The sequence below is a fragment of the Arcobacter sp. L genome (assembly GCF_000284235.1).
Lineage (GTDB): Bacteria > Campylobacterota > Campylobacteria > Campylobacterales > Arcobacteraceae > Aliarcobacter > Aliarcobacter defluvii.
The window spans coordinates 2191518-2249188 of record NC_017192.1 but is presented as its reverse complement, the minus strand read 5'-3'; the positions used below and the strand labels follow the sequence as shown (position 1 = coordinate 2249188).

Below are 57671 nucleotides of genomic sequence, written 5' to 3'. Positions count from 1 at the left end.
CTTTTACTTTTTGCAATGTCGCTTTTGTTGATAATAAATCTAAAATTTCTTTCATTATGTTCTCTTTTAGTTTAAGATAAAAAAAGGTGGGTTCCCACCTTTTTTAAGTTAAGCATTTAATCCTACGCCTATTCTCCAATCATCTTCTCCTGAAGTGCTTGCTACTTCATGTCTCCAAGTGATTTTTCTATAAGCAAAAGAAATTTTTTCTAAAGGAGCAACTTGAACTTTAGTTTCTCCTACTTGCATATCCATAAATGAATCAATATTTACAATTACAGCATCTTCTAATACTAAACTAAAATAATGTTCTGGTTTTCCTGTATAACTTGTTCTATACCATTTTAATTCTACATTAGTTAATGTTTCACCTTTTGTTAATGCATTATATAAAAGTGGTGTAGATTTATCTACAAGTTTTGTAATAACTAAAGGTTCATGAACTCTTTGACCTGAAGGTTGTCCAGATTGAGGATCTCTTGGAATTTTAATATTGTGATTAAAAGCTTTTACTAAAGCTTCATTTTCATGTCCTTTTTGAAACGAGTTTCCAACAGATTCAGCAGTAAATGCTCCTTCAGTAATCAAACCTTGAGTACTTCCTTTAATTGAAATAAATACTGGATTATTCATCCTTGCTCCTTAAATAATAAAATAAAACATAATAATATAATAACATAATTTAAAACATTATTTATAAATTATCTTTTTTTATGAAACAATCTTTATTTTTTGAATTTTCTTGTAAAATAAAGGTGAATTTATCGCTATATAATTTACCTTTTATTTCAACTGTATAAGGAATCTGTTTTGTTGATATTTCCCCTTCACAGAAGAATGGAGTGCCTTTTTTTATTATTGGTTTTATATCTTCATATTTTATATCTTCAATATTTTTTAAAGAATCTTGATTAAATTTTAAAATTTCATCATTTGTTGAAATTTTTTGTTCAATTTTTACTTCAGAATTATTATTTTTAGTAAATTTTTCTTCACTATCAACTTCATTGGCAAAAATATGTACAAAAAAAATAGATAAAGTAAGTAATAAATTGATTCCTAAAAGAGAAAATAAAATATATTCTTTTATATCTAAAGTAAATTTTTTATTCTCAATTTTTTCCTCTAATTTATTTATTTTATAAATTAATTTATCTATATTTTCATCAGAGTTTAGATAATTCTGTCTATTTAATTCATGAATTTGTTCTATTATGTTTTTGTATTTAGTATCATCAAGCATTTTAATTCCTAATTTTTTAGAATTTGTTTATTAAATTTTTCCATTCTATATTAGAATTGTTCATAAATATAGAGTTAAAAGATTTTTTATTCCAATAAATAAAATCTATTGGATTTAAATGTTTTTCTAAAAATTTAATTTCATAGTGAAGATGTGGTCCAGTTGATATTCCAGTATTTCCTGATGTTGCAATTACACTATTTTTATCTACAAAATCACCTTCTTTTACAAGAACTTCATCTAGATGAGCATATAAGGTAGTAAATCCAAAGGCATGTAAAATTGTTACAAATTTTCCATAACCTCCATTGTCTTCATTTCTTACTTTATATACAACTCCAGAAGCGGTTGAATAAACATTATTACCAATTTTAGTTTTTAAATCTAATCCAGAATGAAATTTTTCTATATTTGAAATTGGATGTATTCTTTCTCCAAATCTAGAACTGACTTGTACATCTATTAAAGGAAAACCATTTGGAATGATTTTAAATAAATTATTTAAACTATTTTCATCTATTTTATTATTGAATACTATTTTGTCATTTGAATTTAAAACTAAACCAACGTCCATTATTCTATGTAATTCTTTAATTTGTTCAGAAAGTTCTAAAATCTCATCTATTCTATTGTTTATCTGTATTGAATAAAGGTTTTCTTTTGATTTTAAATCATTCTTTAAATCTGAAATAATAAAATTTAAGTAGAAAATATAGATAAAAATAATTAATAAAAGAAATATAATAGATAATATAATTATATTTTTATCTTTTAATACAATTCCTCTAAGCAATATTTTCCTTTAATTTCACAAATTTTCTCATTTTAACTAAAGTAAACTTAATTAGTTTGTAAATATATTATTATAAAATAATTATATAAAATTTTATGACATATATTAATAATTAAATAATAAATAAAGAAATAATATATTAAAATTCATCAAATTACACAGGAAAATGATTTGTTAAGAGAAAGTATTTTAAAAGAATTTGATAATTTTTATGGATATGATTGTAAGTTAGAAGATAATTATCTTTTAATTGAGCAAGAAATAGATAAAGAAACAAGTGTTAATCAAGAAATAATAGATTATAGTTTTTTGATAACAAATTGCGAAAATTATCTTTGTTCGAATACTAAAGATATAAAATTAATTACTTTATGGTTTTATTCAAAATGTAAATTAGAAGGTTTCTCTGGTTTCATTTATTCCTTTGATACTTATATTAAATTTTTAGAAAAATATTTTGAACAATCTTTTCCAAATTCAAAAAAATCAAAAATCAATTTATTACTTTGGTTAGAAACTAATCTAACAAATTTAGTTTCAAAAAATGATGTATTTAAAAAATCTATACAATCAAAACAAGAAATAAATGATTTATTTAAAAAATTATCTGAACTTTTTGTAACTTTAACACAAAAAGATGAAAGGTATTTTAGAAATTTACTTGAAATTACAAAAGAAACAATAATTGATATTGTTAATAAAACTGAGAAAATTGTAGTTCAAAAATTAGAAAAAGAAATAACAGATGTAAAGTCAGATTTTGAGGCTAATAAACTATTAAAAGATGTAAAAACTAAGATTAAAATATTATCAAAATATTATAGAAATAAAAATTTTATAAATATAACAGCTTTAAGAATTACAAGATTTTTATCTTGGTTAGAAGTTGATGGCTTACCACTTTCAGAAGGTAGTAAAACTTCTATTTATCCTCCACAAAAAGATGAATTATTGGCTATAGAAGAGTTATATTCTAAAAAAAACTTTCAAGAAGCTAGTATTTTAATTGAAGAGATTATAGAAGTATCTCCTTTTTGGATAACAGGACATTACTACATATATAATATTTTAATAGAGAATAAATCTTATGAATATGCTGAAGAGATTAAAAATAATTTGTTATCTTTCATAAAAACAAATCAAGAACTTTTAAATTTAAATTTTATTGATGGGAGTCCATTTTGTAATAATGAATCAAAAATATGGATAGAAAACGAACTTAATAGTAAAGAGATAATTTTAGAAAAAGAAGAAACTAAAGAAGAAGATTTTTTAGTATTGGTGAATGAATATGCATCAAGAGGAAAAATAAAAGAAGCAATGAAGTTTTTTGAAAAAAAAGTTTTTGCTTCATCGAATGAAGAAGAAAAATTTAACTTAATAATTGAATATGTGAAATTCGCAATAAAATTTGATAAAAAGGAGATAGCATTAGTTTTACTTGAAGAATTGGAAATAAAAATAAATATTTTTAATCTAACACAATGGAATCCAAGATTATCTGCAAAGGTATATCACTTAATATTAAGTAATTTTACAAACATAGATTTTGAACCATTAAAATTTGAAAATATGTATAAAGTATTTTGTAAACTTGATATAGAAAAAGCATTAGAAATTAAATTATAGGAGAAAAATATGAAGCAATCAGAATCACCAAAAGAAAGAATAAATGTTACTTATAAGCATTCAGTAGGAGAGGCTTTAGAAGATATTGAAATACCATATAAAATGACAATTTTAGGAGAATTTAATCCTTCAGAAGAAAGAAAATCAATTGAAGAGAAAAAAACAATTAATATCAATAAAAATAATTTTAATGAAGTAATAAAAGCTCAAAATTTAAAGTTAAATTTTGATGTAAAAAATAGATTGAATAATTCAAATAATGATTCAATAAAAATTGATTTAGATATAAAACATATTAGTGATTTTTCTCCTGAAAAAATTGTAGAAAAAGTACCTGAACTCAAAAAACTTATGGAACTTAGACAATCATTGATTGCATTAAAAGGTCCATTAGGAAATGTTCCTGCATTTAGAAAAGCAATAGAAAGTTTGGTTCAAGATACAAATAAAAGAGAACAATTATTATCTGAACTTAATTTAATAACTAAAGATAATAATTAAAGGATTAATATGTTAACAAAAGAACAAATTGAAAATAGCCAAATAAGAGAAAATAATAGTTTATTAGATGATATCGTTTCTCATACAAAACTTAATAAAAATGATGATAGCTATAATGTTGTTAAAAATGGTGTTGAAGCATTAATTCAAGAATTAATTAATACAGATGACTCAGAAGAAAGAGTGAATAAATCAGTAATTGATAAAATGATAGCTGAATTAGATAGAAAAATTTCTACTCAAATGGATGAGATTATACATAATAAAAATTTTCAAGAATTAGAATCAAGATGGAGAGGATTATATCTTTTAATAGAGAGAACAGATTTCCGACAGAATATTCTAATGGAAATTTTGAATGTATCTAAAGAAGAGTTAATGGAAGATTTTGAAGATTGTTTAGATATTACTCAATCTGGACTATATAAACATATTTATACAAGTGGTTATGGTCAACATGGAGGACAACCTGTTGGAACAATTGTAGCAGATTATGAATTATCTCCATCTAATTATGATATAAAATTTTTGAATAAAGTATCTTCAATTGCAGCAATGTCTCACGCACCATTCATTGCAGCTGCTGGTCCTAAATTTTTTGGATTGGACAGTTTTGAGGGATTACCTGATTTAAAAGATCTTGAAGATATTATAAATTCACCTCAATTTACTGCTTGGAGGGGATTTAGACAAAATGAAGATTCAAAATATGTAGGTTTAACTTTACCGAGATTCTTACTAAGAGCTCCATATGATCCAGAAGATAATCCAATTTTAAATTTTTCATATAAAGAAGATGTTTCTGCAAGTCATGAAAATTATTTATGGGGAAATACTGTTTATGCTTTTGCTAGTAGATTAACAGAAAGTTTTGCTAGTTATAGATGGTGTACAAATATTATTGGTCCAACTTCTGGAGGTGAAGTAAAAAATTTACCTGTTCATACTTTTGAAAGTATGGGGGATATTGAAATGAAAATTCCAACAGAAGTGTTAATATCTGATAGACGTGAATATGAATTATCAGAACAAGGATTTATTCCATTAGTAATGAGAAAAGGTAATAATTCAGCTACTTTTTTTGCTGCAAGCTCTGTTCAAATTCCAAAAATTTTCCCTGATACAGAAGAAGGTCAAATAGCACAATTAAATTATAAACTAGGTACGCAGTTACCTTATTTATTTGCAATTACAAGAATGTCTCATTATATTAAAGTTTTACAAAGAGAATATATTGGTTCATTTAGAGAAAGAGCTGATTTAGAAAGAGAATTAAATAAATGGGCAAAACAATATATTGCAAATCAAGAAAATCCAAGTTCTGAAATTAGAAGTAAAAGACCATTTAAAAATATGTTAATAGAAGTAAGTGATATTGTAGGTGATCCAGGTTGGTATAAAGTTAGAATTGCATTACGTCCTCATTTTAAGTATATGGGAGCTAATTTTGAATTATCTTTAGTAGGAAAGCTAGAGAAAGAATAATAATGTATAAAGGTAGTTTATTTGAAAGATTAACTCATAAAAAGTTTAATTATTCTAATGATGTAGAAGTATTATATTCTTCTATATCAAATAATTTATCAAAAATATTCTCTACAAATGCAGGAAGTTCTGAAACAGTTTTAGATTATGGAAAACCTGATTTAAACAATATAAATTTAAGTTTAAAAGAATCTATAGAAAAAATAGAAATTAATTGTGAAGATTGTATTAAAAAATATGAACCGAGATTGTTAAAAACAAAAGTTAATATTTTAAGAGAGTCTTTAAAGATGAATAAAATGGAAATACTAATAGAAGGTTACCTAATTGTAAATGGAAATGCAAAGTTGTCTTATTTTAAAACAAATTTGTTAAATGTAGAAAAAGTAAAATTTTATAAAGATATATAAATATGTTTAATGAATATTATAAAAATGAATTAATAGCTTTACGACAAGATGGTGTAAATTTTTCTAAAAAAAATCCTGGATTATCATTTTTTTTGTCAAAAGAGGGACAAGATCCAGATGTTGAAAGATTACTAGAAGGATTTGCTTTCTTAACAGGACGATTAAAACAGCAATTAGATCAAGAATTACCTGAGCTATCAAATACTTTAGTACAACTTCTTTGGCCAAATTATGCTAGGGTTGTTCCATCGTATAGTGTTATTAAATATGATGCAGTTAAAAATGGAAGAGAAAATATTGTAATAAATAAAGGAACAGAAGTTTTAAGTAAATTAAAACCAGATACTATTCAATGTAAATTTAAAACAGTTTATGAAACAACTATTATGCCATTTGAATTAGAAAAAGTTAATTATTCAAATTTTGGTCAAAAAAGTTCTTTAAATTTATCATTTAAAACAACAAATTCTTCAACATTAAAAGATATTAAGTTTGAAAGTTTAAGAATTTTTTTAAATGGTTCAGAATTTTTATCTCAAGATTTATATCTTTTTTTAATGAATTATGTAGAAAATATAGAAGTTATTTTAAAGAATACAGAAAATGAGAATATATCAAAAATCAAAATTGATAAAAATTCTATAAAACCAGTTGGTTTTGATTCAACTGAATATATGTTACCTTATTCGGCAAATATTTTTGAAGGATATATATTATTACAAGAATATTTTTGCTTTAAAGATAAATTTTTATTTGTTGATATTCGTAATTTAAACTTGATTGAAAAAATAAATAGTGATTTGTTATTTCAGTCTAATAGTTTTGAAATAAAGATTGATTTAAAAAAAACTTTTTCATTTTCTGATACTTTAACAAAAGACAATTTTCTTCTTTATTCTACTCCTATAATAAATCTTTTTAATTCAGATGCTACTCCAATAAGAAAGACTTCAACACAAGAAGAATACTTAGTTTTAACTTCTGAAATAAATAGGGAATTTAGTGAAATTTTTCAAATAGAAAAAGTTAGAGGTTGGTCTGATAAAAATAAAAATTATCAAGATTTTTTACCTTTTGAATATTTTGCACATTCAAATGATGATAATGAACATTATTCTATAAAAACTAAACTATCTTTAGATGGAACTCAAACAAATATATATGTTAGATTTTCGAATTTCTCAAAGGATAATTTATTATCTAATATGAATTCTACAATATCAATAAAAACTTTATCTACAAATAAAAATTTACCATCTTCATTAATGACAGGTGATATTTGTGTTTCGAGTTATTCTAATGCTAAGGATGAGACTCCTTTTAAAAATATAACTATCCCAACAAGAAGTTATCCTGCTCCTATAAAAGGAGATTTTTTTTGGAAAATTATTTCAAATTTATCATTAAATTATTTATCTTTAAAAGATATAAAAACTTTGCAAAAGATTTTAGAAGCTTATGATTTTATATCTATTTATGACAAAAAACAGAAAGAAAAAACAAAAAGAATATTAGAAGGATTAATAGATATAAAATTTGAAACAATGGAGTTTATTAATCAAGGATTACCAATAAAAGGTATTCATATAAAATTAAAATTAGATAAAAATAAATTTTCATCCCTTGGTGAAGCATATATATTTTCTTCAGTATTGAATAAATTTTTTGCTTTATATAATAATATAAACTCTTTTCATAAATTAAGTGTAGATGTAATTAATGAAGATTCATTTGAATGGCCTATAAAAATGGGTAATCAGTATTTAATATAAAGATAAAGTAATGACTTTAGAAGAAATAAATAAAAGAATAAATAAAGATATAACTAAGATGGATTTACCTCAATCAATACGTGCAATAATTGTATATTTAAAGATGTATCATCCTAATGAAATTGAAGAAAATTTATATAAAAAAATTATATTTAAATCAAATCATAGTTTAAGTTTTCCAAAATCAGAAGTTAATTATGTAAATTTTATTGATTTACAAAACGGTGTGGAAGTAGAAGTTACGTTAAATTTTTTGAGTATTTTTGGCTCATCATCACCACTTCCTACTCATTATAGTGAAATGGTTTTATCAAGTTTTGATAGTGATAAAATTTTATATGATTTTTTAAATTTATTTAATCATCATCTACAAAAATTTATTTATCCAATATGGGAAAAACATAGATATTATGTTCAATATAAACAAGATTTAAGTGACAGATTTTCTAAATATATTTTGTCTTTTTTAGGTTTATATACAAATACAGAAAATAGTTTATTGAATTTTTCAAAACTTATTCCTTTTCTTGGTATATTGATGATGAAAAATAAATCATCTTCAACCTTAGAAACAATTTTAAAACATTATTTAAATCATGAAAATATAGAGATTATTCAATGTATAAAAGAAAAGTATATTATACCTTCTTTTCAAAATAGTTTACTTGGTTTTAATAATTCATCTCTTGGTCAAGATTTTTTAATTGGAGAGTATGTAATAAGTAGAAATAACAAATTTAGAATAGTATTAAAAGATGTTGATTATGAAGACTTACTTAAATATAGTATTTTAGGTGAAAAAAGTAAAGAACTTGATGAACTTATATTTTTTTGTATACGAGATTTATTTAGCTATGAATTAGTTTTAAATATAAAAAAAGAGAATAAAAAAAAATTTATTTTATCGAATAATAACAATTATCTAGGAATAAACCTTTGGTTAGGGAACTCAAGTGTCGATGAAGATATATTAGTAATAAAAAAGGAGAAATATGAAAATTGAATTAAAAGAATTAATTGATGCATTAAATTATAGAACAAAAAATTATTTAGAAAAAGCAGCACAAAGAACAATCGAAAGAATGGGAAATGAAATTATTGTTGAAGATTTATTTTATGCAATGCTTTTAGAAGAGGAGAGTTTACTTTTTAAAATAATAGATCAATATAATTTAAATTTAAAAGAATTTCAGAATATTATAGAAAATAGTTCTAAATTATCAATAACAGAAAGTACAAATCCAGTATTTTCCAACATGTTAATACAACTTCTTGAAGATTCTTATTTTTATTCAATTTTTAATTTTTCATCTAAAGATATTACAGAAAATTCTCTAGTATTATCATTTTTTGAGAATATTTATAAATATTCTAAAACAAAATATTTTACTATCTTCAAAGATGTCAATTATGATGAATTAAAAAAATTAATCCTAACAGAAAAAGATACTTTAGATAAAAAGGCTACTCAAAGTAAAAGCACTAGAGAAAAAACATCTTTATTAGAACAATATACTGTAAATCTTACAAATTTAGCAAAAGAAGAAAAGTTAGATTCAGTTTTATGTAGAGAGGATGAAATAAGTCAAGTTATAGATATTTTATTAAGAAGAAGAAAAAATAATCCAATTTTAGTAGGTGAAGCTGGGGTAGGAAAAACAGCAGTAGCTGAAGGTTTAGCAATAAAGATAATAAAAAAACAAGTACCTAAAGAGTTATATTATGCAGAAATATTATCTTTAGATATGGGTATCTTACAAGCAGGTGCTAGTGTTAAAGGTGAATTTGAAAAACGACTTCAAGGTATTATAAAAGAAATTCAATCAAGTAGTAAGTTTATTATTTTATTTATTGACGAAGCCCATACTTTGATTGGCTCTGGTAATAGTGAAGGCAGTTCAGATGCTGCGAATCTTTTAAAACCTGCTTTATCAAGAGGAGAACTAAGAACTTTAGCTGCAACTACTTGGCTTGAATATAGAAAATATTTTGAAAAAGATGCTGCACTTTCAAGAAGATTCCAAAAAGTAAATATCTTTGAACCATCAGTTGAAGAAACAACGACAATATTAAGAGGATTATCAAAAAAATATGAAGAATCACATAATGTGTATATTGAAGATGAAGCTTTATTTAGTGCTTCATTTTTATCTGCAAGATATATAAATGGTAGGCAATTGCCAGATAAAGCAATAGATGTTTTAGATACAGCTTGTACAAATGTAAAGATTATGAGAACAAATCTTCCTAAAGATTTACAAGTTATAGAAGTTCAACTTGAAGAAAAAAATAGAGAGTTAGAAAGTTTATCAAGAGATAATGATAATAGTATAAAAGATTATAAAAAAGAAATTAAAAAATTAGAACTTGAAATCAAAAATCTAAAAAACAAATATAAAAAAATAGAAGAACAAAAAACTGATTCTTCTCCAAATGTTACAAAAGAAGATATTGCAAAAGTAGTTTCATCTTGGACAGGAATTCCTTTAGGAAATATGATTCAAGAGCAGATGAAAAATATTTTAAATTTATCAGAAAATTTAAAAAAAAGAGTTATAGGACAAGAAAAATCAGTTGAATTTTTAAGTAAATTCCTACAAGTCTCAATTGCTGGTTTAAAAAAAGAAAATTCTCCTAATGGAGTTTTCCTTCTTGTTGGACCAAGTGGTGTAGGAAAAACAGAAACAGCAAGATCTGTAGCAGAATTATTATATGGAAGTGAAAGATTTCTAACTGTAATTAATATGACAGAATTTCAAGAAAAACACGCAATTTCAAGATTAATTGGTTCTCCTCCTGGATATGTTGGGTATTCTGAAGGAGGGCAATTAACAGATTTTGTAAGGATAAGACCATATAGTGTTGTTTTATTGGATGAAATAGAAAAAGCACATCCTGATATTTTAAATTTATTTTATCAAATTTTTGATAGAGGTGAAGTATCTGATTCAGAAGGACGAATTATAGATTTCAAAAATACAATAATTTTTTTGACTTCAAATTTAGCTACAGAAATAATTACAGAATTATGTCTAACTAAAACAGAATATTCATTGGATGAAATAAATGAGTATATTACTCCAACTTTAAGTAATTATTTAAAAGCAGCATTATTAGGAAGAATGAATGTTGTTCCATTTTTAAATTTAAAAGAAGAAGCTTTAAAACAAATAGTTGAATTAAAATTTAGTAGTATAAAAAAACAATTACATAAACGAGATATTAGTTTAAAAATAGAAGATTCTTTATTAAATCATATTGTTTCCATATCAAATACTATAGATACGGGTGCAAGAAATATAGATTATATAATTAATATGAATGTATTACCAAAAATATCAAATTATATTATTAATGCAAGTTTAAATAAAACTAAAATCAAATATATAGATGTTTCTTTAGATAATAATTTAAATATAATAATAAAATGAAATTAGTTATATAATTATTATATAATGCAAATTTGACTAATATATAAAAATACTTTAAGGAGAAAAAATGAAACTTATTAAAAATTTACTTTTTACAATAATAATGTTATCTGTTTCTTTATTACTTGTTTCTTGTTCAAAATATAGTGTGGCATATCAACCATTATATAGCGCTAAACCTACTATTAAAAATTTAGAGGAAAAATAAAGAAATGCAATTATTATTTGAAATAATTAATGAAAATAATAGAACAAATAATATTTTTAGATTAGAAAATAAAGATGCAATTATTGGTCGTTCTATTCAATCAGATTGGCAGTTGTATGATGAAATGTGTCATATCTCAGGCAAACATATTTTAATTGAATATAAAGATGGATTATATTTTTTAACTGATATTAGTACAAATGGAACATTTCTTAAAAATCCATATAAAAAATTGCCTAAAGATATTCCAATAAAAATAAATACTAATGATATTTATATAATTGGTAATTATGAAATAAAAGTTAAGTTTTTAGAACAAGAAGCCTCTTTAAAAAGTCTATCTTCTTTTGATTATCTTCTTAATAATGAAAAAAGTATGAATAATCAAATGATTATTCCTGATGATGATTTTTTACTTGAAGATAGTTCAGTTATGAATAATAGTTTTATAAAAGAAGAAAAAAAAATAAATACAAATAATTTCTTTGATATTTATGAAAACAATGAAAATAAAATATTTGATATATTAAATTCTAGTAGTTCTTTAGAAGAAGAAAATTATGAAGATAATATTCCAAGTTTTGATGTATTAAATGAACATTTAGATACTTCATCATATAAAATAGAGACAATGGAAGAAGGAATAGAATGTGAAATTGAAGATGAAATTATTGAAATAAAAAATAGTGAAGTCAATAATGAAATTCTTTCTCAACTAGAACAAAGATTAGGTATAAAAATAAGTAAATTATCAAAAGTAGAACAAAAAAAAGTAATAGATGAAATAGTTGATATTGTTTTAAATACAATTACTGGATTAAGAAATTCTTTGGCAATTAAAGATAAATTTTTGTCAGATATGAATTTAGAGAAATTAATTTCAAATAATGATGATTTAAACCCAATAAAAAAAGGTAAAAATGAATCTTTAATGACTTTATTAAATACATCAAATGAAGTTATTACTATTTCTCAAGCAGTAAAAAATTCTTTCATGGACTTAGATAATCATAATTTAGTTGTAAATTCTAATATAAATTTTACTATTTCTAATACAATAGAAGAATTTTCTCCTGAAAATGTTCTTAATAAATTAGATAAAAATTCTAAATATAAATCATATCTACCAAAAAAATTCCAAATATGGGATTTATATATCAAAGACTATGAAAATCTAAAAAGTGAAAATAGTGAAATTTTCAATAAACTTAAAAATAACTATTCAAGAGAATATATTGATTTATTGAATAGTTTAAAAACATCAAAAATATAGAGGGAGTAATAATGTATAGGAATTTTGGTAGGTTTATATTAATTTTAATAAGTACATTTTTTATAATTGGGTGTGCAAAAGATCCAACACATTTAGAATTGGTATTAAAATCAGGAGATAAACTAAATCTAGATATTGATGATCGTTCTTCACCTTTAATGGTCACTTTCTATGAATTAGAATCAGCAGAAAAATTTATGAAATATGATTATTGGACAATACTTGATGATAAAGAAAGTTTAAAAAATGATTTGATTTCTCAATCAAAACATGTGATTTTAGCAAATCAACTTCAAAACTATAAAATAGCTTTCAATGATAAAGCTAGATATTTAGGTATTTTATGTAATTTTAGAATAATAGATAACGATTATACTTGGAAAAGTGTTATTGATTTAAAAAAGAGTTCTTATAATTTTGGAGAGTTTGAAATTAATAAATTTAATATGCAAAGAGTAGATAATGGAAAATAGAGTAGTTTGGAGAGAAGGACTTTTTATAAAACCACAACATTTCCAACAAAATGATAGATATTTTACTTATGAATTAGCTCAAAGAACTTCAATGTCTAGAGAAAATAATTGGGGATTTTATAATTTACAAATTGATGAACATCTTTTATCTACAGGTAAATTACTTATAACAAAAGCTTCTGGATTGTTGTTTGATGGAACTTATTTTGAGATTAATTCAGAAAATAATAGTTTAATTTTAGATATTAAAAGTAATTATTTAAATAAAGTTGTATATTTGGCTTTGCCTATAAATATAAAAAACAGTGATGAGGTATATTTTGAGGAACAAAAAAATATGCAAACTAGACTTAAAGCAAGAACGATTGAAAATATTCCAAATATAAATTCAGGTGAAACGAGTATTAGTGATATTCTAATTGCAGAATATAACTTTAGATTACTTTTTGAAGATGATTTAGATGCAAGATTTATATATTTACCTATTTGTAAAATTGCAGATATTTCACTTAATGGAACAATATCTTTAGATAATGATTTTTTACCTACTTATTTAGATATACAAGTTGCTAATAAGCTATATACTCAAACTAAAGAAATTCTAGAAATTATTGGTTTTAGAGCTGAAAAATTATCACAAAAAGTAACTGATTCTGTTATGAAGAATACTCAAATTGGAGATTATCTTTTACTTCAACTTCTAAATAAATATGAAAGTCGAATACATTATTTATTAACACAAAATAGAATTCATCCTGATAAAATATTTATTGATTTAGTATCTTTAACAAGTGAGTTGGCTGTTTTTATGAAGAAAGAGAAAAGGTTATTAAATCAATTTAATTATAATCATAATGAACAGTATGAAAGTTTTAAAAGATTGTTTGACGAATTAAAAAATATGTTAACAATGGTACTAGAACAAAATAGTATATCTTTACAAATTGAAAAAAGAAAATATGGAATACATATTGTTCCTATTCAAGATAAAGAACTAATCAAAAATTCGTATTTTATTTTCTCTGTTTCAGCTGATATTAGTGCTGATAAAATTAAAGAAATTTTGATAAATGGATTGAAATTTGGGACAGTTGAAAATATAAAAAATTTGGTTAATTATCATCTTATAGGCTTTAAAATCAAGCCTTTAGCAACAGCTCCCAAAGAGATTCCTTATAAAGTTAATCATTTATATTTTAAATTAGAGTTAACAGAAGAAAACCTAAAAGAGTTATTAAAATCTGCTGCATTTGCATTTCACTTATCTACTGAAATTCCAAATGTAGAATATGCTTTATGGGCAATAAAAAATAATTAAAGAAGAGTTTATGAATAATAGTACAGTATTAATTTCAAAAGATGTTAATAAACAAAAAATAACAAATTTCAAAAAAGAAAATAGTTTTAGTGAATTTAAAAACAAAGCAATATATAAAAATGATATAAAAGAAAAAGATTTTCAAAATGTATCGTTTAATCCATTTTTATTAGTTGCAACTCCCTTAATAGAATCTGTTTTAGAATTAAAAGAAAATTCAAAAGAATTAAATATGGATGATATAAGAGATGAATTTATTGCAAAAATAAATACTTTTAATGAGTTGGCAGTTGAAAATAAAATAGAAAATATGGAAATATTAGTAGCAAGATATATTTTATGTACATTTATTGATGAGATTGTAAATAGTACATTTTCAAATAATGATAGTTGGTTTAATAAAAGTTTATTAAATATATTCCACAATGAAACTTATGGTGGAGAAAACTTTTTTCACTTAATGGATAAATTTTTAAAAACACCTGCAAAATATATAAATATATTAGAACTTATGTATATTTGTTTATCTTTAGGATTTCTTGGTAAATATCGAGTGGTAGATAGAGGTGAAATGGAAATAAATAATATAAAAGATAGTCTCTATAAACAAATAAAAATTGTCCAAGGAAGAGATCCTATCAAATTTTATACTAAAGTTGAACCAATAAAAAGAAGATATAAACTTTTTAATAAAATATCTTATCCTTTATTACTCACTTTTATTTTCTTATTATTAACTACTTTTTTCATATTTTTAAGTTATAGATTATATGAGAAAAATGAAAATTTTTTAAATTTAATTAATAATATTTCAAATACTAACATTCAGAAAAATATAGAGGAAACAAAAAATGATAAATTTTAATTTTAAAAAGATTTCAATTTGGGCTATTACAATATCTTTAGTTATATCTTTGTCAATTATTTTCATTACACCTTTTATATTTGAAAGTTTTAAAGATTTATCTTTTAGATTATTGATTTCATTTACTATTTTTTTTCTTACAGTAATAATATTATTATTGATTTCTTTACTAAGAAAAAAAGAAACACAAGAAGTTTTAGAAGAAAGAATTTTGAGAAATGAATATAAAAAAATTATTAATAAAAAAATAAAGAGTTTAAAATCTAAGTTTAATAAAGCATTGAGAATAGTCAAAAATTCTTCTATCTATCGATTTAAATCAAAGTATGAATTGCCTTGGTATTTAATAATGGGTGAAAAATTAGAAGGTAAAACTTCTTTTATTGAGTCTTCAGGTTTAAATTTCCCTATCAATTATGAAGATACTTATCAAAATGAAGAAGACGAAAAATTTAAATGGTATTTTGCTGAACATTCAATTTTTGTTGATTTACCAGGAAATTATATTCAACAAAAAGATAATCCAGAAGATCCTATCATTTGGAAATACTTTTTAAAATTCTTTATAAAAAGGAGATGGAAAAGACCAATAAATGGAATCATTTTAGCTATTAGTATAGATACTTTACAAAATAAAAACAATAAAGAGTTAGATAATTTTGCAAAAAATCTAAGAGATAGATTTGATGAATTATCTAGTGCTTTTATGTCTAGTATACCTATTTATATTTTGATTACAAAAACTGATAAAGTAGAAGGATTTGAAAACTATTTTAATAATTTAAATGGTGATGAAAAAGATGAAATATTAGGTGTTACTTTTGAAGAAGAGAGTTTAAATGATAATAATATAACTCAAGATTTTTCTTCATTATTAAAAAGATTAAATTCTTCTATTTTAGATAAGATGCATTTTGAATGGGATTTAGATAACAGAGGTAAGATTTTTTTATTTACTGAAAAAATGTCTCAAATTTTGTCAAAAATAAATTATTTTGTAGATACTTGTTTTACTGAAACAAGATATAGAAAACCTTTGATGTTAAGAGGTGTATATTTTACTTCTATTAAAAAAGATTATGAATCAAGTGGAAAATCAAAAGCTTTATTTGTTAAAAAACTTCTTGAAAATGTAATTTTTGAAGAATCAGAAATTGGAAAAATTGATGAAAACTATAAGAAAAAAGTAAAAAGAAATCAAATAATTTCTTATGTTGCAAGTTTAACTTTTCTTATTTTTTGTGGTTTTTTTATGATGAATAATTTTATAAATACTAATGAAAAACTTAATGAATTAGAAAATAGCTATAAAGAGTATTCTAATCTAAGAAATATAGTTGATTATAAAAGTGAGTTTAAAGATAGTAATAAGTTATTTAATCTAGTAAATAAAATTCAAAAAGATGAATTTGAATTAAGAAACAACTCTTTTTTTAACTCTTTTATTTTTAAATATAAAGATAGAAGTGAAGAATTAAAAAGATTATATTATAGTGATTTATTAAGAATATTATTACCACAAGTTGCAAATAAAATACAAAATAACATTACTATTAATTTAGATGATTTTTCAAAAACATGGGATAGTACAAAAGCATATTTAATGCTAGAGATTTTGGAAAAAAGAGATAAAGATTTTTTAATTACATATATGAGTAATGATTGGAATCAAACATATTCAAAAGATGAAATATTAAAAAATGACTTATTATCTCATTGGAAGTATCTTTTAAATGAAGGATTTAATTCCTTTGATACATCTAAACAAGTTATTGAAACAGCAAGAAATAGATTGATTCAATTAAGTGCAGAAAGATTGACTTATGAAGATTGGAAAAGTAAATTTTCTTATTTGAGCTCGAAAGATTTTTCTTTTGAAAAAGTTTTGGGAAATAATAGTTCATTATTTATTGGTTCAGATATAAAAATACCAGGGTTATTTACTAAATTAGGTTATGAAGCTGTTGTTTTAGATGGAAAAAGAGTTTTAAATGATATTTTATTAAATAATTGGGTTATAGGACAAAAAGTTGATTTAAATGAAAAAGAAAAAGATGAATATTTTGAAAAAATTATGAGTTTTTATTTTAATGATTATAAAACTTTTTGGAATGAAGCTTTAATTAATTTGAATATTATATCTTATGATGAAATTGAAAAATTAAATGAACAATTAGCCATATTAACTTCTAGTGATTCTCCTATTCTTATTATATTGAAACATTTAAAAGAGAATACAGAACTTTATTCATCTTCTGAAAAAGTAAAAGATACATTAGATATAAATAATCAAACTATTTCTGAATTAACATCAAATATTGCATTAAATAAATTAGATAATTTTGATGTGAATAGTGTTTCAATGATAAGAGAATTTTTTAAACCATATAATGATTTATTAGATGAAAAATATCAATCAAAAAATCTTTTGAATACATTATTTGAGGAGTTTAATAAAACTTATGAAATTATGAGCAATATAAATGGTTCTGTAAATTTTGAAGAGGATGCTTTTAAAATAGTTTCAAATAGAGTTCATGGAAAAGTTGCTCCTCTTTTAAATCAACTAAAACTAATGCCTCCACAGGTAAAAAAATGGTATGAAGTTGTTATGCAGGGTAATCTAGTATTTATTTCAAAAGGTGCAAAATCTTATATAAATAAAAAATACAGAAGAATGGTTTTATCTTTTTATAAAGAAAGAATAAAAGGAAAATATCCTGCTGATATAACTAATGATGATAATTTTATAAAACTTGATGATTTCAATGAATTTTTTAGAAAAGATGGTGTTTTAGATAATTTTTATAAAGAATATATTTCAGGTTTTATCGATATAGATTATGAAAAATCAACAGCAAGAGCAAGAAATATTGATGGTAATAAATTGAATTTCTCAAAAGAATTTATTAATAGTTTAATAAAAGCACAAAATATTAGAAATGTATTTTTTAAGAATGATGGTAGTTTTGGAACGATTTTTAGTATTAAACCTCATACTTTAGGTGAAAATTTAGCAACAGCTGAGATAACATTTGATAATACTTCTATTGTTTATGAACATGGACCAATTATTATGAAAAAAATAAATTGGCCTAGTGATTCTTTGAATAGTTCTGTAAAACTTAAACTATATGATTTAAGTAATAAAATTGTTGTAGAAGATTATATAAATAATGATTGGGCTTTATTTAAATTTATTGACAAATCAAAAAATTTAACAGTTAAAGATGATTCTTTAATCGTATCTTTTGAAAAATATGATTTTAAAAGTTCCTTTGAAATAGGTGGTGTTTCTAGATTATATAATAGTGGAAATACTTTATCTTTCTCAATACCAAATAATATATAAAAATGGAAAATATAGTATTAAATAATAGATATATTATAGAAAAAAAGATATCACAAGGAGGCTTTTGTGATATCTTTTTGGGAAGAGATATTTATGATAACTATTTTAATAATTTTTCAAAAGTTGTAATTAAAGTACCAACTAAAGAACTTTTACAAAAAGAAGATATTGATGCTTTTATGTATGCAGAATATTCTATTTTAAAAAAATTAAGTTCAAAAAATATTGTAAAAGTTTTTGATTTTGGCATAGATCCTCAAAAAGTTATTCCTTATATAGTAATGGAATACTTGGATGGGAAATTGCTTAATGATATATCTATTAGTGATTTGAGTCTAAAAGATAAATATATAATATTTAAAGAACTAATTAAAACTCTAAAATATTTATATAAAAATAATATAGTTCATTGTGATATTTCTCCTTATAATATCTATATTTTTGAAGATGATTTAATTTTATTTGATTTTGGTATTTCAAAAGATTTATCAAATAACACTATTTCATTTAATAGAGAAAATTATATTGCAATGAATAAAAAATATAGCTCACCAAATATTATTAAAGATAAAGTAAATTTTGATTTTGATATCTATTCTGTATCTATAATAATATATGAATTTATTATTGGTAGTTCCTTAAATAAAGATGAAATAGAAAATTTACAAAAAAAAGAATTTAAAAGTTATTTCTTTAAAACTATTAAATTTATATTAAGCATATTGATTAAAAGGAATTAAGAATGGAATTTAATAAAGCAACTATGGAAAAGATAAATGAAATTTCTAATTTTATGTATGAATCAATAAATAAACTTGATAGTAAAGCGACATTGCAAAAAGTAAAAGGTAGAATAAAATTATTAAACTATAAGCAAGAAGAGATAAAAGGATTAATAGAAGAGGATTATTCAATTTATTCTTTAACAGGGAATAGTAATATAGATGAAATATATAGTTTTAATGTATCTTTTATAAGTAATGAATTTTTAAATATTGATTTATTATTAGATACTGATGTAGAAATTATAATTGAAGATTTAATAAATTTAAGAATAAAAAAAAATATATTTGGAAAAATTTGTAAAATAGAAGAAGATTCAATTGTTGCAAAAAAATATATGTATAAAATTGAAGTAGTACATCCTTTATATTATTTAAACTTTACAAATAAATATGAAATATTTCAGAATAAAAAATTTGAAGATATTATTTATGAAATAATACAAAGATATTCAGCATTATTAAATACATCTTTAGAGATAAGAATAGATAAAGATAAAACACCAATAAGAGAATATACAACTCAATATAATCAAAGTGATTTAGATTTTATAATGATGTTAGCTCAAACAGAAGGATATAATTTAATATTTGATTATAGTAATAATCAACCATATAAAGTAATACTATGCCAATTAAATGATTATGCTTTAGTAAATCCAGTAATAAAATCAATTTCTAATTTTAATATAATCAAAAAATTTAATGCAACTTCTCATATAGAGGATTATTATGATTATAATAGACCAAGTAAAGAATATAAAATAAATAGTAATGTATATAAAGAAAATGAAGAAGAAAATCCAAATAGTAAACAATTACAACAAGAATTAAAAGTAGAAAAATTAAAAGATAAATTGAATCTATTAAATGAGAGTTATTATGAAGATTTAACTAGATATAGTAATATAGATTCATTAAGAGAAACTTCAAAAATAAAAACAATAAAAGCTTATTCAAAAGAGATACAACTAAAAGATAGTTTATTAGTAGAACTATATGATGATAAAGTAAATAAATCAAAAGAAGTAATAATATTAGGAGTGAAATATAAAGCATACTTTCCAAATGCTTTAGATGAATATACAACTTTAAATCAAACCTTACAATATGAAGTAGAAGTAACTTGTATTCCAAAAGAAATAATATATAAACCAAATAAAACAATAAAACAATCAAAAATATATGGAATACAAACAGCAATAGTTTCAAATAATGAGAATAATTTAAAAGAAGAAGAGAATAATATAGATGTAGATGAACAAGGAAGAGTAAGAGTGGTGTTTCATTTTGAAAGAAATAAAACAACATCTTGTTACTTAAGAGTGTCAAATATTTCAAGTGGAAATAACTATGGTTCAATGTTTATACCAAGAGTAAATAGTGAAGTAATAGTAAGCTTTATAAATGGAGACCCCGATAAACCAATAATAATAGGGAGCTTATATAATGGTGAGAATAAAATAGCACATTCTTTGCCAAATAATAAAACGAAAAGTTATATAAGAACATATACGACACCACAATATGAAGATGAAATAGGATTTAATGAGATATTGTTTGAAGATAAACAAGGAGAAGAAGAATTAAATATAAAAGCACAAAGAGATATGAACTCTTTAATACAAAATGATGAGACAAGAATAGTAAAACATAATCAAAAGATAATAATAGAGAATGATAAGATAGAAGATATAAAAAGAGATTCAAAAATAATAATAAATAATGAACAAATAGTAGAAGTAAAATCAAATAGTAAAGAGAAGATAGAGAAAGATAAAGAATTAACAGTTGAAGAGGATTATGATATTAATGTTAACAAAAATCTTAATCTTTTGGTTAATGATAATTTAAATATTTATACAGAAAATAATCTAATAAGCACAATAAAAAATATATTACATATTTATGTTGAAAAAGATAAGCAAGAAAAATTTCTTCAAAATTTATATCAAGAAGTAGTAAAAGATTTTGGGTTAGAAATAGATAATGATTTTTATATAAATTCAAAAGAGATAAAAAAAGAGGTACATAAAGAAGTAAATCTAAATGGCAAAGAAGAAATAGTATTAAGATGTGGAAATAATTCAATATCAATAAATAGTAGTGGAATATATTTTCATACATTAAATTTTAATAGTAATAGTGCATATGATGGAATAGTAGCAAATAATGCACAAATCGTAAAAAGTTTATTTAATTTAGATTTTGAAGGTCAATAATGAAAGAATATTTTATAAATGAAGAGATAACTTTAAAAGCACAAACATTAGGTATAAAAGAAGGAAAAGAATTAGATTTAGAACTAATAATGCTCGAAAGCTACTCTGGAAGTAAAATAAAAATAAATGATTTGAAAAATAAAAGTTTTGAAGAGATTAAACTAAAAAAATCTACCAAAAATGAAGATGATGAATTAAAAATAGAAAATTTTCAACAAATAATACAAGATAAAGTATCAGTAGAAAATGGTGAAGTAAGATATAGTTTTAAAATAGAAGATAAAGTAGAAAAAAATGAAGATATAAGAAAAGTAAATTATATTATAGGTTGGATAGATTTAGATGCAGATGGTATTAGAGAATATGATGAAGCAGTAATAATAAAAATAAATCATAGATTATCTAAAGAAACTCTTAGATTGGGGATATTTTTTGATGGAACAGGAAATGATATAAGTGATGAAAAACTAAAAGAAAATGCCTTATCAAATGTAAGAAAACTTTTTGAAGTCTATCCAAATCCTTTAGTGGAAACAAGTGAAAAACAAAGATTAGAAGATGAAGAGTATAAAAAGAAAAATGGGAATTATCCAGAGAGAGAAAAAGTAATCGTTACAAATAGAGAAATTTTTCCACAAACAATGTGTGCATATGTAAGAGGAGTTGGTTCAATATCTAGTACACAAGATAAAGATTGGTTTGGTGGAGGAGCATTTGGAAGTGGAGGGGAAATTAGAATAAAAGGGATGTTGTATTATATAAATACTGCAATAGAAGAATATGTAAAAGAATACCGAAAAAATGAAAATATAGATTATTATCCAGTAAACTTAGAGTTTGATATATTTGGATTTTCAAGAGGAGCAGCCCTTGCTAGGCACTTTGTAAATCTTTTAAAACAACATGGTATCAGATATGATGAAAAGCTTTTATATCATCATTCAAAAGTAAAAATAAGAACTTTAAATGTTTTTGATACAGTAGCTTCTTTTGGGAAGCCAGGAAATGATATAAATATTGCATATAGCTTTCATATAGAGCCATCATATATAGTAGATAAATTACACCATTTTTTAGCAGATGATGAATTTAGGATAAATTTCCCAGCACATTTAATATCAAACAATGATAAACAATATCCAATAGATTTGATTAAAGATAAATTTGAAGAAATAGTGTTCTTAGGTGCTCACTCAGATATAGGGGGAGGGTATCCCAGTAAATTAGAACATAATATATCAAATAATGAACTCTCGAAATATTATTTAAATAAGATGTATATTAAGTGTAAAGAAGTAGGACTCCCTTTAAATAATGTTCCAGAAAATAGTGATTGGCAATATAATAAAGAAGTAGAGAAAATTTTAGAAAATTTTAATAATTTATATGGTGCATATCCAACTTTAAAAATATCTCATAAAAAATTAAGAGAAAAGCAAGCCTACTTATCAGATATAGAAATATCAAATAAAATAGAAGCTATAGAAGCAGTGACTAGAATAGGTGGAATAGGAAATATATATAATGAAAAAATAGATAAAAAATTACAAGAGCTAAAAGCTAAAAAAAATATTTTTTCTAAAATAGACCCAAATGAGTTAAAAGATGAGATAGCAGAATTAACTGATATTTTTAATAGTAAAAGTAAAGCAGAAGAGTTTATAGAGTTAAGTAACTATTTTCATGATAAATATATACATATATCTTATATGAAAGATATAGGGATGAATCCAAGAAATAAAAATAAAAGATATCATAGAGAATATTTTAGAACAGAGTTTGAAAAAGTTGATAAAGAAAATGCAAAGATATTTTACTCTCAAATAGATATTTTAGAAGATAAAAATAAAATAATAGGATAAAAAGGAATAACAGATGAAAAGAAATATATTTCTACTTGTAATAATTCAAAGTTTAATAATAGGATGCTCGCCATTTGAATCAAATAAAGGAACCTATACTACAACAACTTACTTTGAACCATTAAGATATGATAAAAATAATGGTGGTTATATGATAAGAGATACAGAAAGAATTAGTTTTAGTCTTGATCTAATAGATAAAGAGCGTAATAAAGATGTACAAAAAGTTCCTGCAGATATACCATTTCTTGCTTACTGGAAAATAGGGAGGAATCCCTTGGGGATGGATCCAGATTATAAAGAGTGTGGGGAGAAGCCAAGATTAGCGAAGTATAAATTAGAATTAGGAGAAGAGTATAGAGAAAAAGAGATGGAAGAATATTTTGAAAAATTTGATTTATACAGAGCATGTACAGATAATGTAACAGAAACCTTCAATTCTCAAACAACATATAAATACTACTACGCAAAAATGCCAGAGAATCATGAAGTAATATATCCAGCTAAAAGTGATATGTATTATAGATGGAATTTGTCTTTTTATATCGGAGGAGTAAATGATTTGAGTATAGAAGCAGTACCAAATGAATATAAAAGAACTCTTGAGAAATTAAGAACACATGAATGTCATAAATGGGGAGATCCAATTTGTTATGATTTGCCAAATGGAGATAAGAATATATATTATGCAATAAATGAAGAATCATATATTATAGAAGATAATAAAAAAGTTCCTAAAAATAGATACTCAATGGATGTAAGAGTGTCAGAGCCATTAAATTGGATAGAAATAGTAGGTATAGAGATAAATAAAGATATGTTTGATTATCTAGAAAAAGTTTGTAAAAGAACTTTTTTCTGTCATTTTAATGATTACCCAGGAGATTTAACAGCAGAACAAAAAGATTATGTAGAAAAAGTAAAATGGAGTAAAGATTTAAAATGGGTAGAGAAAATAAAAGAATAGGATAAAAGATGAAAAGAAATATATTTCTACTTGTAATAATTCAAAGTTTAATAATAGGATGCTCGCCATTTGAATCAAATAAAGGAACCTATACTACAACAACTTACTTTGAACCATTAAGATATGATAAAAATAATGGTGGTTATATGATAAGAGATACAGAAAGAATTAGTTTTAGTCTTGATCTAATAGATAAAGAGCGTAATAAAGATGTACAAAAAGTTCCTGCAGATATACCATTTCTTGCTTACTGGAAAATAGGGAGGAATCCCTTGGGGATGGATCCAGATTATAAAGAGTGTGGGGAATGGGTACCTTCTACTTTTAGTCCATCTAGTAGAGATATAAGTGTAGAACAGTGGGATAAAGAGAGTGAAATTCATGATGAAAAGTATTCAAAATATAAAGCTTGTAGAAGAAATATTACAGAAACCTTCAATCCTCAAACAACATATAAATACTACTACGCAAAAATGCCAGAGAATCATGAAGTAATATATCCAGCTAAAAGTGATATGTATTATAGATGGAATTTGTCTTTTTATATCGGAGGAGTAAATGATTTGAGTATAGAAGCAGTACCAAATGAATATAAAAGAACTCTTGAGAAATTAAGAACACATGAATGTCATAAATGGGGAGATCCAATTTGTTATGATTTGCCAAATGGAGATAAGAATATATATTATGCAATAAATGAAGAATCATATATTATAGAAGATAATAAAAAAGTTCCTAAAAATAGATACTCAATGGATGTAAGAGTGTCAGAGCCATTAAATTGGATAGAAATAGTAGGTATAGAGATAAATAAAGATATGTTTGATTATCTAGAAAAAGTTTGTAAAAGAACTTTTTTCTGTCATTTTAATGATTACCCAGGAGATTTAACAGCAGAACAAAAAGATTATGTAGAAAAAGTAAAATGGAGTAAAGATTTAAAATGGGTAGAGAAAGTAAAAGAATAGGATAACAGATGAAAAGAAACATATTTTTACTACTAATTATAAGTTTTATGACAGGATGTACAGCATTAAAATCAAATAAAGGGAGTTATACAACAACAACTTATTTGGAACCAATAAGATATGATAAAGAGAATGGTGGACATTTAGTTGTCAGTGAAAATAATACAAAACATGTTGTTTTTAAATTTAGACCAACAGATGATGAAAATAATAAAGAAGCCCAAAATGGATATGCAGAGTATCCATTTCTTGCTTACTGGAAAATAGGGCGAAATCCCTTGGGGATGGATCCAGATTATAAAGAGTGTGGAGAGGAACCAGAATTAGCAAAGTATAAATTAGAATTAGGAAAAGAGTATAGAGAAAAAGAGATGGAAATTTATTATCAGACTAAGAGAAAATACAGAGCATGTACAGATAATGTAACAGAAACCTTCAATTCTCAAACAACATATAAATACTACTACGCAAAAATGCCAGAGAATCATGAAGTAATATATCCAGCTAAAAGTGATATGTATTATAGATGGAATTTGTTTTTTTATATCGGAGGAGTAAATGATTTGAGTATAGAAGCAGTACCAAATGAATATAAAAGAACTCTTGAGAAATTAAGAACACATGAATGTCATAAATGGGGAGATCCAATTTGTTATGATTTGCCAAATGGAGATAAGAATATATATTATGCAATAAATGAAGAGTCATATATTATAGAAGATAATAAAAAAGTTCCTAAAAATAGATACTCAATGGATGTAAGAGTGTCAGAGCCATTAAATTGGATAGAAATAGTAGGTATAGAGATAAATAAAGATATGTTTGATTATCTAGAAAAAGTTTGTAAAAGAACTTTTTTCTGTCATTTTAATGATTACCCAGGAGATTTAACAGCAGAACAAAAAGATTATGTAGAAAAAGTAAAATGGAGTAAAGATTTAAAATGGGTAGAGAAAGTAAAAGAATAGGATAAAAGATGAAAAGAAATATATTTTTACTAATGATGGGATGCTTAGAGAGTGTTAGAAAATCTGTGTCAATTCTTGATATTATTTTATCAGATTGACAATGAAATTTCTACCTTCCTTTTGTATCAATTTTTGTTTTTCTTCAAACTCCACAGGTGATAAATTATTATTTGCATTATGACTTCTTTCTCTAGTATAAAATACTTCTATATATTCAAATATAGATCTTTTTGCTTATTCTTTTATATGATAAATCTCATGATATATCAATTTAGTTAATGTATGGAAAAAACTTTCTGTAAATGCATTCTCGAAGAGAGTGAAAGTACAAGATCATTACAATTTTCTTTTCGACTGATACTTCGAATTATTCCATATCTTTTTAGTAACTCTTTATATTCATAAGAAGCATACTGACTTTTTTTATCTATATGCCATAAAAGTTCTTTTTTTGGATTTATATCTTTGAAGCATCATTTATAAGTGAGATTTTATCTGTATTTCATTGTTGGTGGAGATGTGCGGGATTTAAAAAACTATTTTAAAGGGAATTTAGTGGCTATTGTTAAATATATACCCCTAAATAATACCCTAAATATTTTAGAAATAACTGATTCTAAATGGGATATCACCGAAAGCCCAAATTAATGTAGCAAGTATTAATGCTAAGTATCCAATTCTTTTATATTTCCCTGAACCATATGTTTCTAAAGAATATTTACCTTGTGTATTGATTAATTTTAATTCATGAAAACTAATATATGCACCAAAAATTGTTATTATTGCACCTAATCTTTGAAACCAGAAAAATTGTTTTTCTGTATTGTATTCTCTAATATCATAAACTATAAATTGCCCTAATAATGAACTTAAGACTAATATAAATAAAATCATATTTCGTCTAATTTTATTCTCTTCCATATTGCTCCTTGTATTATTATTGTTAATTATAGTAAAATAATAATAAGTTAGGAGTGAATATGTCTTATGAAAAAAATATTGATGTCATAAGTATTTATGGAATTTTAATTACTGTATTAGCTTTTTTGTTTGTGGTTAATTATTCTAGTGATGAATATGATATATTTGATTTATTAATTTCATTAATTGGTGTAAAGTTTTCAATTGAATGTTTTAAAAAAAAAGTTCTTAAGGATGAGTTTTCTATATTTTTAGGATTATTTATTTTAACTAGTAGTTTATTAACAATAATGCTTTTTATTATTAGTTTTTTTAAAAATAATTATTGTTTTTTTTCTGAAATTTGTATTGATAAATTTGAAATGATTGGAATTATATTTTGTTTTTTATTATCATTTATACTATGTTGTAAAGAAAGGATAAGTAGTTAAATTCTACTCATCCACTCATCAACTTTGTCAGAATCCCAAACCGTAATTCTAGGACTTATTTTTATAGGTTTAGGAAATTTTTCCTCTTTAACCCATAACCAAATTGTACTTTTTGCAATGCCAGTTTTATCCATTACATCTTTTATTCTTAAAAATTTTGCCATTTTGTTTCCTTATATTTTTACTGTTTAAACAAGGGAAATAAATTCCCTTATATTTGTATATATTTTTTTAGTTTTGTATATCTTGTGTTGGATTAACATTTAGAACTAATCCTCTTTTCCTAACCTCTTTATGTGCTACATAATAAATATCTTTATCTCTTTGAGATAGATGTTGTCTTTCTTTTGTTTTATCTAAGTAAACAAGCAAATCATAATCACTTAAATTTGCTACTGTTTCAGTTCTAAGTGGTTTAATTAGTTTTCCATCAGGAAAAAGTCTAAAATTCTCTTTTATTCCTGATTCATCTATTACATCAACTTCAATATAATCTTTTTTAATTTCTTTATTTGTAGTTGTTTTTTTAAATGTTTCTTTTGCTTTAAAATATAGTTCATTTAAAAATTCAGTATCTAAAGTTAAATTATTTATATATGCTTTTCTAAGTAAGGCTATATATTCAAATTCAAATTTATTTTCATTATAAATTGATATTTTTCTTTTTATTCTTTCTAATGGCAATTGATTTTGCAAAAAAGAATTTAATTCATAATTCTCTTTTATAAAATTCCAAATAGGCAAAGTATCTGCTCTATTTTTTGTATTATTTTCAATATCTTTAGTTGTAATATTTGAAATATCTACTAATCTAATATCTTCCATACTTTGTTGAAAAAGATTTTTTGCATTTAAAAATAAATCATCAATTGTATTTATATTAAATTGTTTTAAATGAGTTCTATGTAATTGAAACTCAACATTAAATATTGGTTGTTCAATATCAAAGTTATTATTTAAAAAATATTCATACATCAAATCTTTTTTGTTTGATTTTTTTAGTTCTTCTTTTTTATTATAGATTCTTAGTTTAAAAGGCTCTTTTCCAATATAAATAGTTTGAGTTGTATTTGCATTGCCAATTTCACTAATTGTTGAATAATTTCTTTTTCTTGTAACAAACATATCTTTAGTTATAAAAGATAAATCATATTGAATAAAAGAGTTTAAATCTACTCTTGTAATTGGTAAAAAATCAGTTATATAATCTTTAAGTAAAATAGTATTTATAAAATCAATTATACTTTTTATACCAATTGTATATATTCCAAAAGCTAAGAGTTGAACTCTAATATCGTTTAGTCCTTTGTTTTTATATTTATCTTTAAATCCAATTTTAAAAGTATCATTCATATCTTTAAACCAATGAAAACCTTCAGCTATTCCAATAAAATTTAATGGAATTTCATTTATTAAAATAGATAAATCTTTATTCTCAAATGCAATATCTTTTTTTGAAAACTTTCCTTTTTCTTCTTCTAATTGGTCTAATATTTCTAAATATAAATCATCATAACTTGTGTTTGATTCACAAAAATAATAGAGTGAATCAATACCACTTAATATTTTAATATCAGTCATTTTTTTTCCTTTTTTACGTTTAGAAAGGGGTGTTACTAAGAACCCCCTTTATCGGGCAAAGCCCTCAATGAATTTAGATACCAAAGAAGGTAATATTTCCATTAGCAAAAAAAGAGCATTTAACATCAACTTGCTCACCAATTTTATTCTCATAATCACTTAGTTTATTACTAGGGATAGTAATATCAAATAACTCATTTTTTCTTTCGTTGTTGTTTAAAAGAGTTTGACACATTAATTGAAGTTTTACTTTTCCCTCTTTAACTTCACCAGTTTCTTTATTTGTAAAATCAGCAGTTTTAAAAATGTTGATTAATTGACCTTGAACTATTACATTCATATTTTTTCCTTAGTTAAATTTTTAATTTGATTGACTGTTTAATACAGCAACTTTTTTCTTGATTTAACTAATCGATTAGTTTTTAATGTTATAACAGAGGAATTATTGCATTAGAAGAATAATTAAGTTTTATATTTTTTTCCAGTTTTTTTGGAAAAAGTTAGAAACTAATTAAAAATACTTATTTTTGAAGTAGAATAATCGTATAAAGTATCGTAATAAAAAGACCTTATAGGCTTAATTTCATGGGCTTTTTTATGATCAATTTGTATCTCAACTTCAAGTCTTGAAAAAAGATGTGAAATCATCTCACATAATAGAAATTTATTTTCAATATATTTAGGATATATTCCATTAAATATTTTTAAAGCAGCTGATTTATGTATCTTTTTTGGAGTAATTTTATAACTAGTAAATATTTCATATAGTTTTGAGATATAGGATCTATGTTTATAAAGAACATCTTTTTCTTGAATTTCATTATGATTTAATGAAAAAGAAAGTTTATATAAAAAGTTAATTCCTTGATCTTTATTTTCTTTTATCTTTTTAAAAATAGCTATGGCTATCTGATATTGCTCAACTTGATTTTCATCTTTCATTAATTTTGCATGATTCAAACTAAAATCTAAATTACTAATATATTTATCCATATATTTTATATCTTTTTCAAATTGATCTAAGCTAAATAATAAATTTGATCTAGATCGTTTTAGACCATTCAAATTCATTTTCATATATGATAGATGAGTAAGAATGGTAAATAAAATATATGAAATATCAGGAAATTGATATATTAGAGTTCTTTTTTCTTTTGGTATTTTTGCTATTTGATATTGAGTTAAATCAATATCTTTTTCTGATTTTATAGCAACATTTATAACAATATTTGCCACATCTTTTTCATTAAATCTAAAATAATCAGTTATTATTTCAATTATTTCATATATTTTATGATCATTAATATCAAAATTTTTATTAATTTTTATTATGTTAAATAAATCAAATTTTATTACTTTAAAGTTTATTTCAATGGGTATAATCTTAGTCATTTTGCCTTAATAGAATTGATAAATTAATGATATATGTTTTAGTATTAATCAGTATTCTATACTTGTTAAAATTTATTTGAATATACTAGTACTTAAATACTTATTTCTTGATTTAATTTAAATATTTTTAATTATTATAAGATTATTATATTAATATCATTTATGTTAGAATCTATCAAATTTTTTTTTAATTAGGGATTAATTATGAGTAATAATTTTGATGATTATGTATTTAAAGATAATAGTAGAAAATATAAATTAAAAATAAAACAAGTAAAAGAAAAGAAATTAAATCCTTGGGAAATCTCAAGTTTTTTAAATCGTTTTAATACTTATTATTACAAAGATGAGTTATTTAATACTATTTCATTAGCATTGATGAAGAATATTGAGCCAGAAAATATATTCATTTTCGATCAATCATTTAAATTAAATCAGATATATTCTAATTTAAACTATGTAGATTTTGAAGGTAAGAGTTTAAAACATTTGTATTATATTGGGTTACCTGTATCGTTATATCCAAATGAAAAAATAATAGCTTTAAATTTATTATTTAAATATTTTCGTCAATATAATGTATTGTTAAGCACGATTAAAAAATCAAATCGTTTAAAAATTAATGAATTATCTTTATATTATAAGATTTATAATGAAACAGATGATTTTAATATGATGTGTGAAAAAATCAAAGAAGATGTATATATTTGTTTAGAAAATATAGTATTAGAAAAAAGTCAAAAATTAGCTTTAAAAAAAATTGATTCAAATATAAAGAATAGTTATCGAAAATATTTAGATGATAAAGACTTAATTATTATAGTTAAGAATAAAATTGAAAGAAATGAAAATGTTTTAACTGATAGAGAACAAGTAATATTAAAAAGATATTTTAATAAATTCTTTTACTATTTAAATAATATACAAAGACCACTAGTTGTAGTTAAAAATACAGAATCTAAGAATTTCACAATACTATGTAGAGCTCAAGTAAATAAGAAAGAAAGTAGAGCTTCAACTTTAGATTTAAAATCTTTTTCTCATAATAGTCCTATTGAAGCAATTATAAAAGGAAGTATATCTTTATACAGAATATTTGTTCAAGGAAATAGGGAAACAAAGATTTCTCAAAAACTTGAAATTATTAATAATATTAATAGTTATATTGAAGATAATCAATTATTAGAAGAAGAAATTATTTTAGAACAACAAAAAATTGAGAAATTACAAATTGAAATCAATTCTTTAAGAGAAATTCAAAATATTGAAAATCAAAACCCAAGATATAGTGAAAATATACCAAATTTATTTATTAAAGAAAATATTCAAAATCAGGAACAAACTAATTTAAGATATAGTGGAAAAATTCTTGCAGAATCTAATTTTGAAGAAGACTTGACAGATTTTAATTTTGAAATTGAATTTTAACACTAAATTTCAATAACTATTTTTATATTTAAAATTAGTATATAAAGTAATAAACTAAAACCCAAAAGATAAAAAAAAGTAATTATAAATCTAAAGAAATCATGACTATTTGACATAACTGAACGAAGTAACCAATATGCATCAATTTCTTTGTTTTTATCTAATTGTATATTTCTAACTATTTTATCAAGCCCAGATTTATTTAGTTCATTTAATAATTTATTATTATTTCCATCAGTTGTATAATCAGTTATAAATTTATTAATGAAATCTTCATTATTTATTTTCTTTCCATTTGCATCTTTTATTTTAGGCTTTTTTTTAATCCAAGTTGCAAATAATATCAAAAGTTGATTTTTAGTTAAACCTTTACTTTTAAAAGTTTCCATATCTGTAAAGTCTTTTATAAGAGGTGGACAAGTTAATGAAAAGATAAATGTAGCAATAGCAAAAAATAATGCACTAAAAAAGAAAAATTTCCATGAAAAAGGTAAAGAAATATCTAATAGAAAATAATTATTTTGTAATGTAAAACAAACTTTATTTGGTAAATTATTTAAAAGTTTAGCAAATATTGGAACGACAGCAATCCAAATATAAGATGATTTTACAATTTTATTATTTCCTAGACTTGCTAATTTAGGCCAAGATGCTATTATTTTCAAATATGATATCCCTTTTTACTTATTAATAATTAATTTTTATATAGTAACATATTATTTATTTAAATTAATTTTTCTAAATATTTTTCATACCAATCAATTAACTTTCTCATCCCATCTTTATAAGTAGCTCTATTATAAGCTTCTTTAACTTTATTAGTCTCTTTATGGGCTAATAAAGCTTCAATTACTTCTCCACTACATTTATGTTCATTCATATTTTCATAAGCTATTGTTGAAAACATTGCTCTAAAACTATGAGGTACAAATTCTTCTTTTGTATAACCCATTCTTCTTAATGCAGAAATTAAAGTATTATCACTCATAGGACGATTTTTATCTTTGAAACTTGGAAATACATATTTACTATCACTAGTATACTTTTTTACTTCTTCTAATAATTCAATTACATAATTTGAAAGAGGTAGTATAAATTCTGATTTTGTTTTCATTTTTGAAGCTGGAATTATCCATTCTTTTGTTTCAAAATTAATTTCATTCCATTCACAATGACGGATATTAAAACTTCTTACAAATACAAAAGGCAATATTTTTAAAGCCATTTTTGTAGTGTAATCTCCCGAGTATTCATCAATAGCTAGTAATAATCCTTTTATATCTTCTTTTTTTGTAAAAGTAGGGTAGTGGTTTTTTTCTCTTTTACCTAAAATATTTTTTTGTTCAATATCAGCAATTATGTTATGTGGAACATATTCTAAAGTTACAGCATATTTATAGATTTTATTTAATAGCATAAAGACTCTACTTGCAGTATCAATTAATCCTTTATTTTTTAATCTTTGAAGAATTTCAATAATATCAAGTCTTGTAATTTCTTCAATAGGTTTATTTTTTATATAAGGATAAAGATAGTTTTCTAAAGCTCTATCAAGTTTTATATGATAATTTTCTGATACTTCAGTTTTATAATTTTGATGCCATTCTTGAGAAACTTTATAAAAAGTATTTTCTTTTTTCTTTTCCTCAAATTTTATTTTTTCTAATTTAGATTTTTTTTCTTCTACTGGATTAATACCTTTTGCAATCATAGATTTATAATTATCTCTTATTTCTCTTGCATCTTTTAAAGATAAACTTGGATAAGTACCTAAAGCAATAATATTTTCTTTATTATTGAATCTGAATTTTAATCTCCATCTTTTTCCACCAGTTGTTGCAACTAATAAAAAAAGACCGCCACCATCAAAGAGTTTATAATCTTTTTCTTTTGGTTTCGCATTTTTTATTTCTGTATTAGTTAGGGGTAGGGTACTTTTTGCCATGATTAAAAATCCTTAGGGGTATATTTTAATGCTTGATAAAGAATTTTATCAATATATCCCTAAAGATATCCCTAAAAGTTTTAGATTTGTTAATTTTTGATTAGACTATATTGTATGAATAATTTAATAAAAGACCTATTATATAGGTATTTATTGGACTTTGTAAGGTTTGGTTAGATTATGTGTTGGTGGAGATGTGCGGGATCGAACCGCAGTCTTAAAACAGCTTATATTAGCGTCTACATGCTTAGCAGAGTTGAAAAATTTCACTTAATGACAACTCAACTCCCGAAGCAATCAAAAAGCTAAGATTTGGAATTTCTTTTTGAAGTTCAATCAATCCTTCAAAAATAATCTATCTAGGGTGAACCAGCGATAATCTACATAGATAGAATCTGTAGTGCTAGCCTCCGAGACTCAAGCCGTTAGGCGAGTCAATAAGTTGTTAAACTTACGCAGCTTTTGCGTAAGCTGGAGCGTAATTTGTATTGTTTGCGTCTAAAAAAAATGAACCGCGTAACGGCATGTTCAGGCCGACATGCAACTAATACTCACTGCTCTAATCGATACCAAGTCATCCCCATAACTTAAAGACGAAGTTTACATAACAAATTATTAAAAGCTTGTTAATTGTAATCGAATTGTTATTAAATAACGAAAGAGTTTTTCTTTCAATAGTTCTTATACTTTAAAACTGTATAATAGTTACATAAAAATATATCGGAGTGAATAAAATGAGCAAAAAAGGTATTTTAATTATTGGGGCAGGTGGTGTAAGTAGAGTAGCCACTGTTAAATGTGCAATGAATATTGACACATTTGAACATATTACATTAGCTTCTAGAACAGTTTCTAAATGTGAAGCAATTGCTGCTGATATTTTAAAAAATCAAGGTGTAAAAATCGATGTAGCAAGTGTTAATGCTGACAGTGTTGATGAATTAGTAAAATTAATTGAAAAAGTAAATCCAAAATTAGTATTAAATGTAGCATTACCATACCAAGATTTAACAATAATGGACGCTTGTACAAAATGTAAAGTTGATTATGTAGATACTGCAAATTATGAACATCCAGATGAAGCAAAATTTGAATATAAACTTCAATGGGAAAGAGATGGGCAGTTTAAAGAAGCTGGAATTATGGGATTATTAGGTTCAGGTTTCGACCCAGGTGTTACAGGAGTATTTTGTGCATATGCTCAACAAAATTTATTTGATGAGATTCACTATATAGATATTATGGATTGTAATGCTGGTGACCATGGTTATAAATTTGCAACAAACTTTAATCCAGAAATTAACTTAAGAGAAGTATCTGCAAATGGTAGATATTGGGAAAATGGTCAATGGATTGAAACTACTCCTTTAGAAATTAGAGTTGAGCATGATTATCCAGAAGTCGGTGTAAAACCATCTTATTTACTATATCATGAAGAGTTAGAATCTTTATCAAAAAATATTAAAGGTTTAAAAAGAATTAGATTCTTTATGACTTTTGGTGATGCTTATATTCAACATATGAATTGTTTACAAAATGTTGGAATGTTAGGAATTGAGCCAGTTGAACATAAAGGAATGATGATTACTCCAATTGAATTTTTAACTACATTATTACCAGACCCAGCAAGCCTTGGACCAAGAACTGTTGGTAAAACAAATATTGGTTGTATCATTGAAGGTATTAAAGATGGAAAACCAAGAAAAGTTTATATCTATAACGTTTGTGACCACCAAGAGTGTTACAAAGAAACAGGAGCACAAGCTGTAAGTTATACTACAGGAGTTCCTGCAATGATTGGTTCAAAAATGCTTTATAAAGGTATTTGGAAAAATCAAGGGGTATTTAACATTGAAGAATTTGATGCAAAGCCATTTATGGATGAGTTGATGACTCAAGGTCTTCCTTGGAAAATATTAGAGTTATAATAAATCTTAAATAAAGGAGTTTATTATGCAAAAATATATTTGTACAGCTTGTGACTACATATATGATCCAGCTGTTGGTGATCCTGATAGTGGGATTGAGGCAGGAACTGCATTTGAAGATTTACCCCAAGATTGGTCTTGTCCAGATTGTGGAGTAGGGAAAGAAGATTTTATAGCCTATGAAGAATAGTTATACAACAGTAGATAGCTTTGATAAGCTTCCAAGTCCAGCTTTTGTTTGTGAAGAAGCATTACTTGAAAAAAATTTAAAACTTTTAAAAAAAGTTCAAGATGAAGCTGATATTAGTATTCTTCTTGCTCTTAAAGGTTTTGCAATGCATTCAACTTTTGATTTATGTAAAAAATATCTTAAAGGTTGTTGTGCTTCAGGACTTCATGAAGCAATTTTAGCAAAAGAAGAGTTTGGTGGAGAAGTTCATACTTATAGTCCAGCTTTTAAAGATGAAGAAATAGACGAAATTATAGCTATTTCAAATCATCTTGTTTTTAACTCTTTTAGTCAATTAAAAAGATTTAAAGATAAAGCTTTTGGGAAAGTATCTTTAGGAATTAGATTAAATCCTGAATACTCTTCAGTTGAAGTAGATTTATATAATCCTTGTGCACCATTTTCAAGAATGGGAACAACAAAAGCAAATTTTGATGAAACACAACTTGAATTTTTAGATGGTTTTCACTTTCATGCTCTTTGTGAACAAAATGTTGATGCACTTGAAGGTGCACTTGCAGCTTTTGAGAAAAACTTTAGCCAATATTTTGATAAATTAAAATGGGTAAATTTTGGCGGTGGTCATCATATCACTAGAGCTGATTATGATGTTGAAGGATTAATCAAACTTTTAAAAGATTTCAAATCAAGATATCCTCACTTAAAAGTTTATATGGAGCCAGGTGAAGCAATCGGTTGGCAAACTGGTTATTTAATGGCAACTGTTTTAGATATAATTCACAATGGTATGGATTTAGCTATTTTAGATACAAGTGCTGAAGCTCATATGCCTGATACATTAGCAATGCCTTATAGAGCTATGATTAGAAATAGTGGAATTGCGCAAGAAAAAGTGTATACATATAGATTAGGTGGAAATACTTGCTTATCTGGAGATATTATTGGTGATTACTCTTTTGATGAGCCTTTAAAAGTGGGAGATAGAATTATTTTAGAAGATATGATTCATTATACAATGGTAAAAACAACAACTTTTAACGGTATAAAATTACCTTCAATTGTAATAAAACAAGACAATAATTGTTATCAAATTGTTAAAAACTTTGGATATAATGATTACAAAGAAAGACTTTCATAGGAGTCAAGGAGAGATTAATGTCGGGGCAAGAACGAAATATAATAGGTCATGAATTTTCTGATATGGAAGTTATTGATGCGGAAGAAACGATAAAACATGATTATAAAAACAGAGATAGAAAAAGAAATGAATTAAAAGAAAAAGAAGAAGATGGAGTTGAAAAAGTTCAGATTTGGGTTAAGAAAGATACATTAGAATATGAAAAAGAATTAACAAGACTTCAAATTGAACTTTTAAAACTTCAAAATTATGTGAAAGAAAACGGTCTTAAAATTTTAATGATTTTTGAAGGAAGAGATGCGGCTGGAAAAGGTGGAACTATAAAAAGAATCACTGAGCATTTAAATCCCAGAGGTGCAAGAGTTGTAGCCTTAGAAAAACCAAGTGATATAGAAAAAACTCAATGGTATTTTCAAAGATATACACAGTATCTTCCAAGTGCAGGAGAAATAGTTTTATTTGATAGGTCTTGGTACAATAGAGCAGGAGTTGAACCTGTAATGGGATTTTGTACAACAGAAGAACATCATGAATTTTTAAGAGAAGTTCCTGAATTTGAAAAAATGTTAGTAAAATCAGGAATTATTTTGATGAAATTTTATTTTTCAGTTTCAAAAAAAGAACAACTAAAAAGATTCAAAAAAAGAGAAGTTGACCCATTAAAACAATATAAATTATCTCCTGTTGATAAAGAATCTCAGAATTTATGGGAAAAATATACAATAGCTAAATTTTCTATGTTAATGGCCTCAAATACAGACATTGCCCCATGGATTGTAATTAAAAGTGATAATAAGAAAAAAGCTAGATTAAATTGTATTAGACATATTTTAAAAAATATAAATTATGATAAAAAAACAAATGACGATATATTTAAAATTGATGATTCTATATTGATAAGTGGTACAGCAGAAATAGAAAATATGGAACATGAGAATAAGTTCGCAAGGTTGCATTAATGAATTTAAATGAATTTGAAAGAACAAATTATAGTGGATTATATATTTCAAAAGAAGCTCATCCTGAATTTGGTAAAAAATATATTGCTAGATTTCAACATGATAAAAAGAGATATGTAAAAGTTTTAGGTTATGCAAAAAGAGATAATTTAAGTAGAAAAGATGCAGTAGATTTAATGCAAGCATTCAAAGACTCAATTGTATCAAAAACAGAAGAAACAAATGCTTTAAAGGAAGAAAAATTGGTAGTGAAAGATAATGAAGCCTTAAAACAATTACAGGAAGAAAATGAATTTCTCAAGTCAATATTAGGTGATTATAAAAAACTAAATTCACAAGTTTTAACAGAAGGTGTTCAAAAGATTTATGATTTAGAAGCTTTGAAAAAGTATCAAATAGAATTAATAAAACTTCAAGATTGGCTTGAAAAAGAGAATAAAAGAATGATTATTCTTTTTGAAGGGCGAGATGCTTCTGGAAAAGGTGGAGCAATTAGAAGAATCACAAGATATATGAATAATAAGCACTACAGAATTGTTGCTCTTGGAAAACCAACAGAAACTCAAAAAAATCAATGGTTTTTACAAAGATATATTACCCATTTCCCAACAGGTGGAGAAATAGTTTTATTTGATAGATCTTGGTATAATCGTGCAATGGTTGAGCCAATTTTTGGATTTTGTACTCCTGAAGAACATGAAATTTTTATGGAAGATATTGTAAATTTTGAGCAAGATTTAGTAAGACAAGGAATGATTTTAATTAAACTTTATTTTTCTGTTTCAAAAGAAGAACAAAAAAGAAGATTTGATAGAAGAATTCATGATCCTTTAAGACAATGGAAATTTTCTGAAGTTGATATGCAAGCACAAGATTTATGGGATGAATTTTCTGAAAAAAAATATGAGATGCTTAGAAGAACAACTTCAAGAAGTGCTCCTTGGCATATAGTAAGAAGTGATGATAAACATCTTGCAAGATTAGAAGCTATGAAGATTATTTTAAATTCTGTTGATTATGATGGTAGAAATTATTCTTTAGATTTTGAAGCAAATGAAGATATAAATATTTCTGTTCAAAGAGAACTTTTACAAATGAGAAAAACAAAAGATTATTAATCTTTTGTTTTACCAAGGATTTGAGATGGAATCTTCTTTTGAAGATTCCATTTTTTTTAGTAAAGAATTTGTTTTTTGATTTTCTAACTCTTTAATCCATTTTTCTTCTTCAAAATTTGAAATTTCTTCCTTTTTTTCTGATTGTTGATTTTTATTTAATTCATTATCTTTTTTTAATTCTTCTTTATTTTTTTTATTTGAGTTTATATTGTTTTTTTGATTTTTATCTTCTTGCTTTTTATTTTCTTGATTATTCTTATCATCTTGGTTTTTATTTTCTTGTTTGTTTTTATGATTTTCTTGATTCTTATTTTCTTCATTATCATTTTTATTATTTTGATTTTGGTTGTTTTTTTGAAGTTTTTTTACTAATTCTAAGTTTTCTTTAGTTTTTGAGTCATTTTTTAGTTTTAATGCTTCTTCATAATTTTTTATTGCATTTTGTAAATCATTGCTTTTGGCATAAGCATTTCCTAAATTATGAAGTTTTTTGAACTCTAAATCATTTGATGAAGTTTTAATATTTTTATATAACTCAATAGCTTCTTTAAATTTATTCTCTTTATACAAACTATTTGCTAAATCATAATCTCTAAATTCATTTGAATCAAGTTTTTCAAACTCTTTTGAAGCTTTTTTATACTCTTTATTTTCATAAGCTTTATTTGCCTCTTTTATCGTATCAAAATCTAAAATTGATGAGGCAAAAAGTTGTGGATTTGTAAAATTAGAATTAATAAATAAAATAAAAATTGCAAGTTTTGTTTTGTTTAGATTTGGCATTGATGAAAAAGCAATTAAAAGTAAAAATATAGCGATTGCTAAAGGATAATAAAAGAGTTCAGTATATGTTTTATATTTTCTATCTTCAAATTTTTCTTTATTTGACTTAGAGTTTATATCTTCTAGAATTTGATTTATATCACTATCATTTAATGAATATTCTATATAACCACCACCTGTTTTTAAATTTAAATCTTTTATATTTTGATTCAGTTTAACATTTACAATATCTCCATCTTTTGATGTTAAAAAATTTCCATTTTCTTCTTTTATAGCTGAACCTTTTTTTGTTGCAAGAGCTAATGTATAAATTTTTATCTTATTTTTTAATGCAAATTCTATTTCCTCTTCAAAGTTTTCTTTATCTCCGCCATCAGTTAATAAAAGAAGATTCTTATTTGAATAATTTTTTAACAATTTATTTGTTGTTTCTAAAGTTGAATATATATTTGTTCCATTATCAAAATTAATCCCAGAATCTAGATTATTTATTAAGATTTTTAGAGAATTAAAATCTTCAGTTATAGCAGAAAGTAAAAATGAAGATTTTGCAAATAGTATTAATCCTATGGCTTGAGTTTTTGAATTATCCAAAATATTTAATAGTTTTTTCTTTGCAAATTCTAATCTATTTGGATATAAATCAACAGCTTTCATTGACTTTGAAACATCAATTGCAATTATTATAGGAGTTAATTGAGCTTGCGAATTATTTATCTTTTCATGTGTTACTGGGCGAGCTAAAGCAATAATCATAAAAATTAAAGATAAAAAAAGAGTAATGTTTCTACTTTTATTTGAAAAGTATTGATTTGAAATACTTAATTTTTTTAAAGCATTTTTTGAAAAATATTTTTCTAATTTATTATGTTTAGTTAATATAAAATACATCAATATAAAACTAGGTATTAACATCAAAAACAGTACTTTATAATAGATGAAATGCAAGTTAGACTCCTTAAAAAAAGGTATTTTAGTAAAGCCTTAGTAATTTTTAGATAAAATCTCGGTTAAAATTATAACAATCGGAGTAAATTTAATGGAATTTAACGCAAATAGAGTTGATGAAGCTAATGCAGTTATAACTGCAACTGTTGCAAAAGAGATTATAGAAGCGAATTTAGAAAAAGTTGCAAAACAAGCTTCTAAAACTATGAACATTCAAGGATTTAGAAAAGGTAAAGTTCCTGTTGCTGTTGTAAAACAAAGATTTGCAGATAAATTAAGAGAAGATGCAGAATCTGATGCTATAAGAAAAGTTTTAAATGATGGATTAAAATTATTAGACATCAAAAATGAAGATCTAATTGGTGAACCAAGTATTACAAAATTTGATAAAAAAGAAGATGGTTCAATTGAAGTTGAAGTATCAGTTGCTTGTAAACCAAACATTGATTTAGGTGATTATAAATCTTTAGTTCCAGCAGTAGAAGATAAAGAAATAGATGTAAAAGAAATAGATGCAAGATTAACTGAAATTGCTGCCTCTTCTGCACCATTAGAAAAAATTTCTAGAAAAAGAGCTGTAAAAGATGGAGATTATGCTTTAATTGATTTTGAAGGTTTCGTTGATGGTGTTGCATTTGAAGGTGGAAAAGCTGAAAAATATCCATTAGAAATTGGTTCAGGTTCATTTATCCCAGGATTTGAAGAACAAGTTGTTGGTATGAAATATGATGAGCAAAAAGACATTACTGTAACTTTCCCAGAATCTTATCAAGCAAAAAATTTAGCAGGAAAAGAAGCTGTATTTAAAGTAACTTTACATGAAATTCAAGAAAAAGTTACTCCTGAATTAAATGATGAATTTGCTCAAAGAATGTTACCAGGTGAAGAAAATGTAACAATTGATAGTTTAAGAGAAAAAGTTAAAGAGCAAATGAAAGCTGAAGCAAAATCTAAATACTATAGAGAAGAATTAAAACCTGCGTATTTAGAAACTTTAGTTGAGAGAATAGAATTTGCATTACCAAATTCTGTAGTTGATCAAGAAATCAATTTTGCTTTAAATAACAAAATTAGAGCAATGAGTGAAGACGAAATCAATACATTAAAAGAAGACGCTTCAAAAGTAGAAGAAATCAGAAATGAATTAAAAGAAGATGCAGTAAATTCAGTAAAAGCAACATTTATTATTGATGCTCTTGCAAAAGCTGAAAACGTAACAGTTAGTGATCAAGAAGTTATGCAAGTTCTTTATTATGAAGCAATGCAAATGGGACAAAATCCACAAGAAATTGTAAAACAATATCAAGAAGCTGGATATTTACCTGCAATTAAAATGTCTATGATTGAAGAGAAAGTTATATCTAAATTATTAGATGAAAAATTAGGAAAATAATATAGGATTAATTATGAGTTATATACCATATGTAGTTGAGAAAACAGGAAGAGGAGAGAGAAGTTATGATATTTATTCAAGACTTCTTAAAGATAGAATTATTATGTTAAGTGGAGAGATAAATGATGCAGTAGCTTCAACTGTTGTTGCACAATTACTTTTCTTAGAAGCTGAAGATCCAGATAAAGATATCTATTTATATATCAACTCTCCAGGTGGAGTAATTACAAGTGGTATGTCTATCTATGACACTATGAATTATATTAAACCTGATGTTTGTACTATTTGTATAGGACAAGCAGCTTCAATGGGTGCATTTTTATTGAGTTCTGGAACGAGAGGAAAAAGATATTCTTTACCAAATTCAAGAATCATGATTCACCAACCATTAGGTGGAGCTCAAGGTCAAGCTACTGATATTCAGATTCAGGCAAAAGAGATTCAAAGAATGAAAGATACTTTAAATGCTATGATAGCTGAGCAAACAGGACAACCATTAGAAGTTATTGAAAAAGACACAGATAGAGATAATTTTATGAGTGCTGAACAAGCTTGTGCTTATGGTTTAATTGACGAAGTTATAGCAAAACATAAATAAGAAATTATAGTATGGTTAGAGAAGTTATAACTTATCCAAATAAATTACTTCGATTAAAATCTAAAGATGTAGAGCAGTTTGATTTAGAACTGCATACACTTTTAGATGATATGTATGAAACAATGATGTCTCAAAATGGGGTAGGGCTTGCTGCAATTCAAGTTGCACTTCCTCTAAATGTTTTAATAATAAATATTCCTAATGAAGAAGATATTCAAGATAAAAAAGATTTAATTGAAGCAATTAATCCTGTAATTACACATAAAGATGGAACTCAAATTTTCACAGAAGGTTGTTTGAGTGTCCCTGGATTTAGTGAAGATGTAACAAGAGCTCAACATATCATAGTTGAATATTTTGACAGATATGGAAATAAACAAACGATGGAATGTGAAGATTTTTTAGCTGTTGCTTGGCAACATGAAATGGAACATTTATCAGGACACTTATTTATTGAAAATTTATCTATTTTAAAAAGAAAAAAATTTGAAAAAGAGTGGAAAAAGAGAATGAAAGATAAAAAGTAATTTTTATCCTTCAAATCCTTTCTTTAAAATATTAAATATTAAAGCAAATAACAAACTATTTGCAAAAATCCAAACTAACCAGAAAAATATTCTTTCAAATTTTGTTAAAAATATATCTTTAAATAATAATGGGCAAGATTTTATTGCTAAATAAAAGAATATTGCAATTCCAACTATCATTGTATATTTATTCATTTGTGCAAATAGAATAGTTACAAAAGAGATAAACGGTATGAATACAGTTAATGCAAAAAATTTACCATATTTTTTTCTTTTGCCATCTCCATTAAAATATCCCACAGTATAACCACAATTTGGACAAATTGTTCCCATTCTTGTTAATATTTCATGATTACATTCAGGGCAGTTCATAATTTCTGACATAATAAAGTCTTCCTAGATTTTTTGCCTATTATATCAAGTGAAGTTAAAAAAAAAGTTATAAAACTAGAATTTTCAGCTTTTAATATAAAAGATTTATTTTATTTTTTTAAAGGTAAAATATAATTTATAATATTATTAAATAGGTTTAAAATATGAAAATCATAAAATCAGCATCTTTAGATACAATTGATGCAATATGTATAGATGTTGAATCAACTTTTACCAAAGGCTTACCAAATTTTACAATAGTAGGTATGATTAGTACAAGCATAAGCGAATCAAGGGATAGAGTAAAATCAGCACTTTTAATAAATGGTTTTAAATTTCCTCCTTTGAAAATTACGATAAATTTATCTCCTTCTGAAATATCTAAAAAAGGGACTCATTTTGATTTAGCAATTGCTTTACAAATAGCTTTTTTTGATACTAATAAAATTGATTTTAGTGATTATTATTTTTTTGGTGAATTAGCACTCGATGGTAATATTAAAGATACAAGTTTGATTTTCCCTTTAGTTTTATCTTTATCAAAAAAAGGGCAAATTAATAAAGTTGTAGTTTGTGAAGAAAGTGCAAAAAAATTAGTAAATATTCCTAATTTAGAAATTTATAAAATAAAAAATTTAAATGATGCTATTGAATTTATAAAAATAGAAGATAAAGAAAAATATTTATATGAAAAAAAAGATATTAAATATAAAACTTTACAAATAGAAGATGAAAAGTATTTTTATGATACAAATTATTTGGAAGATTTCAAAGATGTGATAGGCCAAGATATGGCAAAATTCGCTGCTATGATAAGTGCTGCTGGAAATCATAATTTGATAATGGAGGGAAGTCCTGGTTGTGGTAAATCTATGATTTCTAAAAGATTGAGATATATTATGCCACCAATGAGTTTAGAAGAAATTTTAGAAAAAGCTAAACTCCAAGCATTGGATTTTAAAGAAGTGGATTTTATTCCATTGAGAGCTTTTCGTTCTCCTCATCATTCAAGTACCAAATCCTCAATATTTGGCGGCGGAAGTTCAAATGCAAGGATGGGAGAAATTGCATTAAGTAATAATGGTATTTTATTTTTTGATGAATTACCTCATTTCCCAAAATCAGTTTTAGAAGCACTTAGAGAACCATTGGAAGATAATAAAATATTGATTTCTCGAGTTAATAATAAAATATTATATGAAACTAAATTTATTTTTATAGCAGCTATGAATCCTTGTCCATGTGGAAATCTTCTGTCTAGTGTAAAAGAGTGTAGATGTAATGAACTTGAAATCCAAAGGTATAAAAATAGATTAAGTGAACCATTTTTAGATAGAATAGATTTATATTTAGTTATGAATGATAGTTTTAATGATACTAAAAATAGGGTGACATCTAAAGAATTGCATGAAAATGTAATAAAAGCATTTACAAAACAAAAAAATAGAGGTCAAAAAGAATTAAATGGTAAATTAGCTGATGAAGATATAAAAAAATATTGTATTTTAGATGAAGAAAGTCAAATTATTATGGAAAAAGCAAGATTTAATTATCAATTATCTTTTAGAAGTATAAACAAAGTTTTAAAAGTTGCTAGAACAATTGCTGATCTAAATGATAATGAAATAATTACAAAAAATGATATTTTACAAAGTTTAAATTTTAGAAGAAGATAAAAGGACTATTTAAAGCCCTTTGGAATAAAAATATGGTAATATTACACTATTAATTAATAAAGGTAAATAATGACAAAATGCGGATATGTTTCAGTAGTTGGTCGTCCAAATGCTGGAAAAAGTTCTCTTTTAAATTGGCTTGTAGGTGAAAAGATTGCAATGGTTTCTCACAAGGCAAATGCTACAAGAAAAAGATCAAATATAATAGTTATGCATAATGGTGATCAAATTATATTTGTTGATACTCCAGGTATTCATGAAACGGAAAAACTTTTAAATCAATATATGTTAGATGAAGCTTTAAAAGCTATGGGAGATTGTGATTTAATTTTATATTTAGCTCCAATTACAGATAAAATTTCTTATTATGAAGATTTTTTAGAAAAAAATAAAAAAAATGTTAAACATATATTACTTCTTACAAAAATAGATTTTGTATCAAATGCACAGATTATTGAAAAGATGAAAGAGTATGAAAAATTTAGTAATAATTATGAATGTATTATTCCTATTTCTATAAAAAAACAAACAAAACAATCAGATATATTAAATAATGTTGTTAAATATTTACCTGTACACCCTTATTTATTTGATCCAGAGATTATAACTACTGAGCATTTAAGAGATATCTTTAAAGAATTTATTAGAGAAGCAATTTTTGAAAATATTAGTGATGAAATTCCATATGAAGCTGATGTTATGATAAATAAAGTAGAAGAAAAAAGTAATGTTGATGTTATCAAAGCAACAATAATTGTACAAAAAGATACTCAAAAAGGTATGATTATTGGTAAAGGTGCAACTGCTATAAAAAGAATTGGTAAAGATGCAAGAGCAAAAATAGAAAAATTAACAGGTAAAAAATGCTACTTAGAACTTTTTGTTTCAATTAAAAAAGGTTGGACAAAAAATAAAGAAGGATTAAAAGCTTTAGGTTATGATATAACTTTATAATAATCTTTTAAAATTATAATAATATATATTATTATAATTAAGCTTCATTTTTATATACTTAAATAATTAAAAAAGTTATAAAAATGTGAGCATTAATATGAATGAATTCTCTCCTTTAAAACAATTTACTTTTTTTGAAATTGAAGTTTCAGAAAAGATCAAAGATAAAAATCTAAAAAACTTTTTTAATAGCTCCTTGAAAATGAATGATATTACACTAAATAAAACAGATAAAATCTATTTAAATTTTATAACAGAATTGAGTTTATATCAAGTATTTCTTTTAAAAAATAAATACAAATATTTTGATTTCCAAGTTTTTGAACTTTTTTATGAAAATCAAATAATTAAAAATCAAATAGATTTATATATATGTGATGATTTTTTTTGTTTATATAAAAATGGTTTCTTTTATTATTTTCAAAATATAAGCTTGAAAATATCCATAGAAGAATTTATAGAATACTTAAATAAAAAATTAAAAATTAAAATAGAAAATTACAAACAAATTGATAATAAATATTTAGATGAATTAAAAGAACTTTATCAAAGAAAAAAAATAACAACAACTTTAAAAAATATAAATTTAAAAAAGGATTATAGTTTTAGTTTCTATCTAGGATATGTTTTTTTTATTATTCTTTCATTTTTTATTATTTTTCTTCAGAAAAATAAAATAGAAAATTCAGAAATATTAAATAAAATAGAAAAAGAAACGATAAATAATAAGTATCTTTTTTTTAGTTTAGAAGAGAAATTAGATTATTTATTACGAGATATAAAATTAAATAATTTAAAATTGATAAAATTAGAATATAGAAAAAATGATGCAAAAGTTATTTTAAATTCATTTACTAAGGAAAATATTTATCAATTTTTTGAGAATAATAGAAAAAATATTATTTCTTCTTCTATAAATTTCCAAGAAGAAAAAAATCTTTATGAAGTAATTATTAATGTTAAAATTTTTGAATAATAAATTTATAAATAGTTCTAAAAAAATAAAAATTGAACTTTATATTTTACCTTTATTAATTTTTATTTCTTTATATTTTTTCATTATTCAAAATATTGATGATAAAAAAGATGATTTGTCTTATAAACTAAATTCTTTTACTCAAAAAAATGAAAGATTTGATGGCTCATTTTTGGAATTATTTTCCACTTTAGAAAATTTATCTAAAAATAATAATATCACAATTTTTAGTAGTCAAAGAGATGAAAATTTTATAAATTTAAAAGGTTTATCTAAAGAAAAATCTATTTTATTTTTTTTAAAAGAGATAGAAAATATAAATAATTTTACAAAAATAAATTCTTTACTTTTAAATAATAAAGAAAATGCTGGAGATTTTTTGTTTGATTTAAATATAGATTTAAATAATTTTTATATTAAAAATATACCAAAAATAAAGAATGATAAAAATATAAACAAATTAACTAATAAAGAATTTGAAAAAAAAGATTTAAAAATAAATGCAATTATTGCAGATTATGCTTTTATAAATAATATTTGGGTTAAGAAAAATGAAAAAATAAATGGTTTAGAACTTATAAAAATACAGAGAAATTTTGTTGTTTTAAAAAATGAAAATGAAGAGATAAAATTGGAGTTATTAAATGAAGAGTATCTTAAAAAACTTGATTGATTATTCATTATTCGAAAGATATGACATAGAGTATTTTATAAAAAATAAAATTGTTCCTCTTTTTGAAGATAATATTTATTTGAAAGTAGCTGTTTGTAAAAGCTCAAATTTAAATAGTATAAAGAACGATTTTGTAAAATTAATAAGTTATGAAGAGGTTGATGAGTTAGAATTATTATTTATTCTGAGTAATTTAGATAGAAAAATTTCTCTTTTTACATTATGTACAAAATCTATTTTTCAAAATAGTTTTGAAAAATATGTAAATCAATTTTTGGATGAATTATTACTTTTTTCAATAGAAGTTCGTGCAAGTGATATTCATATTGAAAAATATAAAGAATTAGTCGTATTTAAATTTAGAGTAGATGGAAAATTAAAAACTTTTTTTACATTTAAAGAAGAATTTTTTAGATTGATTTCATCTTATATAAAATTAATTTCTAATTTGGATATGACCATGACACGTCTTCCTTTGGATGGAAGATTTTCTTTAACTATAGAAAATAAAAAATATGATTTTAGAGTTTCAACAATGCCTACTTTAGAAGCTGAATCAATAGTTCTAAGAATTTTAGATAATAAAAATATAAATAAAAATCTTCTAACTTTAGGCTTATCTATAAATTTATTGGATGTTCTGAAAGAAAGTTTGAAATTAACTCAAGGTTTAATATTGATTTCAGGTCCTACTGGAAGTGGAAAAACTACAACTTTATATTCCATATTAAAAGAATTAAATAGTGAAGAAAAAAAGATTATTACAGTTGAAGATCCAATTGAATATAAAATTGATTCTATTTGTCAAATTCCTATAAATTCAAAGATTGGACTTAGTTTTGAAGTTGTATTGAAAAACATTTTAAGACAAGATCCTGACATTATATTTATTGGAGAAATAAGAGATAAATTTTCGTTAAATATTGCTTTACAAGCTTCTTTGACTGGACATTTGGTAATTGCGAGTATTCATGCAAATTCAACTATAGAAACTATTTCAAGGCTTATAGATTTGGAAGCTGATCCTTTTTTGATTTCAACTACCTTAAAACTTATAATGGCTCAAAGATTAGTTTTAAATTATTGTAAATTTTGCGGTTCAGTTGGTTGTATAAAATGTAATTTTACAAAGTTCTATGATAGATCTTGTATCGCTGAGATTTTAAAAGTTGATGAAAATATTTCATCTTTGATATTCAAAAAAGCTTCAATTTCTGAATTTAAAGAATATCTAAAAACAGTAAATTTTAAAACACTCTTAGATGATGGAAAAAGTAAAGTATTACAAAATCTTACTTCTTTAGAGGAAGTTTATAAAGTGGTTACATTGTAGTGAAAAAATATAAAATTAAATATCAAAGTGAAGAAAAAATAGAAAAAATCATTTTAGAAACTTCAGATTTATCAAAAGAAAAATTACCAAAAAATATTATAGAAATTAAAGAATACAAGAATTATTTGAAAATAGATTTTAGAAGAAAAAAAAGAATAAATGAAAAAAAATTAAATTTACTTTTTTATGAATTAAGTTTAATGCTTCAATCAAATATAAATATATCTGATGCTTTAGATATTTTAATTAAAAATAAAAAAGATAAACAAATTGTTGAGTTTTTAAATACAATAAAATATTCATTATCAAATGGAAAAGCAATAGATAAAAATCTTGAAAACTTTAAGATAAATCAAATAATTTTATCTTTTTTAAAAATTTCTCAAGATACAGGAAATATTGCATTAAATATTAAAGCTTTAAGTAAACTATTGATAGAAAACCAAGAGATAAAAAAGAGTTTTTATAAGGCGATATTTTATCCAATTATTTTAGTTATAAGTTTTTTTCTTTCTTTATTTGCAATTTTTAGTTTTGTAATTCCTAAATTTAAAATAATTTTTTCTCAAACTCAAAATGAACTTCCTTTGGCTACTAAGATTTTATTACAAACTGAATATTTTTTTGAAAACTATTTTTTATATTTATTTTTAGTTTTTTTGTTATTTTTACTATTAATAAGTTTTTTTTATAAAAAAAATAGTAATTTTGAATATAAAATTGATAAGTTTTTTGTTGAAAAAATAATTTTAATAAAAGATATTTATTTATATATGCAACTGTATAAACTATTTTTAGTAATAGATATAATGTTAAAATCGAACTATGAATTTCATAAAGCTTTTATTTCTTCAAAAATTTTATTAAAAAACAAATATCTCTTAGATAAAATATATATAATTGATAACTTATTACAAAATGGTGAAAGTATCAATGATTCTTTTTTAAGAACACAAATATTTGATGATATAGTTTTAAATCTGATTAATACAGGTGAGGTTTCTAACTCTTTAAGTATTACAATAGATGAAATAAAAAAGATTTACAAAAATAGATTTGATGATAAAATGAATTTACTAATATCTTTAATACAACCTATATTTTTAATCATAATTATGGGATTAATTCTTTGGATAGTATTGGCAATATTTATGCCTATTTGGGATATGGGAAATATGATAAACATTTAAAAAGGAGTAGCCTTGATTAATTGTTATGTGAAAAAAGGAAATAGACTTAATGTTATTGAAGGAATAGAATTTTTTGATAGCAATGAAGATAAAAATAGTGTAATTTGGATAGATATGCTTTTACCAACAATTGATGAAATAAGAGCAGTTGAAAATCTTTTTGATATGAAATTCCCTACAAAACAAGAGAGTGAAGAGATTGAGTTGAGTTCTCGATATTGGGAAGAAAATAATAGAATAGAAATAAATAGTTACTTTTTGATAAATGATAATAAATCAGCTTTCAATGAAACGGTATCATTTATATTACAAGGTACATTATTGATTTCTGTTAGATATAAAAAATTGGAGAGTTTTAATACTTTTACTAAAAAACTTTTAATTTCTCCAAGAGAGTTTAAAAATGGTTACTCTATTTTTTGTCAAATTATAGATATTCGAATTGATGCTGATGCTGATACTATTGAAAATCTATCAAAAGAAATTACAAAAATAAGAAAACATGTATTTACAGATTATTCAAATGATGATGAAGAAATTCTTGAAAAGATTTCATACTTTGAAGATTTAAATATGAAAATTAGAGAAAATTTGACAGATAAACAAAGAATTTTAAACTCTTTATTAAAATCTCAAAAATTTGTTGATGATAAAAATGAATTACCAATTATGTTAAAAGATATTAAATCCTTAATTGATCATACAAATTTTAATTTTGAAAGATTAGATTATTTACAAAATATCTTTATTGGTATTTTGAGTATTGAACAAAATAAAGTTATAAAAATCTTTACAATTGTAAATGTTATATTTCTTCCTCCAACATTAATAGCAAGTATTTATGGAATGAACTTTGAGTTTATTCCCGAACTTCATTGGGAATATGGATATATATTTTCAATAGTTTTTATGATAATTGCTTCAATAACACCAATTTTAATATTTAAAAAGAAAGGTTGGATTTAGTAAATCTTATCAAAATAATATAATAAAAGTTTAAAGGAAAATTTTAATGACTAAAGAAATTGAATTTGAAAATGCTGTGAAAAAAATTCTTACGCATATAGGAGAAGATATTAATAGAGAAGGATTAATTGATACTCCAAGTCGTGTAAGAAAAGCTTTTGAATTTATGTGCAGTGGTTATAAACAAGACCCAAAAGAAATAATTGAAAAGGCTCTTTTTACATCAACAAATGATGAAATGGTTGTGGTAAAAGATATAGAATTTTATTCTCAATGTGAACATCATATGTTACCAATTATTGGAAAAGCACATATTGCTTATATTCCAAATGGAAAAGTTATTGGACTTAGTAAAATTCCTAGAGTTGTTGATGTTTTTGCAAGAAGATTACAAATTCAAGAACAATTAACTGAGCAAATTTGTGATGCTTTAAATGAACATTTAAAACCAAAAGGTGTTGCAGTTATGATTGATGCAAGACATATGTGTATGGAAATGAGAGGAGTTGAAAAAATTTGTTCAACTACTGTTACATCTGCTTTAAGAGGGCTTTTTAAAACAAATAAAACAACTAAAGATGAGTTTTTATCAATAGTTGCTCAATCTCTTCATAAATAAATCAATAGAAATTCTATTGATTTATTGTTTTTAACGGTTTAAAATCTTTTAAACATAAAAAATCGGCTCTTGGAGATTTTGAAGCAAAAGGTTTTAGTGGAATATTTTTTACACTATTGTAAACATAAAAAATATTTGTTCTATCATCAGGTGAAATATTATCAGGACTTCCATGTAATATGTTACCATCATGTAAAACTAAAGTACCAGCATTTCCTAATGCTGAAACTAATTTATCTTTTTTAGATAACTCTTTGATTGCATTTATACTAGGAACTCCGTATTCTTGTTTTTTTAAAGATTTTTTATAATTATCTTTTGGTGTAATACCTTCACAAGATACAAATTTTTTATGGCTACCTTTTATTAAATATAAAGGACCATTAAATTCTGTATTATCACTTAACATAATCCACGCAGATAGACATCTACAATTTGGTAATCCATCTTCACTATGCCAAGTTTCAAAATCACTATGCCAAGGAAAAGATTTTCCTTGATATGCTCTTTTTATATTTATTCTTCCATGATGAATATAAACTTCACTTCCTAGAATTTGTTTAACTTTATCTAATATTCTTGAATCTTTTGATAGATTTTTAAAGATTTTACTAAAAAAATGCTGATTAAAAATAGTTCTTAATTTATCGCTATTTGGTTCTGTTATAAACTCACTATTTTTTCTATTTTTCTCATTTTTTTCAAGTATGGATAACTCTTCTTTAAATTTTTTAATTTCTTTTTCATTAAATGCATTAGGTATTATTATAAAACCATTTTCTTCATATGATATAATATCTTTTTCATCTAACGAATATTTTCCAACTTTTTCTTTAGAATAAACAACTTTATCAACTCTTTTTATGATTTTTTCTTCTTTGCCTCTTGATGGATATAAATCTTTCATTCTTCTCCTTTTAATCAATTAATGGATAAACACCGTTTTCATCATGATTTTCTTTTCCTGTAAGTGGAGGATTAAATACACAAATTAATCTCATATCAACATTTCCTCCATATAAATAATGTTCATCATTTTCATTTAACGCATACATAATTCCATCATAAATTTCATGGATAATGCCAGTTTTTAAATCTTCAATTTTTCCATCTCCACTTACACAATAAACAGCTTCTAAATGATTTTTGTAATGAATATGTGTTTTTGAATGAGCTTTTATTATAGTCTCATGAAATGAAAAACCCATTCCATCTTCTTTTAATAACATTCTTCTACTAACCCATTGATTATCTTTTGCAAATACTTCTTTTGATGTTCCAATAATTTCTTTTCTTATATCTCTTACAATCATTTAATATTCTCCCTTTAAATTATTTTTTCTTTCAACAATAAGTCTATCTACAGCTTTTTCAAATCTTTTTAATCCTTCTATTAATAATTCTTCATCTATTAATAAAGGTGGAAGAAATTTTACAACTTGTCCTTCACTTCCACAAGTTTCAACAATCAATTGTTCTTCAAAAGCAATTGAAGATAAATCGCTAGCCATTGATTTGTCATTTTTTATCTCAAATCCATATGCTAAACCTCTTCCTCTTATTTCTATTTCATAAGTGTCTTTGTATTTTTCTGCAATTTTTTCAAGTGTTGTTCTTAAAATTTTTTCTTTATAAAAAACAGCTTTTGAGATATTGTCATTTTGCCAATAATGTTCAAGTGATACTTTTGAAGCAACAAATGCAAGATTATTTCCTCTAAATGTTCCTGTATGTTCACCTGGTTTCCACTGGTCTAATTGGGGTTTAAATAATAGAAGAGCCATTGGTAACCCACCACCAATTGATTTAGATAAAGTTACAATATCAGGAGTGATACCTGCAAATTCAAATGAAAAAAATTCTCCACTTCTACCATTACCAACTTGTATATCATCAACTATTAATAAAATATCAAATTCTCTACAAATTGCTTCAAGTTCTTGTAACCATTCTTTAGAGGCTACATTTATTCCACCTTCTCCTTGAATTGTTTCAAGAATTACTGCAGCTGGTAAATCAACACCACTACTTCCATCTTCTAAAAATTTTCTAAAATATTTTAATGTATTAGTATCATCAAAATATCCATCAAATGGCATAAATGTTGCATTGGTTCTACTTATATAACTTTCATCTCTATATTCATTGTTCCCTGTAATTGCAAGAGCTCCTTGAGATAAACCATGGTAGCCATTTGTAAAAGCTACAATATTACTTCTACCTTTTACAAGTCTTGCTAGTTTTAGTGCTGTTTCCACTGCATTTGTACCAGTTGGTCCTGTAAATTGCAATTTATATTCAAGATTTCTTGGTTTTAAGATTAAGCTTTCAAAAGTTTGTAAAAACTCTTTTTTCGCTGTTGTTGCCATATCTAGACCATGAACTATTCCATCTTCTTGTAAATATTCAATTAGAGCTTTACTGATATGTTCATTATTATGACCATAATTTAAAGTTCCAGCACCTGCAAAAAAATCTATATATTCTACACCTTGTTCATCTGTTAATATAGCACCTTTTGCTTTTTTAAAAATAGTTGGAAAACTTCTAATATAACCTCTCACTTCTGATTCTAAATTTTCAAATATTCTCATTTTACTCCTTTTTTTAGTTGTTTATTGGTCCAATTAGATATTGAATTTCTTCTTCATGTGAATCTAAAAAATCATTCAATGAAAAAAGAGTTTTATTTTCAATCTTTGTATTAAAATTATCTGCAAGTTTCTCAAATACTCTTTTTGAAGAGTTATTACTTGGTGAAACAGTTGATAATATATATTTGATTTTATTATTAATATTATTTCTATTATATATATCAATAATAATTTTTATGGCAATATTTTGTCCTCTAAATTTTTCATCAACTGCTACTTGCCAAATAAATAAAGTATCATTCTTATCAGGAATAAAATATCCAGATACAAAACCAATTACTTCATTTTCTAAAATAGCAATTCCACAAGTTTTTTTAAAATGAGAACATTGTAATAGATAAAGATATTCTGAATTTAAATCAAGTGTGCCACATCTTTTTATTAAATTAAAAATATCTTTTGAATTTTCTATACAAGGTTTTGAAAATATTATTCTATTCATATTGCTCCTTTTTTTCATATAATATGTAAATATTTTACATTTATTATGTAAAATATTTACGAAATATGTGTAAATTTATAGCATATATGTATTAAATTAAACTTAAATTGAAGAAAATATTAATGAAAGAATAAAGCTGTAGTTACGATAAATTGGTTAGTTTGGTTAAATTATATAATTTGTAGAAATGAAAAGTAATTATTGAAGATAAATATTATTTAAAAAGATTCTAAGTCTTGTATATCATTTTCAGAAATATTTTCTAGTTTTGATTCAATAATATCTAAAAAACTATTTCTATTTTGTTCATCCATATTTTCATCGATTATCTCTAAAATATATTTTATGCCATTTGCATTTATTTTCTTTATATTTGCAAGATAGTGTACAAAAGCAATGATTTTTACGTCATTAATTGAATACAATTTTTTTATTTTATTGTTTTTTTGAGGTAATAAACCTTTATCTTCATACATTTTTAAAGTTCTTATTTTTGCACTTAAGAGTTCAGAAATACTACTTAAAGGTAATATATCTTTATCATTATTTAGTAAAGCCATGATTATTTACCTTTTTTATAGTATATTTATTTCACTTCTATCTGTTATTCTTTCTAATCTTGTAGGAATTGTTCTATTTTCATTTTCAATTTCATTATTGAATTTTTTTATAATATTTTGAGTATTAGCTAAGAAAGAAGCTTTTTCTTTTCCATCTAAACCTTCAATTTTTGGTTTTGTAATCACACTCATTGGATCAATAGCTGTTCCATTTTTATATAATCCTAGATGCAAATGTGGACCTGAACTAAGTCCTGTGCTTCCAACATATCCAATATGTGTTCCTTTTTTTATTGATGTACCTTGTCTAATACCTTTTGCAAAGCCTTTTTGGTGAGCATATAATGTCTTATATCCATTTCCATGATTTATGATAATAACATTACCATAACCACCTTTTACTCCCATAAATTCAACTCTTCCATCTGCTGCTGCATAGATATTTCTTCCTGTAGGTGCTGCAAAGTCAGTTCCTAAGTGTGCTCGAAATCTTTTTAGTACTGGATGCCAACGTTTTTTTGTAAATACACTAGAAATTCTTTGAAATGTAACTGGCATTTGAAAGAAATAAGATTTTGTAAATCCAACACCTTTTTCATCATAATATTTATCATCTTTATCATTTTTAAATCTATAAAAAGGTTTTCCAGCTATTTGAACCATTGCAGCTGTTAAATCAGGCATTCCAAGTGGTCTTCCAAGATAAGATTTTTGAGTATATTTTAAAGCAATAAAATCACCTTTTTTCATTTTTCTAAAATTTACACTAGGATCTTGAAAAAGTGATTTTAATACTGATGATAAAGTAACATCTCCTGTTGCAGTTTGAATATCGTGAGATACAGATTCTGTGATTTTTATAGCAACAGTTTCTGTATATTCTGTATAATTAATAGGTAAAGTTTGAAATTTATATTCATTGTTGCTATCTTTATAGACATGAAGTTGAATATCATCAGAAACAGGAATTAAAACTTGATTTAATGAGCCATCATCTTCAGTATATAAGTAAAATCTTCTATCTGCTTCAATTTCTGAACATAACTCTTTGTCTTCTTTTTCTAAATCAAAATATAATTTTTGAGGGACTTTGTATTTATCTAAAAATGTTAAAAAGCTTTCTCCTCTTGGCCATGAAAGTTCTTCAACTTGTGCCGAATATAAAAAATTAAATAAAATAATGATTGTTAAAATAATTTTTTTCATAGTTCTTCACTTCTTCTTTATTAAATAATTAGGGCAAGTATTATACAATTGCGTAACTTAAATATTGATGGAGTATTGCTTGTTTAAATTTGTATTTTTTGTATTTATTGCTTTTAATATGTATGCAAATGATTTAGTTAATGTGTATAGATTTGAAGGAATTAGCGCTGTAGAAAAAGTTATTGAAAATAGTTTAAAAGATGTAAATTATTGGAAAAATTATTTAGAAAATAAAAATGTTGATTATG

At 23.9% G+C, this 57671-nt stretch carries 58 protein-coding genes and 1 other RNA gene (2 of these 59 cut by a window edge); 38 read left to right on the top strand and 21 right to left on the bottom strand.

Annotated elements, in window-relative coordinates:
• From ABLL_RS11095 to ABLL_RS11080, 4 genes are all read right to left on the bottom strand, one after another.
• Nucleotides 1-55, bottom strand: the 5' end (the start) of a protein-coding gene (locus tag ABLL_RS11095) for a type VI secretion system Vgr family protein (protein ID WP_014474902.1). Its footprint begins 2792 nt before the window's first position; 55 of the gene's 2847 nt are visible here — the first part of the coding sequence; it begins with the start codon at nt 53-55; its stop codon lies off the left edge, out of view.
• 53 nt (nt 56-108) lie between these two features.
• Nucleotides 109-633: an Hcp family type VI secretion system effector gene (locus tag ABLL_RS11090; protein ID WP_014474901.1), complete on the bottom strand. Its 525-nt coding sequence runs from the start codon at nt 631-633 to the stop codon at nt 109-111.
• Between the two features lie 61 nt (nt 634-694).
• Nucleotides 695-1243, bottom strand: coding sequence for a hypothetical protein (locus tag ABLL_RS11085; RefSeq protein WP_014474900.1), 549 nt, complete (start codon nt 1241-1243; stop codon nt 695-697).
• Nucleotides 1244-1259: 16 nt separating this feature from the next.
• Complete coding sequence (locus ABLL_RS11080) at nt 1260-2036, bottom strand: M23 family metallopeptidase (protein ID WP_014474899.1); 777 nt, start codon at nt 2034-2036, stop codon at nt 1260-1262.
• A gap of 171 nt (nt 2037-2207) precedes the next feature.
• Here ABLL_RS11080 and ABLL_RS11075 point away from each other — a divergent pair, with 171 nt between their 5' ends.
• The 19 genes from ABLL_RS11075 (at nt 2208) to ABLL_RS10995 (ending at nt 26522) form a co-directional block, all read left to right on the top strand.
• Nucleotides 2208-3665: a TssA family type VI secretion system protein gene (locus ABLL_RS11075; RefSeq protein ID WP_014474898.1), complete on the top strand. Its 1458-nt coding sequence runs from the start codon at nt 2208-2210 to the stop codon at nt 3663-3665.
• A 9-nt stretch (nt 3666-3674) separates the two neighbouring features.
• Nucleotides 3675-4166 (top strand): type VI secretion system contractile sheath small subunit, encoded by a 492-nt coding sequence (gene tssB / locus ABLL_RS11070; RefSeq protein ID WP_014474897.1) that lies wholly within the window; start codon nt 3675-3677, stop codon nt 4164-4166.
• A 9-nt stretch (nt 4167-4175) separates the two neighbouring features.
• Nucleotides 4176-5651: a type VI secretion system contractile sheath large subunit gene (gene tssC / locus ABLL_RS11065; protein WP_014474896.1), complete on the top strand. Its 1476-nt coding sequence runs from the start codon at nt 4176-4178 to the stop codon at nt 5649-5651.
• Nucleotides 5652-5653: 2 nt separating this feature from the next.
• Nucleotides 5654-6061: a type VI secretion system baseplate subunit TssE gene (gene tssE, locus ABLL_RS11060; protein ID WP_014474895.1), complete on the top strand. Its 408-nt coding sequence runs from the start codon at nt 5654-5656 to the stop codon at nt 6059-6061.
• A gap of 2 nt (nt 6062-6063) precedes the next feature.
• On the top strand, nt 6064-7833 hold the full coding sequence (tssF, locus tag ABLL_RS11055) for a type VI secretion system baseplate subunit TssF (protein ID WP_014474894.1): 1770 nt from the start codon (nt 6064-6066) through the stop codon (nt 7831-7833).
• Nucleotides 7834-7843: 10 nt separating this feature from the next.
• A complete protein-coding gene (gene tssG / locus ABLL_RS11050; protein ID WP_014474893.1) occupies nt 7844-8836 on the top strand; it encodes a type VI secretion system baseplate subunit TssG in 993 nt (330 codons plus the stop codon).
• Nucleotides 8826-11264: an AAA family ATPase gene (locus tag ABLL_RS11045; RefSeq protein ID WP_014474892.1), complete on the top strand. Its 2439-nt coding sequence runs from the start codon at nt 8826-8828 to the stop codon at nt 11262-11264. The genes tssG and ABLL_RS11045 overlap by 11 nt, the downstream gene beginning before the upstream one ends.
• Nucleotides 11265-11331: 67 nt before the next feature.
• Nucleotides 11332-11472 carry a hypothetical protein gene (locus tag ABLL_RS15095; protein ID WP_014474891.1) on the top strand — a complete coding sequence of 47 codons (141 nt, stop codon included), beginning with the start codon at nt 11332-11334 and terminating at the stop codon, nt 11470-11472.
• 4 nt (nt 11473-11476) lie between these two features.
• Nucleotides 11477-12745 (top strand): type VI secretion system-associated FHA domain protein TagH, encoded by a 1269-nt coding sequence (gene tagH / locus ABLL_RS11040; protein WP_014474890.1) that lies wholly within the window; start codon nt 11477-11479, stop codon nt 12743-12745.
• Between the two features lie 11 nt (nt 12746-12756).
• Nucleotides 12757-13218 (top strand): type VI secretion system lipoprotein TssJ, encoded by a 462-nt coding sequence (tssJ, locus tag ABLL_RS11035; RefSeq protein WP_014474889.1) that lies wholly within the window; start codon nt 12757-12759, stop codon nt 13216-13218.
• On the top strand, nt 13208-14536 hold the full coding sequence (gene tssK, locus ABLL_RS11030) for a type VI secretion system baseplate subunit TssK (RefSeq protein ID WP_014474888.1): 1329 nt from the start codon (nt 13208-13210) through the stop codon (nt 14534-14536). Before tssJ ends, tssK begins: the two co-directional genes overlap by 11 nt.
• Nucleotides 14537-14546: 10 nt before the next feature.
• Entirely contained in the window at nt 14547-15401 is an 855-nt protein-coding gene (icmH, locus tag ABLL_RS11025; RefSeq protein ID WP_014474887.1) for a type IVB secretion system protein IcmH/DotU, read from the top strand.
• The gene (tssM, locus tag ABLL_RS11020) at nt 15388-18753 is read left to right on the top strand and encodes a type VI secretion system membrane subunit TssM (RefSeq protein WP_014474886.1); all 3366 of its coding nucleotides are present in this window, start codon (nt 15388-15390) and stop codon (nt 18751-18753) included. Before icmH ends, tssM begins: the two co-directional genes overlap by 14 nt.
• Nucleotides 18754-18755: 2 nt before the next feature.
• Complete coding sequence (locus ABLL_RS11015) at nt 18756-19493, top strand: serine/threonine-protein kinase (RefSeq protein WP_014474885.1); 738 nt, start codon at nt 18756-18758, stop codon at nt 19491-19493.
• A 2-nt stretch (nt 19494-19495) separates the two neighbouring features.
• Nucleotides 19496-21757: a type VI secretion system Vgr family protein gene (locus ABLL_RS11010; RefSeq protein ID WP_014474884.1), complete on the top strand. Its 2262-nt coding sequence runs from the start codon at nt 19496-19498 to the stop codon at nt 21755-21757.
• Nucleotides 21757-23619 (top strand): DUF2235 domain-containing protein, encoded by a 1863-nt coding sequence (locus ABLL_RS14785; RefSeq protein ID WP_014474883.1) that lies wholly within the window; start codon nt 21757-21759, stop codon nt 23617-23619. The genes ABLL_RS11010 and ABLL_RS14785 overlap by 1 nt, the downstream gene beginning before the upstream one ends.
• Nucleotides 23620-23632: 13 nt before the next feature.
• Nucleotides 23633-24586, top strand: coding sequence for a hypothetical protein (locus tag ABLL_RS11005; RefSeq protein ID WP_014474882.1), 954 nt, complete (start codon nt 23633-23635; stop codon nt 24584-24586).
• An 8-nt stretch (nt 24587-24594) separates the two neighbouring features.
• A complete protein-coding gene (locus ABLL_RS11000; protein WP_014474881.1) occupies nt 24595-25554 on the top strand; it encodes a hypothetical protein in 960 nt (319 codons plus the stop codon).
• Nucleotides 25555-25562: 8 nt separating this feature from the next.
• A complete protein-coding gene (locus ABLL_RS10995) occupies nt 25563-26522 on the top strand; it encodes a hypothetical protein (protein WP_014474880.1) in 960 nt (319 codons plus the stop codon).
• 81 nt (nt 26523-26603) lie between these two features.
• On the opposite strand, the gene ABLL_RS15265 is transcribed toward ABLL_RS10995, so the two are convergent.
• Nucleotides 26604-26744 (bottom strand): hypothetical protein, encoded by a 141-nt coding sequence (locus ABLL_RS15265; protein WP_371325621.1) that lies wholly within the window; start codon nt 26742-26744, stop codon nt 26604-26606.
• A gap of 378 nt (nt 26745-27122) precedes the next feature.
• Complete coding sequence (locus tag ABLL_RS10990) at nt 27123-27443, bottom strand: hypothetical protein (RefSeq protein WP_014474879.1); 321 nt, start codon at nt 27441-27443, stop codon at nt 27123-27125.
• Between the two features lie 59 nt (nt 27444-27502).
• Between ABLL_RS10990 and ABLL_RS10985 the strand changes: the two genes are divergently transcribed.
• Entirely contained in the window at nt 27503-27874 is a 372-nt protein-coding gene (locus ABLL_RS10985) for a hypothetical protein (RefSeq protein WP_014474878.1), read from the top strand.
• Here the strand turns inward: ABLL_RS10985 and ABLL_RS10980 are convergent.
• From ABLL_RS10980 to ABLL_RS10965, 4 genes are all read right to left on the bottom strand, one after another.
• Nucleotides 27871-28038, bottom strand: a complete 168-nt coding sequence (locus tag ABLL_RS10980) for an AlpA family transcriptional regulator (RefSeq protein ID WP_014474877.1) — start codon at nt 28036-28038, stop codon at nt 27871-27873. The genes ABLL_RS10985 and ABLL_RS10980 overlap by 4 nt on opposite strands.
• Before the next feature lie 67 nt (nt 28039-28105).
• Nucleotides 28106-29455: a hypothetical protein gene (locus ABLL_RS10975; RefSeq protein ID WP_014474876.1), complete on the bottom strand. Its 1350-nt coding sequence runs from the start codon at nt 29453-29455 to the stop codon at nt 28106-28108.
• A gap of 73 nt (nt 29456-29528) precedes the next feature.
• The gene (locus tag ABLL_RS10970) at nt 29529-29795 is read right to left on the bottom strand and encodes a hypothetical protein (RefSeq protein ID WP_014474875.1); all 267 of its coding nucleotides are present in this window, start codon (nt 29793-29795) and stop codon (nt 29529-29531) included.
• Between the two features lie 167 nt (nt 29796-29962).
• Nucleotides 29963-30847 carry a hypothetical protein gene (locus tag ABLL_RS10965; RefSeq protein ID WP_014474874.1) on the bottom strand — a complete coding sequence of 295 codons (885 nt, stop codon included), beginning with the start codon at nt 30845-30847 and terminating at the stop codon, nt 29963-29965.
• A gap of 204 nt (nt 30848-31051) precedes the next feature.
• On the opposite strand from ABLL_RS10965, the gene ABLL_RS10960 reads away from it, so the two are divergent.
• Nucleotides 31052-32275, top strand: a complete 1224-nt coding sequence (locus tag ABLL_RS10960) for a hypothetical protein (protein WP_014474873.1) — start codon at nt 31052-31054, stop codon at nt 32273-32275.
• A gap of 2 nt (nt 32276-32277) precedes the next feature.
• Here ABLL_RS10960 and ABLL_RS10955 read toward each other — a convergent pair whose 3' ends face one another.
• From ABLL_RS10955 to ssrA, 3 genes are all read right to left on the bottom strand, one after another.
• The gene (locus ABLL_RS10955) at nt 32278-32940 is read right to left on the bottom strand and encodes a hypothetical protein (protein ID WP_014474872.1); all 663 of its coding nucleotides are present in this window, start codon (nt 32938-32940) and stop codon (nt 32278-32280) included.
• 59 nt (nt 32941-32999) lie between these two features.
• Nucleotides 33000-34220 carry an integrase arm-type DNA-binding domain-containing protein gene (locus ABLL_RS10950; protein WP_014474871.1) on the bottom strand — a complete coding sequence of 407 codons (1221 nt, stop codon included), beginning with the start codon at nt 34218-34220 and terminating at the stop codon, nt 33000-33002.
• A 186-nt stretch (nt 34221-34406) separates the two neighbouring features.
• Nucleotides 34407-34802: a transfer-messenger RNA gene (gene ssrA / locus ABLL_RS14865) on the bottom strand.
• 152 nt (nt 34803-34954) lie between these two features.
• Here ssrA and ABLL_RS10945 point away from each other — a divergent pair.
• From ABLL_RS10945 to ppk2 (ABLL_RS10925), 5 genes are all read left to right on the top strand, one after another.
• On the top strand, nt 34955-36148 hold the full coding sequence (locus tag ABLL_RS10945; RefSeq protein ID WP_014474870.1) for a saccharopine dehydrogenase family protein: 1194 nt from the start codon (nt 34955-34957) through the stop codon (nt 36146-36148).
• Between the two features lie 25 nt (nt 36149-36173).
• Entirely contained in the window at nt 36174-36338 is a 165-nt protein-coding gene (gene rd, locus ABLL_RS10940) for a rubredoxin (RefSeq protein WP_014474869.1), read from the top strand.
• Nucleotides 36328-37476 (top strand): carboxynorspermidine decarboxylase, encoded by a 1149-nt coding sequence (gene nspC / locus ABLL_RS10935; protein ID WP_014474868.1) that lies wholly within the window; start codon nt 36328-36330, stop codon nt 37474-37476. Before rd ends, nspC begins: the two co-directional genes overlap by 11 nt.
• A gap of 62 nt (nt 37477-37538) precedes the next feature.
• Nucleotides 37539-38435, top strand: coding sequence for a polyphosphate kinase 2 (gene ppk2, locus ABLL_RS10930; protein ID WP_173363190.1), 897 nt, complete (start codon nt 37539-37541; stop codon nt 38433-38435).
• Nucleotides 38435-39553: a polyphosphate kinase 2 gene (gene ppk2 / locus ABLL_RS10925; RefSeq protein WP_014474866.1), complete on the top strand. Its 1119-nt coding sequence runs from the start codon at nt 38435-38437 to the stop codon at nt 39551-39553. The genes ppk2 (ABLL_RS10930) and ppk2 (ABLL_RS10925) overlap by 1 nt, the downstream gene beginning before the upstream one ends.
• A gap of 9 nt (nt 39554-39562) precedes the next feature.
• Here the strand turns inward: ppk2 (ABLL_RS10925) and ABLL_RS14780 are convergent, their stop codons facing one another.
• The gene (locus tag ABLL_RS14780; protein WP_050989854.1) at nt 39563-41284 is read right to left on the bottom strand and encodes a VWA domain-containing protein; all 1722 of its coding nucleotides are present in this window, start codon (nt 41282-41284) and stop codon (nt 39563-39565) included.
• A 91-nt stretch (nt 41285-41375) separates the two neighbouring features.
• On the opposite strand from ABLL_RS14780, the gene tig reads away from it, so the two are divergent.
• Genes tig through def form a run of 3 tightly spaced genes read left to right on the top strand, consistent with a single transcriptional unit; the run spans nt 41376 to nt 43802 of the window.
• Nucleotides 41376-42677 carry a trigger factor gene (tig, locus tag ABLL_RS10915; RefSeq protein WP_014474864.1) on the top strand — a complete coding sequence of 434 codons (1302 nt, stop codon included), beginning with the start codon at nt 41376-41378 and terminating at the stop codon, nt 42675-42677.
• 13 nt (nt 42678-42690) lie between these two features.
• Nucleotides 42691-43275 carry an ATP-dependent Clp endopeptidase proteolytic subunit ClpP gene (clpP, locus tag ABLL_RS10910; RefSeq protein WP_014474863.1) on the top strand — a complete coding sequence of 195 codons (585 nt, stop codon included), beginning with the start codon at nt 42691-42693 and terminating at the stop codon, nt 43273-43275.
• Between the two features lie 11 nt (nt 43276-43286).
• Nucleotides 43287-43802, top strand: a complete 516-nt coding sequence (gene def / locus ABLL_RS10905) for a peptide deformylase (RefSeq protein WP_014474862.1) — start codon at nt 43287-43289, stop codon at nt 43800-43802.
• A 3-nt stretch (nt 43803-43805) separates the two neighbouring features.
• Here the strand turns inward: def and ABLL_RS10900 are convergent, their stop codons facing one another.
• A complete protein-coding gene (locus ABLL_RS10900; RefSeq protein WP_014474861.1) occupies nt 43806-44186 on the bottom strand; it encodes a hypothetical protein in 381 nt (126 codons plus the stop codon).
• Nucleotides 44187-44338: 152 nt separating this feature from the next.
• On the opposite strand from ABLL_RS10900, the gene ABLL_RS10895 reads away from it, so the two are divergent.
• From ABLL_RS10895 to folE, 8 genes are all read left to right on the top strand, one after another.
• Nucleotides 44339-45850, top strand: a complete 1512-nt coding sequence (locus ABLL_RS10895; RefSeq protein WP_014474860.1) for a YifB family Mg chelatase-like AAA ATPase — start codon at nt 44339-44341, stop codon at nt 45848-45850.
• Nucleotides 45851-45919: 69 nt separating this feature from the next.
• Nucleotides 45920-46804, top strand: coding sequence for a GTPase Era (gene era / locus ABLL_RS10890; RefSeq protein ID WP_014474859.1), 885 nt, complete (start codon nt 45920-45922; stop codon nt 46802-46804).
• 97 nt (nt 46805-46901) lie between these two features.
• Nucleotides 46902-47780, top strand: coding sequence for a hypothetical protein (locus ABLL_RS10885; protein WP_014474858.1), 879 nt, complete (start codon nt 46902-46904; stop codon nt 47778-47780).
• The gene (locus ABLL_RS10880; protein WP_014474857.1) at nt 47761-48453 is read left to right on the top strand and encodes a hypothetical protein; all 693 of its coding nucleotides are present in this window, start codon (nt 47761-47763) and stop codon (nt 48451-48453) included. The genes ABLL_RS10885 and ABLL_RS10880 overlap by 20 nt, the downstream gene beginning before the upstream one ends.
• Nucleotides 48425-49786, top strand: a complete 1362-nt coding sequence (locus ABLL_RS10875) for a GspE/PulE family protein (protein WP_041654867.1) — start codon at nt 48425-48427, stop codon at nt 49784-49786. The genes ABLL_RS10880 and ABLL_RS10875 overlap by 29 nt, the downstream gene beginning before the upstream one ends.
• Nucleotides 49786-50976 (top strand): type II secretion system F family protein, encoded by a 1191-nt coding sequence (locus ABLL_RS10870; RefSeq protein ID WP_014474855.1) that lies wholly within the window; start codon nt 49786-49788, stop codon nt 50974-50976. Before ABLL_RS10875 ends, ABLL_RS10870 begins: the two co-directional genes overlap by 1 nt.
• A gap of 12 nt (nt 50977-50988) precedes the next feature.
• Nucleotides 50989-51942 (top strand): magnesium/cobalt transporter CorA, encoded by a 954-nt coding sequence (gene corA, locus ABLL_RS10865; protein ID WP_014474854.1) that lies wholly within the window; start codon nt 50989-50991, stop codon nt 51940-51942.
• A gap of 46 nt (nt 51943-51988) precedes the next feature.
• Complete coding sequence (gene folE / locus ABLL_RS10860; RefSeq protein WP_014474853.1) at nt 51989-52561, top strand: GTP cyclohydrolase I FolE; 573 nt, start codon at nt 51989-51991, stop codon at nt 52559-52561.
• Between the two features lie 13 nt (nt 52562-52574).
• Here folE and ABLL_RS10855 read toward each other — a convergent pair whose 3' ends face one another.
• From ABLL_RS10855 to ABLL_RS10830, 6 genes are all read right to left on the bottom strand, one after another.
• Nucleotides 52575-53468 carry a phytanoyl-CoA dioxygenase family protein gene (locus ABLL_RS10855; protein ID WP_014474852.1) on the bottom strand — a complete coding sequence of 298 codons (894 nt, stop codon included), beginning with the start codon at nt 53466-53468 and terminating at the stop codon, nt 52575-52577.
• A 10-nt stretch (nt 53469-53478) separates the two neighbouring features.
• Nucleotides 53479-53874 (bottom strand): ectoine synthase, encoded by a 396-nt coding sequence (locus tag ABLL_RS10850; RefSeq protein WP_014474851.1) that lies wholly within the window; start codon nt 53872-53874, stop codon nt 53479-53481.
• Entirely contained in the window at nt 53875-55155 is a 1281-nt protein-coding gene (gene ectB, locus ABLL_RS10845; protein WP_014474850.1) for a diaminobutyrate--2-oxoglutarate transaminase, read from the bottom strand. It lies immediately after the preceding gene.
• 13 nt (nt 55156-55168) lie between these two features.
• A complete protein-coding gene (gene ectA, locus ABLL_RS10840) occupies nt 55169-55657 on the bottom strand; it encodes a diaminobutyrate acetyltransferase (RefSeq protein ID WP_014474849.1) in 489 nt (162 codons plus the stop codon).
• Between the two features lie 218 nt (nt 55658-55875).
• Nucleotides 55876-56217, bottom strand: coding sequence for a MerR family transcriptional regulator (locus tag ABLL_RS10835; RefSeq protein WP_014474848.1), 342 nt, complete (start codon nt 56215-56217; stop codon nt 55876-55878).
• Between the two features lie 15 nt (nt 56218-56232).
• Nucleotides 56233-57423 carry a peptidoglycan DD-metalloendopeptidase family protein gene (locus tag ABLL_RS10830; protein ID WP_014474847.1) on the bottom strand — a complete coding sequence of 397 codons (1191 nt, stop codon included), beginning with the start codon at nt 57421-57423 and terminating at the stop codon, nt 56233-56235.
• A 79-nt stretch (nt 57424-57502) separates the two neighbouring features.
• On the opposite strand from ABLL_RS10830, the gene ABLL_RS10825 reads away from it, so the two are divergent.
• Nucleotides 57503-57671 carry the beginning of a murein L,D-transpeptidase family protein gene (locus ABLL_RS10825; protein WP_014474846.1) on the top strand. 791 nt of this gene lie beyond the right edge of the window, so 169 of the gene's 960 nt are visible here — the first part of the coding sequence; the start codon lies at nt 57503-57505; the stop codon falls past the right edge of the window.

What these genes read in the sequence shown, in the direction of transcription:
- ABLL_RS11090 (WP_014474901.1), bottom strand. Translation starts at nt 633, where the DNA reads ATGAATAATCCAGTATTTATTTCAATTAAAGGAAGTACTCAAGGTTTG.
- ABLL_RS11085 (WP_014474900.1), bottom strand. Translation starts at nt 1,243, where the DNA reads ATGCTTGATGATACTAAATACAAAAACATAATAGAACAAATTCATGAA.
- tssB (WP_014474897.1), top strand. Translation starts at nt 3,675, where the DNA reads ATGAAGCAATCAGAATCACCAAAAGAAAGAATAAATGTTACTTATAAG.
- tssC (WP_014474896.1), top strand. Translation starts at nt 4,176, where the DNA reads ATGTTAACAAAAGAACAAATTGAAAATAGCCAAATAAGAGAAAATAAT.
- tssE (WP_014474895.1), top strand. Translation starts at nt 5,654, where the DNA reads ATGTATAAAGGTAGTTTATTTGAAAGATTAACTCATAAAAAGTTTAAT.
- tssF (WP_014474894.1), top strand. Translation starts at nt 6,064, where the DNA reads ATGTTTAATGAATATTATAAAAATGAATTAATAGCTTTACGACAAGAT.
- tssG (WP_014474893.1), top strand. Translation starts at nt 7,844, where the DNA reads ATGACTTTAGAAGAAATAAATAAAAGAATAAATAAAGATATAACTAAG.
- ABLL_RS11045 (WP_014474892.1), top strand. Translation starts at nt 8,826, where the DNA reads ATGAAAATTGAATTAAAAGAATTAATTGATGCATTAAATTATAGAACA.
- ABLL_RS15095 (WP_014474891.1), top strand. Translation starts at nt 11,332, where the DNA reads ATGAAACTTATTAAAAATTTACTTTTTACAATAATAATGTTATCTGTT.
- tagH (WP_014474890.1), top strand. Translation starts at nt 11,477, where the DNA reads ATGCAATTATTATTTGAAATAATTAATGAAAATAATAGAACAAATAAT.
- tssJ (WP_014474889.1), top strand. Translation starts at nt 12,757, where the DNA reads ATGTATAGGAATTTTGGTAGGTTTATATTAATTTTAATAAGTACATTT.
- tssK (WP_014474888.1), top strand. Translation starts at nt 13,208, where the DNA reads ATGGAAAATAGAGTAGTTTGGAGAGAAGGACTTTTTATAAAACCACAA.
- icmH (WP_014474887.1), top strand. Translation starts at nt 14,547, where the DNA reads ATGAATAATAGTACAGTATTAATTTCAAAAGATGTTAATAAACAAAAA.
- tssM (WP_014474886.1), top strand. Translation starts at nt 15,388, where the DNA reads ATGATAAATTTTAATTTTAAAAAGATTTCAATTTGGGCTATTACAATA.
- ABLL_RS11015 (WP_014474885.1), top strand. Translation starts at nt 18,756, where the DNA reads ATGGAAAATATAGTATTAAATAATAGATATATTATAGAAAAAAAGATA.
- ABLL_RS11010 (WP_014474884.1), top strand. Translation starts at nt 19,496, where the DNA reads ATGGAATTTAATAAAGCAACTATGGAAAAGATAAATGAAATTTCTAAT.
- ABLL_RS14785 (WP_014474883.1), top strand. Translation starts at nt 21,757, where the DNA reads ATGAAAGAATATTTTATAAATGAAGAGATAACTTTAAAAGCACAAACA.
- ABLL_RS11005 (WP_014474882.1), top strand. Translation starts at nt 23,633, where the DNA reads ATGAAAAGAAATATATTTCTACTTGTAATAATTCAAAGTTTAATAATA.
- ABLL_RS11000 (WP_014474881.1), top strand. Translation starts at nt 24,595, where the DNA reads ATGAAAAGAAATATATTTCTACTTGTAATAATTCAAAGTTTAATAATA.
- ABLL_RS10995 (WP_014474880.1), top strand. Translation starts at nt 25,563, where the DNA reads ATGAAAAGAAACATATTTTTACTACTAATTATAAGTTTTATGACAGGA.
- ABLL_RS10990 (WP_014474879.1), bottom strand. Translation starts at nt 27,443, where the DNA reads ATGGAAGAGAATAAAATTAGACGAAATATGATTTTATTTATATTAGTC.
- ABLL_RS10985 (WP_014474878.1), top strand. Translation starts at nt 27,503, where the DNA reads ATGTCTTATGAAAAAAATATTGATGTCATAAGTATTTATGGAATTTTA.
- ABLL_RS10980 (WP_014474877.1), bottom strand. Translation starts at nt 28,038, where the DNA reads ATGGCAAAATTTTTAAGAATAAAAGATGTAATGGATAAAACTGGCATT.
- ABLL_RS10975 (WP_014474876.1), bottom strand. Translation starts at nt 29,455, where the DNA reads ATGACTGATATTAAAATATTAAGTGGTATTGATTCACTCTATTATTTT.
- ABLL_RS10970 (WP_014474875.1), bottom strand. Translation starts at nt 29,795, where the DNA reads ATGAATGTAATAGTTCAAGGTCAATTAATCAACATTTTTAAAACTGCT.
- ABLL_RS10965 (WP_014474874.1), bottom strand. Translation starts at nt 30,847, where the DNA reads ATGACTAAGATTATACCCATTGAAATAAACTTTAAAGTAATAAAATTT.
- ABLL_RS10960 (WP_014474873.1), top strand. Translation starts at nt 31,052, where the DNA reads ATGAGTAATAATTTTGATGATTATGTATTTAAAGATAATAGTAGAAAA.
- ABLL_RS10950 (WP_014474871.1), bottom strand. Translation starts at nt 34,220, where the DNA reads ATGGCAAAAAGTACCCTACCCCTAACTAATACAGAAATAAAAAATGCG.
- ABLL_RS10945 (WP_014474870.1), top strand. Translation starts at nt 34,955, where the DNA reads ATGAGCAAAAAAGGTATTTTAATTATTGGGGCAGGTGGTGTAAGTAGA.
- rd (WP_014474869.1), top strand. Translation starts at nt 36,174, where the DNA reads ATGCAAAAATATATTTGTACAGCTTGTGACTACATATATGATCCAGCT.
- nspC (WP_014474868.1), top strand. Translation starts at nt 36,328, where the DNA reads ATGAAGAATAGTTATACAACAGTAGATAGCTTTGATAAGCTTCCAAGT.
- ppk2 (WP_173363190.1), top strand. Translation starts at nt 37,539, where the DNA reads ATGGAAGTTATTGATGCGGAAGAAACGATAAAACATGATTATAAAAAC.
- ppk2 (WP_014474866.1), top strand. Translation starts at nt 38,435, where the DNA reads ATGAATTTAAATGAATTTGAAAGAACAAATTATAGTGGATTATATATT.
- tig (WP_014474864.1), top strand. Translation starts at nt 41,376, where the DNA reads ATGGAATTTAACGCAAATAGAGTTGATGAAGCTAATGCAGTTATAACT.
- clpP (WP_014474863.1), top strand. Translation starts at nt 42,691, where the DNA reads ATGAGTTATATACCATATGTAGTTGAGAAAACAGGAAGAGGAGAGAGA.
- def (WP_014474862.1), top strand. Translation starts at nt 43,287, where the DNA reads ATGGTTAGAGAAGTTATAACTTATCCAAATAAATTACTTCGATTAAAA.
- ABLL_RS10900 (WP_014474861.1), bottom strand. Translation starts at nt 44,186, where the DNA reads ATGTCAGAAATTATGAACTGCCCTGAATGTAATCATGAAATATTAACA.
- ABLL_RS10895 (WP_014474860.1), top strand. Translation starts at nt 44,339, where the DNA reads ATGAAAATCATAAAATCAGCATCTTTAGATACAATTGATGCAATATGT.
- era (WP_014474859.1), top strand. Translation starts at nt 45,920, where the DNA reads ATGACAAAATGCGGATATGTTTCAGTAGTTGGTCGTCCAAATGCTGGA.
- ABLL_RS10885 (WP_014474858.1), top strand. Translation starts at nt 46,902, where the DNA reads ATGAATGAATTCTCTCCTTTAAAACAATTTACTTTTTTTGAAATTGAA.
- ABLL_RS10880 (WP_014474857.1), top strand. Translation starts at nt 47,761, where the DNA reads ATGTTAAAATTTTTGAATAATAAATTTATAAATAGTTCTAAAAAAATA.
- ABLL_RS10875 (WP_041654867.1), top strand. Translation starts at nt 48,425, where the DNA reads ATGAAGAGTATCTTAAAAAACTTGATTGATTATTCATTATTCGAAAGA.
- folE (WP_014474853.1), top strand. Translation starts at nt 51,989, where the DNA reads ATGACTAAAGAAATTGAATTTGAAAATGCTGTGAAAAAAATTCTTACG.
- ABLL_RS10855 (WP_014474852.1), bottom strand. Translation starts at nt 53,468, where the DNA reads ATGAAAGATTTATATCCATCAAGAGGCAAAGAAGAAAAAATCATAAAA.
- ABLL_RS10850 (WP_014474851.1), bottom strand. Translation starts at nt 53,874, where the DNA reads ATGATTGTAAGAGATATAAGAAAAGAAATTATTGGAACATCAAAAGAA.
- ectB (WP_014474850.1), bottom strand. Translation starts at nt 55,155, where the DNA reads ATGAGAATATTTGAAAATTTAGAATCAGAAGTGAGAGGTTATATTAGA.
- ectA (WP_014474849.1), bottom strand. Translation starts at nt 55,657, where the DNA reads ATGAATAGAATAATATTTTCAAAACCTTGTATAGAAAATTCAAAAGAT.
- ABLL_RS10835 (WP_014474848.1), bottom strand. Translation starts at nt 56,217, where the DNA reads ATGGCTTTACTAAATAATGATAAAGATATATTACCTTTAAGTAGTATT.
- ABLL_RS10830 (WP_014474847.1), bottom strand. Translation starts at nt 57,423, where the DNA reads ATGAAAAAAATTATTTTAACAATCATTATTTTATTTAATTTTTTATAT.